Genomic DNA, 57,305 nt, shown 5'->3' with positions numbered 1-57,305 from the left:
AGATCTTTGGGTGCCTATATCGGCGGTGTTCACCTCTTCCCATTCCGAACAGAGAAGTTAAGCCCGCCCGAGCCGATGGTATTGCCGTAACAGGTGGGAGAGTAGGTCGGTGCCTTTTTTTATACAAAGCCTTATCACATAACGTGGTAAGGCTTTTTCGCGTTTAGAGATATTATTCTATTAGTGTAGTACATTTGATAATTGACTCATAAAGTAATTATAAACTTGTGTTCTACTCAAATGAGTTATTCTAACTCAATTATAAAAAATTGTAATTTCTACTTCTTGTAAACTAACTTCCTAATTTGTTTATTTTTTGTATTTATAGAGTTTATAGTGAAGAATAAGTGAATCTGTAATCAAATTAGTTTAATGATATTATTTGATGCATATATATATAGTTTTTGACACTGTTTTAAAACATTGATTTTAGTCTCTTCTAACTATACGACCTCTTTATCAAGTAATGGAATATAATGAATTTTTAATATATCTATTCACTAGTATCCGGTAAAGAATAAAAAAAGGGTTGGCGCAAGCACCAACCCTTTAGCTAACTTTGAAGTTGCGAAACAAACAAAGTAAGTATGGGTAAAAGTACAAATTTTAGCGGACAGCCGATATTAAATCAACTGTTATTTTTTTTGGACAAAGGTCAGATCAAGAAAATTAGCAAAACCCATGAAGGAGATCGATATGTTAAAAAGTTCACTACCTACAACCACGTTGTGGTGATGCTGTTTGTTGCTTTGGAGGGCTATTCGTCCATCTGGGAAGTGATTATAGGGCTTCTAGCCAATGCACATAAGCTAAGCCATCTGGGTTTGAGCTATATCGTTCGGCGAAGTACTTTATCGGAAGCTAACCAGCGTCGCAGTAGTAATTTATTTGGTGAAATTTATATGGAGGTTTATCTCCGGAACCGGAAACATTTAGCGGACAGCCGCTTGAGTGATGCCGATATGAAAAGGCTTTATATCATGGATTCGACGACCATCACGTTGTTCAAGGATATTTTGAAAGGGGTTGGTCGCAATCCATTACAGGGAAAGAAAAAGGGCGGTATCAAGGCGCATACCATCGTCAAAGCCAGTGAAAATGTTCCCTGTTTGATCCGCTACAGCGCAGCAGTCCGTCATGACCACATGTTCCTTCACGAAGTCCATACTTTGTCCAAAGGATCAATTATCACATTTGACAAAGGTTATGTAGATTACGCCCAATATGAAGCATTTTCTCAAAGCGAGATCTTTTATGTTACCCGTTTGAAAGACAATGCAGTCTATGAAGCACGTAAAGAGTACGATTTACCAGAGAATGCGCCCTCAAGTGTATTAAAAGATGAAGAAGTTGTTTTGTATTACGGACAGGACAAAAAGAACGAGCATCGCACCAGGCGGATCGCCTATTGGGATGATGAAAACAAACGGTTATTTGAGTTTATATCCAATAATTTTGAGTTTTCGGCAGAAAAAATAGCTTTAATCTATAAACAGCGATGGAAAATAGAATTACTGTTCAAGCAGCTAAAACAGAACTTTCCGCTTAAATATTTTCTGGGAGACAATGAAAATGCCATTGAAATACAAATATGGGCAGCTATGTTGGCTAATCTATTGATTACATTGGTAAAAAGTAAGGTAAAACGCCCATGGGCATTTTCAAATATGGTGTCCCATCACGGAAAGGTTAAAAATATTAAGTCGCTTACGCCCTATCTATAATAGTCCGAGGTTATTCTCGGACTTTCTGCTTATTATTCTTCTGTATAAAAATCGATTAAGCTACCTACGTATTCATATTCCCATCCGTCAACAATATCATCGTAAGCTTCGTCAGGAATATTCATGTGATTCACTTCGAATGAAGTTCCTTTTCTATGTTCGTGCAATTTAATCGTTACTATTGATTGCTCCTCATCCCCAAAATACCACTCTTGTACAATTTTTTTGTCCGGAATCAATTCTATAAATCGCCCATTAATACTGCCATCCCAAAGAGAAAATTCACCACCTTCTTTTGGATCTATTTCTACGCTATCACCCGTCCAAAGGCGAATTGTAATTTCAGTAGTAAGCGCTTTGTATATTTCCTCAGGTGTTGCAGGAATAATATAATATTTTTTAAAACTCTTCATTAGTGACAAAGATAAAGCAATTGAATAGTATTTTATTTTTTAGTTCTGAATTTTTACTTTTGGAAATGAGTAATATACTTCCCAATGACTTACTGTCGCTACTAAAGGGCGATCCTTCGTTTGATTATGAGGCTTTTATAGCTATACACAATAAAGAAGAGAAAACATCATCAATCCGTATTAACCCAGTAAAAAATTTTCAGATTGCAGATTATGTAATTGAAAGTGCAATTCCATGGTGTGAGCACGCCTATTATTTAAAGACTCGGCCTGTATTTACTTTGGATCCACTATTTCACAGTGGGTGTTATTATTCTCAAGAGTCAAGTTCTATGTTTTTGGATTATTTAACCCGAAAATTAAATCTACATTTAGAACCGATAAAAGCTCTAGACCTTTGTGCCGCTCCAGGAGGGAAATCTACTTTACTTAACTCGGCGCTACATGATGACAGTCTATTGGTGGCTAATGAAATCATAAAATCCCGTGTCAATATACTTACGACTAATTTAGTTCGGTGGGGAAATTCAAACACAGTAGTTTCTAATAATGATCCATCAGCTTTTGGTCGACTGCCTGGTTATTTTGATTTGATGGTAGTCGATGCGCCATGCTCAGGTTCTGGGATGTTTCACAAAGATCATTCAGCTATTGATGAATGGTCGTTAGCTAATGTGAAATTGTGCAGCGAACGTCAACAGCGTATTTTGGGACAAAGTCTTTCAGCTTTGAAGACAGGTGGTTATTTGTTTTATTCAACTTGTTCTTATTCGAACGAAGAGAATGAAGATATAGTTGATTGGCTTATCAACGAGTTTAAAATGGAATCTGTTGCCGTGGAAGTAGATGCGAGTTGGGGAATTTCGGTAACGACATCAAAGTTACATCAAGCAACTGGCTATCGATTTTATCCGCATTTATTAAAAGGTGAGGGTTTCTTTTGTGCTGTGTTGAGAAAGAAAGAGGAGCAGGACACATTTTCGATGAAAAAAATAAAAAAAGAAAAAAATGTTGCTCCACAACATATAGCGCAAGAATGGGTTAATGCTGAGAGACACTATTCTTTTCTTCAACACAATTTTTTACATGTCTTTCCGAAGCAAAATGAGCAAGATCTCCAAGCTTTGCAAAGTGTTTTGTATTTGAAAAATGCCGGAACGGAGATTGGTGAGCTAAAAGGAAAAACTCTAGTTCCAAGCCATGATTTAGCTTTAAGTAATCTTGTACGTGCAGATTTACCACATATAGATTTAGAGCTCGATCAAGCCCAAAACTATTTACGGAAAGAACAACTTCCATCTAGTGTAAATCCTGAAAATTTATCAGGCTGGATTTTAGCGCGATACAAGGAGACTAATTTGGGCTGGATAAAAGCAATGCCAAATCGCATTAACAATTATTATCCGAAAGAAATTAGAATTTGGAATTTATAGGCTTTGTTGATGATCAACTATAAGTTGACAGATATCTTTAGCGACCTCTTGTTTAGACTTGAGGTCGTAATTTTTTGGGGCATTTTCACGTGATAGAATAGTCACTTTGTTGGTGTCCGTACCAAAACCCGCGCCAGCATCTTGCATTGAATTTAAGACAATAAAATCAGCATTTTTGCGTATAAGTTTATCTTGGGCGTGAGCCATTTCGTTATTTGTCTCCAATGCAAAACCTATCAAGGTTTGGTTTTTATTCTTCCGTTGTCCTAATGTACCTAAGATGTCTGTTGTTTTCTTAAGCTCAATAGTGAAGTCTTCGGCTTTCTTTTTTATTTTCTCTATAGCAGGTTCTTTTGGTGTATAATCCGCTACAGCCGCACTCATTACGATGATATCTGCGTTGTTAAATTCTTCATTGCAAGCATCATACATTTCTTGCGCAGAATGCACAGGAATAGTTTTAATCTGCGAAGAAGCTTTCAAGTGAGTAGGCCCACTTACCAAAATTACCTTAGCGCCTTTCGATTTTAACTCTTCGGCAATGGCATAGCCCATTTTTCCAGAGGAATGATTCCCAATGAATCTAACGGGATCAATAGCCTCATATGTCGGCCCTGCTGTGATTAATGCTGTTTTACCTGTCAAAGGTTTATTTTGACCCAAATCCTCTTCTAAGAATGCTATAATCTCTTCTGGCTCAGCCAATCGACCTTCACCCACCAATCCACTAGCTAGCTCTCCGTTTCCTGGCGGAATTATAATATTGCCATAACTCTTCAGTAAGTGCAAATTATGTTGCGTAGCAGGATGCTTCCACATGTCCAAATCCATCGCTGGAGCTAGATATATAGGACATTTGGCAGATAGGTATGTTGCTGCTAGCAAATTATCACAAAAACCATTAGCCAATTTGGCAATAGTGTTTGCAGATGCTGGTGCTATTAACATCAGATCCGCATGCAAGCCTAAATGTACGTGATTATTCCATTCGCCAGTTTTTGGATCATAATAATCCACCAATACGGGCTTCTTAGATAATGTAGATAAGGTAAGAGGGGTGATGAATTGGGTAGACTCTGGCGTCATAATGACTTGCACAGAAGCTTCCTCTTTAATGAGCAGTCGTATTAAAGAAGCTATTTTGTATGCGGCAATACTGCCGCATACACCTAGCACAATATTTTTGTCTTTTAGCGAAGACATAGCTTCTCTAGTGATTAGTCTTGATCTTTAGAAGGATTTCTAAAGTAAACTTTGTCTTTCAAAAATTCGTCAATAGCTACTAATGAAGGCTTTGGCATACGTTCGTAGTGTTTAGAAATTTCGATTTGCTCGCGGTTTTCGAAGACTTCTTCTAAGTTATCGTTGTTGCTTGCAAACTCAGCCAATTTCGCATTTAGCTCCTCTTTCACTTCTACACCAATTTGGTTTGCTCTTTTGCTGATGATCACGATTGACTCGTAAAGATTGTCAGTAGCTTTGTCCAATTCTCTCAAATCTCTTGTTACTGTAGAATTTGGGATGGTGTTGTTTTTTGCTTGACTCATATTAACTAAATATTATTTTTAATTTCTTGTTATTTTGTTGAACTGTCTGCACTTGCTTCTTCTTTTTTGGATTCAGTGATGCCCAGTTCTTTGTTTCTTTCTTCCAGTTCCTTATTGTATTGATTCATAAGGCGAATCGCAGAAACGATTTTTTTATCAGCACTTTTTTTCAAATCATCTGCTTCAGATTTGAATTTGCTCGATGGAAAATGTTCCGAAAAGCTATTGTAATAATCTATAGCTTCATTAAAACGCTCCTCCTGACGATGTACACGACTGTTGTCAGCGAATAAATACTGAGATTTTAACATTAAAAACTCAATTTCTTCGGCAAACTTTGTATCAGGGTACTGTCTCAATACATTTTCTAAAGCGATTACTGCCGCACGATAATCATCTGCCAGCCCCATATTGTAATAAAGCTTCGCGTTATCAAATGCTTTTTTCTCAAGTTTCTCTCTTAAATCTTGAATTAATTCACCAGCTTTTTCTGCTCTTTCTGACTCTGGATAATAGTTTACAAATAATTGTAATTCATCAATCGCCTTACGCGTGTTATCTTGATCTAATGTTGATCTTGGAGATTCGATGTAATAGCAATATGCAGCCATATATCTGCATTCCTCAGCTCTAGGGCTATTCGGGTAGGTATTGGCGAAGTTTTTAAAGTGAAAACGTGCTGAGGTATAATCTCTTAATTTGTAATTTGCGTTAGCAATAAGATAAAATAAATCCTCGGCTTCCGCTCTTCCACGATATTTTCCAGCTAAATCATCAAACAAAATGAGTGCTTTAGAATATTTGCCTTTCTCATATAGCTTGACTGCTTCTTGGTATTTCATTGTAATATTGTTACTGTTGCGAAGTTTTTCAAACTTGCTTTTACAGCCTACAAAAAACAATGTAGCTAAGCACAAAGCTAAAATTACAGGTATACGTCTATTCAAAAACATTTTACAAAGATACGTCAATTAACAATAATATTCAATTAAATTTTAAACCGCAATTTACTTGATTTTTAGTAACTAATATATTTTTACAAAAGCCTTTAACAAACTTTAACCATTGCCGTATTATGTCATTATTTTGCTAATAATAAGGGCTTAATTTCAGATAGGAATAAAATTCATTATATTTACGGATTATTAAGTAATACAAAAAATGAGCTTACACGAGAGAGTAGAACAAGCATTAGATACAATCCGTCCGTATTTGGAGACTGATGGGGGCAATGTTAGTATTGAAGAGATTACGGAGGATAAGGTCGTGAAGTTAAAATTGTTGGGTGCTTGTGCGAGTTGCTCGATGAGTATTATGACATTTAAAGCTGGTCTTGAGCAAGCGATTAAAAAAGCTGTGCCGGAGATTGTTGCTGTAGAAGCGATCAACATCACGGATATGAATGATCCGAACGCTACATTACCCGGACAAACTTTGTAACGAAAATGTTGTTAATTGATTAACACATTTTAACAGGATCGAATAGTCTTAAATTATATTTTTGTTTAAATGTCTATAAAATCCATTAAATATCTTTTTGTAGGTTTAGGTGTTATGCTTCTTACCTTAGGTTCTGTATTTGCACAGAGCAAAAAGATTCTTCAATTTAGTGGTCTAATTACGTCAATGGGTTCGGACCTTCCTGTCGGATTCGTAACAATAAAAAACACCTCCTTTAATAATCAAACATATATGTCCAACAATGAGGGGTACTTTTCATTCGTGGCACATGTTGGGGATATTATTGAATTTTCCAGTGTTGGATTTGATCCTGTTACATATACAATTCCCGAGGTAGAAGGTGACAAATACACTGCGTCAGTTAAAATGCGTGCACTAGTTATTGAACTTCCTGCTGTTACGCCGTTTCCGTGGGCAAGTTACGAAGATTATTTAGCGGATTTTATGGCTATGGGTGGTGATGACCCAATTGCTACAGCGCGACGTAATTTGAGTCCTGAGGCTATTGCAGCTCTTGCACGTGTTGTGCCGCGTAGTGCAGAGGAAATCCAAACGTTCAACTCTTTGCAACGCCACCAGTACATGCAAAACAAGAATATTAACCAACGCATGAACAATCCTTTCTTGAATCCATTTAATTGGTATCAATTTATAAATTCCATCAAAAAAGGGGATTATAGTCGCGAAAAACTTAAATACTAAATTTATTCCTCGCTCTTAAGATTTGCTATTTTACCAATTTCTCTTACGCTGAGTTTGGATGAGAAATAGGATACAATAATGGATAGTGTCGATATTGTAACAAATACTAAGATGAAATCCTGTGTACGCATATCTACTGGATATACATCGATGAAACTTCCATTCACATTGTTAGTGCGAATTAAGCCGTATGTTTCTTGCAAGAAACAGAAAACATAACCAACTGCTATACCAATGGTACTTCCGACCAAGGCAATCATGATACCTTCGTAGAAGAAAATCTTTTCGATTGTAGACTTATTTGCACCGATATGCTGAAGAATTTTCATGTCTTCTTTCTTGTCGATGACGAGCATCGTAAGCGATCCAATGATGTTGAAAATGGCTATTATCCCTATAAATGTAAGGATAAAGAACACAATCCATTTTTCAGATTTTATAGTTTTGTAGAGTGTTGGATTTTGCTGTTCCCTGTTTTTAACTTGAAAATCTTGTCCTAGTTTTTTCTGAATTTCTTTTTGCAAAGCATACGATTCGCTCGGATCTTTCAAAAACAATTCAACTGCCGAAATAGCTTTGTCTTCTCCTAGAATATCTCGTGCAAAATCCAAAGGTAGTATAACGAGATTTTGAAATTCAGGCTCAAACGTCAAAATTCCATTAACAGCTATTTGACGAATATTAAAATCTTCTAATGGATTTATATTATTGACCGAAGATTCTTTTCGTGGGAAATATAAGTCGATTGTATTATTAAATTCTGAGATTGGAACTTGTAAATTTGTTTGAATTTGAGGTCCAATTAATGCATAATTCGTCGAATCTGCTTTAATCTGAAAATTGCCAATATGCAAAATATGTTCTTTAGACTGCTTCTCTAGACTTTCTTGCATGATACCTTTTAATTGACCTACAATTTGCTTCCCTTCATGTTGAATTAAAACTTTATCCTCTAGGGTTTCAGAGTAATTTTTAACAGCGGGAATTTTTTCTAGTTCTGAAAAAGTTGCGTTTTTGCTTGGATCAAATGTTTTACCTTTGACTGCTTCAATACGCAAATCTGGGGAAAAGGTGCTATTCATCGACAAGATGAATTTTTCCATACCATTATAAAAAGACAATACAATAACTAAAGCGGCTGTGCTCACAAAAATTCCTACAATACTTATTATTGAAATAATGTTAATAGCATTGACAGATTTCTTCGAAAAAAGATACCGTAAAGCAAAGAATAAGGGTACACTTATTTTTTTCATCCTCTCACAAAAGGGTTTGTTTTTTTCTCAAATCCAATAGTCGTGGTGGGACCGTGGCCAGGATATACTTCGACATTTTCAGGTAACCTGTAGATACGTTTTTGTATACTATTTAAAAGTGTCTGATGATCACCTCCAGGCAAATCTGTGCGACCTATACTATTCTGAAATAACACATCACCACCTATTAAAATTTTTTGGTCAGCGATATAATAACATAAATGACCAGGAGAATGGCCTGGCGCAAAAATAGCCTCTATTTTATGACCTCCGAATTCTATTATCTCTTTATCTTGAATGAATGTCTCTGGAATTGGTGATGTTTCGTATCGAAAACCCATTTGCGGGGCGTAGTTTTCTACAGAAACAAGTACAGGAACTTCAAATTCATGAAAATTTGGTTTTAATCCCCAATTTTCGTGAATGAAATGGTTTCCAAGTACATGATCAATATGACAATGCGTATTTAACAGTAAAGTAGGTTTAAGATTATTATTCACAATAAAATCTTTAAAATAACTTTGTTCTTGTAATGAGTGCATTCCGGGATCTATAATTACACAATTACCTTCTTGATCGATAATTAGATACGTGTTTTCTTGGTATGGATTAAATGTAAATGTTTCAATAGTTAACATGAATCAAATTTAACTATTTATTTCCATCTAATCGTAGAAATCATGTGCTGAATGTCTGATTTTAGAAAATCAAGAACGGGTTGAATAGAATCTAGGTTTGGTTTTTCATTAAAATATAAAGCACCTCTCAAATAATGATTTTTCTGGTCGGATACAAAAAATTGAAAATTAGAGGCGGTATTTCCTTGTATATTGTAGACAAGTCCATGAACATTATTTTCTGGGTTAGCAATTTTTTGCTGATCAATAGCAGTTGCTTTTGTAGTATGCTTAAATACGAATGCCCTTGCGTCTTCTGTTAATGCATCCAGCGTTGCGAATTTATCAATTGCAAAGTAGCTCAAATGTAAACGTGCATTGAATTGTGGGAAATCAATGTTTTTCCAACAAGGTTTCGCATTTTTATTCGTATCATCAATTAATAAGCTGTAGGCAGGAATGTCAAATAGAAAGGGACACCCAACTACTGATTGATTTGTGTATTTTTTTTCTGGAAAATCAATGCGATGATAAGCTTTTGGTTTAGGACTGTAATCTGTATTTTGACAGCTAAAGAAACAAAAAACTATGAATAATAAAACTGCTGTACGTGACATCTAAAAGGTGTTACTCCAAATTTCCCAATTTTTTTCAGCTTGCAATAAAAGCATTTCGTAACCATTTTTGATTACAGCCCCTCTTTCTTTGCCTTTTTTTAGGAATAATGTCTCCTCCGGATTGTATATTAAATCATAAAGTAAATGATTCTTACCAATGCCATTATATGGAATGTCGGGACAACTATCCATATTAGGGTAAGTTCCGACTGGAGAACAGTTTATTATTAACGAATGCTCTGAAATTAACTTTTCGTCCAAGTTTTCATAAGTCAAATCACCCGTATCTTTATTACGACTCACAATTTTGTATGGAATACCTAATTGATCAAGAGAGTGGAATACGGCTTTGGCAGCTCCGCCATTTCCTAATACCAAAGCTTGTGAGTGATTTGGCAATAATAGAGGCTCCAAAGATTTTTGAAATCCATAAGCATCCGTATTGTATCCCTTTAAAAAAGATTTCCCATCTTTATATGAAATCGTGATGCAATTGACAGCCTTCATAACTGATGCTTCCTCAGACAATTCATCTAAATAGGGGATAACCGCCTGCTTGTGTGGAAGGGTAACATTGAATCCTCGAAATGTTTGATCTTGGTCAAAAATTTTCGGAAATTGATCAATATGCTCAATAGCATATGTGTCGTAATGCACATTGTCAATATTTTCTTTTTCGAATTTTGTTAAATAGTAATTTTTAGAAAAGGAATGTCCCAAAGGATATCCAATTAACCCTAACTTAATCATTCTTGTCGGTATACTTTTTTATGATTTCTACAATAATTTGATTTCCTTGCAATTGCGGAAGGTATTCAAATAGTATGTGGTGTTTTTCTGGACCAAATGCCAAAGCAAGTTCTAGGAAATTTAATGCTTCAGTATATTGCCCATTTGCAAATAAGTACGCAACTAATCTATAATACAATTCTGGAGCTTCTGTGTTAATTTTTATCGCTTCAGAAATTGTTTCAATAGCTTCGTTAATCTTATTTTGTTCAAAATATATGGATGAAAAGTCCAACCACGCTTCAATATCACTTGGATTCAATTCCACGACTTTAGTATAAGCTAATTCGGACTCTTCAATCTGTCCTAATTTGTAACGCGCATCTGCTATTGCAAACCAATAATCTGGATTCTCATCGTCCAACTCTAAAGCCTTTTTGTAAAAGTGCAAAGATTCAAAATAGCGTTCTTCGAAATCTAGTGTTACGCCAATACCAAACCAAGCGTCTGCCATTTCAGTATCTAGTTTGACCGCTTTTTTGTAATAATCACGTGCAGTATCCATTAACTCCAACTTCTCGTAGCATTCCCCAATAGCACAATACGTATCTGCGTTTGGTTGTTCATACTCAAAAGTTTGCTTATAAATTTCAATAGCCTCTGTGTAGCGATCCAAATTCACTAACGCATTTCCTTTGTTGAAATAAGCAGATGAAAAACTTTCATTAATCAATATGGCATAATCATAGGCATCAATTGCTTCTTCATATCGGCTGAGTTTATGATATGCGTTACCCAAATAGTACCAACAATTATAAGAATATGGATCTTGATCAATTAACTTAGTAAAAAATTCTAGACATTCTTCCTTTTCATCTAGCACATCGTAACAAAAGTTGAGTTCTAATAACGCATCAGGATTATCTACAGATATTTTAAGTGATTTCTTTAAGAAATCCTTGGCTTTAGAAAAATTGGCTTGCATTTGATATATAGTAGCCAATTGATGGTATATTTCAGCTTTATTTTCAGCATTTTCTAATGCCTGACTAAACAGTTCTTCTGAAGTATCAAAGTTCCCTTGTGAAGCATATATGGATGCTTTGATAAGCAGAATGTCAGAATCCGAAGGTTCTAAAGATTCAGCTTTCTCGATGGCTTCAAGTGCTAAAGAAAATTGACGCATAAGCGATAGAATTTGCGCTTTCTTAGCATAGAATCCAGCTTCATAGGGGTGTTGGCTGGTTGCAAATTCAATGACCTGCAAAGCCTTAATGGAATCGTTCTTGTCAGAATAAAAATCTATTATACTTTCAAAAGTATTTGCGTCAAAAAAATATTGATCCTCGTTTCGAATCATTTCTTCAAAACGGTTTACAAATTTTTTTTGCTCTTCTGCTGATCCAAAATCAAATTCCTCTTCCATATCCTATCCAATTTAGTGAAAAATACGCTTTTTATATATAACGCTCGTAAATTATTTTCCACATATCCACAAGTTTAGAGTATGCTGTGGTGTAAAGGTTTAAAAACTAAGAAGCCGTCACATAAAATGTGACGGCTTCTTTATGCTGAATAATTATAAATTATAATTATTTTTTGATCTCAACACGACGGTTTTGAACACGTCCTTCTTCAGTTGCATTTGAAGCAATTGGATTAGCTTCACCGTAACCATTTGCATTAATGCTTGAAGCAGCAACACCAGCGTTAACTAAGTATTGTTTTACAGCGTTAGCACGGTCTTTAGATAAGTTAATGTTGTATTCTTCAGTACCTTCTGCAGAAGCATATCCGTCTAAAGTAACTGTACCATTTGAATCACGTAATTCTTTAGCTAATTTATCCAAAGTAGCATATGATTCTGTTTTCAATACTGAACTATCAAACTCGAAAGCGATAGGAGCAAAATATGCATTTGAAGTTAATTCTTGCTTAGACTCAGGGAATTTGATTGGACATCCAGAACCATCAACTACTGTGCCAGCAGGAGTGTTAGGGCATTTATCAAATTTGTCAGAAACACCGTCGCCATCAGAATCTTTACCTAATTGATCAACTGTACCTTCTAAAGTAGAAACACGTTGTTTTAATGCTTCAACTTCGTTACGTAATGAAGGATCTTTCAGTTCATCGTATAATGTAGATACTGGGTTAGCAAAAGTTAAGTTTTCTTTATCGCGAGAACCTAATGTAAATTCTAAACCACCGTATAGGTTAGAGAATTTTTGTTTTCCAGTAGAACGATCAGATGGTCCATAGAAATAGTTATCATCAGTGAAGTTCATTGTGTAACCTAAGTTCAATGCTACAACTTCAGATAATTTAAATTTAACACCAACTCCTACAGGAACGTATGCTGCTAATTTATAATCTCTATCACCAGTAGGTTCACGATCTCCGAAAATTTCTTCACCCCAGTTACCTTTGTTGTCAAAAGAAGCACCAGTGAAGTCGTTGTTCGCGTATAATACTGGATTATTAGCTAAAACACCTAAACCAACTTTAGCGTAAAAATTAACAGCATTTTCTCTTCTTAAAAAGTCAATAGTTCCTAATTGGAAAACACCATTTAAACTAGCTGCCCAGTTTACTTCAGTGATTGCTGACTTTGAACCAGCAGTTAACCATGAATTTGTTTCAACAGCGCCGTTACCAGTAGATCCTGATAAATCATGGTTGTAAGTTTTAACTTTACCACGGTTACCTTCTAATTCTAATCCGAATAAGTGAGAGAATTGTTTACGGATTGTTAAACCATAGTATTCTCCAACTTTATTTTGGAAAAGACCAACTTTTTGACCATAAGCATTTGAACCACCGATAATAGCATTAGGAGTTGTGATACCACCTTGTAAGCCAATTGACCATGTTCTGTATTGAGAACGGCCACCGAATACAGTAGGAGTTTGTGCTTGAGCTACATCAGCGTAACCTAAAGCGGCTACTAAAGAAGCGGCAACAGCTGTTTTTTTAATTGTAGAATAGTTCATACTCTTTTTTGTTTAAGGTTATAAAAATTTTTAATTGTTTTCTAATTTAACATTACTTAACAATAATGATGCCAAAAAAATAAACGCCATCAAGTGTTAAATAAATGACTAATGTAGTCAAAATTTTACGTAAAACTAAATATTTGGTTATAATCTAGCAACTCATATCATTAAAAAGTTACACGATATTCAATAAAAAAGAATAGTGACGTAGTATTTTGCCCACATCACTATTCTTTTTTATATTATAATATATAATGAATAATTGCTAAAGTAATACCACCAAGTACTGCACTGACTGGTATTGTTAATACCCAGGCCCAAAGTAAGCTTATCGTCACCCCCCATCTTACAGCAGAGACTCTTTTCACTACACCTACACCGATGATTGCACCAGTGATCGTATGTGTCGTTGATGCTGGAATACCGAAGTGTTCAGTGATACCTAATGTAACCGCACCAGCACTTTCTGCACTTACACCTTCTAATGGAGTAACTTTAGTGATTTTAGTACCCATTGTTTTCACAATTTTCCAACCTCCACTCATTGTTCCCAATGCAATAGCCGCGTAACAAGAGATTGGAATCCATTCGGGCATTTGCTCTCCAGCTGTTGCTGCGCCTCCAGCAATCATCGCTACGAAAATAATACCCATTACTTTTTGGGCATCGTTACCACCATGTGCAAAGCTTAATCCTGCAGATGAAATTAATTGAAGAATTTTAAACCATTTCTCTGCCACACGAGGTTTCGCATTGCGGCATATATTTATAATTATAAGTGTAATAATTATGGATATGGTCATACCAATGACTGGCGCTAGTACTATAAAAGAAATGATTTTTAAAGTTGCACTAATATTAATTGCATCGATTGGATTTGCTCCTAAAAATAAAGCATAAGCCATACCCGAACCCGCAAAACCACCAATTAATGTATGCGAAGAACTTGAAGGAATACCGTAGTACCATGTAAATAAATTCCAAGAGATAGCTGCTACTAATCCTGCGAAGATAACTTCTAAGGTAATATATTCTTCTAATACAGTCTTCGCGATTGTATTGGCAACTTTGTGATCTGTGAAATAAAAGTATGCTGCAAAATTGAAAATCGCAGCCCAAAGTACAGCCATTAATGGTGTTAATACTTTGGTCGAGACTATTGTGGCGATTGAATTAGCTGCATCGTGAAATCCATTGATATAATCAAATGCAATGGCCAAGACAATAACTACCACTAATAATGTTGTAATCATGTTGAATGAATTAAAGTAGATTAATATAAATGATTAGGCATTTTTAACCAGAATACTTTCTAATACATTCGCTACATCTTCACATTTGTCCGTAGCATCTTCCATTGCTGACAATACTTCTTTATGTTTGATCAAAGAGATTGCATCTGTTTCGAATTCGAAAAGATCTGCTACCGCTCTGTCAAAGATGTAATCTGCTTTGTTTTCAACACTGTTAATTCGTACGCAAGAATCCGTAATGTTGCGGATATTTTTTAAATCCTTTAATTCGAATAATGCTTTAGCAACATGTTCTGTAGCTTCTAAGATCAATTCTGTTAATTCAATCATAGGCTGCGTAGTTTTTTCTACTTTGTATAATTGAATACGATTCGAAGCGCCATGAATAAAGTCTGCCACATCGTCCAAAGAACTTGCTAATGCGTGGATATCTTCTCTATCAAATGGTGTGATGAAATTACGTCCTAATTCAAGGTGGATTTGGTGGGTGATATTATCTCCAACATGCTCTAAATCTTCAAGTTTCTTAGATATAGATTTTCTGTCTTCAATATTAGGTGTGTTGACACATTCTTTCAAAAGCTTAGCCATTTCTATTAAATTGGCACCCGCTTGTTCAAATAAAGGAAAGAACTTTTTATCCTTTGGGACAAAGTACTGAAAAATACTATTTAGTGACATATACTTATATTTTCACCAAATGTATAATCTTAATGTTAATTTAATGTTAAGTCTTTTCAGAAATTTTTAGTGGTGGGCTTTTGATTTCGCTAATGTGAAACCAAATGTTGTGCCTATGCCCTCTGTGCTACGTGCATGTACGGTCTGCTCATGTGCCTCGATAATGTGTTTTACTATCGATAAACCTAATCCTGAGCCGCCAATGTCACGAGATCGACTTTTGTCGGTACGGAAAAACCGCTCGAAGACTCGAGGTATATTTTTTTCTTCAATACCAAATCCATTATCGGTCACTTCCACTAAAATCTGATCAAGAAGTGGGTAAATGTTTACTTTAGTTTTACCACCATCTCTTCCGTATTTAATAGAATTGTCAATCAAATTGATTAAAACTTGCTGAATACGCTGTCTGTCAGCTTTCACAAAAATTGGATTGTTATTTTTTAAATCGATAATAATTTCAATATTCTGCTTTTGTGCTTTATCGATTAAATGGTCAACGGTTTCTAAAATAAGTTCTACGATGTCGAATTTTTCAAGATTAATAGAAATTTGTCCTGATTCAAGTTTTGATATTTCGTCAAGATCATTCAAAAGATATGTAAGACGATCTATATTTCGGGAAGCTTTATTCAAAAAATTGTTTGCCATTTCTACATCCTCCTCGATCATACCATCCTTTAAGGTTTCGATATAACCTTGAATCGCAAAAAGCGGCGTTTTGAATTCATGTGAAATATTTGAAAGAAATTCCCTGCGAAATTTTTCTTGTGCTTTTAGTTGGTCTATCTCAGAAGACTTTTGAATAGCCCAATCGCGGACTTCTTTTTCTGTACTAAGAATAGGATCTTCACTTGCGTGCTCTGCTAAGACGACTTTCATGTCTTTGCCTAATTTGAGACTGCGAATAAGTTTATAAATATTGCTGATACGTGTATGGATATGGTAGTGCAATATATTGGTAAGAATAATAAAACTAATCACAAAAGAGACAATCATTATCAGCAATGAATGTTGCCAATCCTGCGCATAGAAATAACTCACACTTGCAAGTGAAAGTGAAAAACCAGCTGATATATAAAAAACTAGCAACCTAAAGTTCATAAAAAAAGCCTCATATGATGAGGCTAAATTACTTATTTAATGTTAAGATAATATTAAAAACGCGCAATAACTGTTTTGCCGCCTATTACCTTCTCTCCGATATTTACCGTTACTTTAGTGCCAATAGGCAAAAATACATCTACACGAGAACCAAATTTAATAAATCCGAATTCTTGGCCTTGTTGTACTTTATCTCCTTCTTTCACGTACCATACGATTCTACGTGCTAATGCTCCAGCAATCTGACGAAAAAGAACTTCCACGCCATTATTTTTTTTCACTACTACAGTAGTTCTCTCGTTTTCTGTAGATGATTTTGGATGCCATGCGACTAAAAACTTACCAGGGTGATATTTGAAATAAGATACTATACCCGAAATAGGATTTCTATTCACGTGAACATTTACAGGAGACATAAAAATAGAAACTTGTAATCTTCTATCATTAAAATACTCAGTTTCCTCTGTCTCTTCAATCACGACTACTTTACCATCTGCAGGGCAAAGTATTGCACTTTCGTCTAGCGTAATTACTTTTTTGGGGCTACGAAAGAATTGAACAATCGTAATAAAAAGAAATGCTGATATAAGGTATAAAAACCATTTAACATACTGATTAGCATCGAAATAATCAGCTGTTGCATTAATTATAAAAATAAATAAAACAACTAAAGCTAAACTTGTATATCCTTCTTTGTGAAATTTCATTAATGTCTGTTTTGTGCAAATATAAGGAACTACGCCCAATAAAATGTAAAATACTATTCTCCGATTTCTCTTTCAACCTTTAGGTGTTGTATTGTTGCTGCTTTATCAGTGAAAATAAAACTTCCTGTTAAAGTGATATTGTCTCGGATTTGCTTACCATCTTTTATTGATGGAATAAAATATTCAACAGTTTCAAAAAGCGACCTAATCTTATTTACATCAGACTTAACTAATTCCTCAGGCGTTTCTAAAACCTCCATCGAATTTACTAAACCCTTATTACTAACGTCATATATTACTTTGAATTCAAACTGACCAGCATATTCGAATTTATCGTCCGTCAGAAAATGATTAAATTTTTTAATATTATGCGTGATGAAACCACTGTATGAATCAAAATTGCAATCATAAACTATGAAAGATTCTGCCCTACTGGAAAAATCGCTAGGTACAATATAGAAATCTTCATAAGCAATATATTGTTCTAAAAATTCTGGTGCTATCTCGTAGCTATTTTGTTTGCCTTCAATAAATAATTGACTATAAATTGGTATAAACTTCTTTTTTCTAGCATCAATTATAAAGGAAGTTAGCCATGCGCCATCGGGCTTGCCTTTTGAAATCTTGCCTTTTTTTAAATAGGAAGTAAAGCCATGATCCGTAAATCCTTTTATCGGAAAAGTCATTTCGTATTTTCCTTCACCGTTAGCAATCTTTTGAACACCATATGTATCCCAAAAGTCTACAAATTGAAAATCATCGTTCTCAAATGACAGCGTAAGCATGGGTTTACCATCGGGATAATAGTATTTCCAAAGCCCTTTTTCTTTGTTATCTGCATACTCTGATTCCCATCTTATCTGCCCATTGGGATGAAAAGCCGTAAATTTTCCATTCCTAACACCGTCTTTATAAAAACCATGTAAAAGCAACTTTCCTTGCAAATTAAAATCTTTGAATTCTCCATTAAACTTCCAGTTAACCGTGTCATACTGCGCGACACGCATTATACTCTTGAATTCACAATCCTTATCGACTAAGTAATAATTATCGTCATAAAAAAACCTTGTATAATTTTCGTTAGCCTTTTCTTTGTATTGAATTTCTTGTGCAAAAATGATACTGCCGAAAAAAAGATACGCTAATACTATATAAAGTTTTTTGATTTTCATAGCTTATAGACCTTAATGTGCTTCTAACCAATTGCTACCTTCCCCAACTTCAACTTCTATTGGAACGCGCATTGGTATTGCGGTTTTCATTCTTTCTAAGATAATATTTTTAAATGATTGAACTTCATTTTTAGGCACATCGAATACCAACTCATCATGCACTTGCATAATCATCTTTCCTTGTAGTGCTTGTTCTTTAATGTCGTTTTGAATATTAATCATCGCTACTTTGATCATATCCGCGGCCGATCCTTGAATAGGGGCATTAATGGCATTTCGCTCCGCGAATCCTCTGACCGTCATATTTGAGGAGTTAATATCTCTCAAATAACGACGACGTTTTAATATTGTTTCTACATAACCTTTTTCTTTCGCAGATTCTACTGTTTTGGACATGTATTGTTTGATACCGTGATATTGATTAAAATATTGGTCGATAATTTCCGCTGCTTCGCGACGCGGAATACCCAAACTTTGAGAAAGTCCAAAAGCTGATTGCCCGTAAATAATACCAAAGTTTACAGCTTTTGCATTGCGACGTTGATCCGAAGTAACTTCATTGATGTCAACACCATATACACGTGCGGCAGTAGCTTTGTGAATATCGTGTCCCAATGTGAAAGCTTCCAACATGTTTTCATCTTGGCTCAATTCCGCCATGATACGTAACTCGATCTGCGAGTAATCGGCAGAAAGCAATACATGATTATCTGATCTTGGAATAAATGCTTTGCGCACTTCGCGTCCTTTTTCGGTACGAATTGGAATATTCTGTAAATTTGGATTTGTAGAACTTAAACGTCCTGTTGCTGCAACAGCTTGATTGTATGAAGTATGAATTAAACCTGTGTTTGGATTGATCAGCGTCGGCAAGGCATCCACGTAAGTAGATTTTAACTTTTGAAACTGACGGAAATCCAAAATATCTTTAACAATATCCGATTTGTGTGCTAATGCCAAAAGTACATCTTCCCCCGTTTTATATTGACCTGTTTTAGTCTTCTTCGCTTTCGGATCTAATTGTAATTTGTCAAATAAAACTTCGCCTAATTGTTTTGGAGAAGCAATATTGAATTGCACACCAGCCTTTTCGTAAATACTATTCTCAAGAGTTGCGATATCTTTTTGTAGTGATTCAGAAAAGGTCTTCAATGTGTCAACATCGATTTTAACACCATTTTTCTCAATCTCCGCCAACGTATACACTAAAGGAAATTCTACTTTTTGGGCCAGCTCATCTGTTTTTGTTTCCAACAAAAGGGGAGAGAGTCTTTCGTATAATTGCCAAGTAATATCAGCATCTTCAGCAGCGTATTCTTTGATTTTCTCGATTTCTACATCACGCATATTTCCCTGATTTTTACCTTTTCCGCCGATTAATTCGGTGATAGAAACTGGTGTGTAGCCCAAATAAGTTTCGGCTAAAATATCCATGCCATGACGTGTGTCAGGATCAATCAAGTAATGCGCCAGCATTGTGTCAAATAGTTCACCTTGTACATTTACGTCATATTTTGCAAGCAACAAGATGTCGTATTTAATATTTTGACCTACTTTTTTGATGGCTGTATTTTCTAGAACTGGTTTGAAAATATCCACAATTTGTTGTGCAACTTCCTTATCCGCTGGAATAGGCACATAATAAGCTTTACCTTTTTCGTACGAAAAGGATAAACCAACGATTTCAGCTGTCAACGCATCAAGTCCAGTAGACTCTGTGTCAAAACAAAATAACATTTGATTTGCCAAGTCATTAGCTAGTGCTTGAATTTTGCTGATTTCATCTACTAAAATGTACTCGTGTGTTGTATTATGAATATTGTTTGCAGCAGTTGCAGGAGCTTCAGTCTCTTGATCTGAAATACTTAGAGAATCGGCAATTGGCGCAGCAAATAAATCCATTTGCGCAGTCGCTGGTTTACTATTCTCAACTACAGAAAATTCCTCGCCAAATACGCGTTTACCTAATGTTCTGAATTCCAATTCTGAGAATAAAGGTTCTAGAACTTCTTTATTTGGATCAATTACTTTTAGATTTTCCTCTTCTAATTCAACAGGGACGTCCAATAAAATTGTTGCCAACTTTTTGGATACCAAACCTTGCTCTGCGAAATTTATGACGTTTTCTTGTTGTTTACCTTTCAGCTTATCTGCATTCGCTATTATCCCTTCTACTGAACCAAACTCTTGAATTAATTTCTTAGCTGTTTTCTCGCCAATTCCTGGTATTCCCGGGATATTATCCACGGCATCTCCCCAAAGCCCTAAAATATCAATGACTTGAGATACATCCGTAATTTCCCATTTTTCTAAAATTTCAGGAACGCCTAAAACTTCGGCGCCATTGCCCATTCGAGCTGGTTTGTAAATGAAAATATTTTCCGATACGAGTTGTCCAAAATCCTTATCTGGCGTCATACAATATACCGTGAAACCCTCTTGTTCGGCTTTCTTGGCTAACGTACCAATAATGTCGTCAGCTTCGTAGCCATCTTTGGTTATGACAGGAATGTTGAATCCTTCGATTAATTTGAATACATAAGGTATAGATTTGGCTAAATCTTCAGGCATTTCTTGGCGATTCGCCTTGTATGCTTCGAATTCAATATGACGATTTGTAGGTGCTGCTGTGTCAAATACAACAGCCAAATGCGTAGGCTTTTGATTTTTCAAAACATCCAATAAGGTATTTGTAAAACCCAAGATAGCACCTGTATTCAAGCCATATGAAGTCAAACGTGGCACTTTGCTCAGGGCAAAGTAAGCTCTATAAATTAGAGCCATTCCGTCTAAAAGAAATAGTTTTTTCACCTAATATTTATTTATGTGTACTTACAAAGGTAATAAAATCAGTAAGCCTGATATTAACAAATTTTTGCGACTTTTGTAAGATGTTGATACAAATCAAAGGAATAACTTTATTTGCCGTATGAGAGGATTAGTGATTAAATCTACCGGTAGTTGGTATCAAGTACAGGATGAGCACGGTAACTCTTACGATTGCCGAATTCAAGGGAAATTTAGAATTAAGGGTATTAAAACGACCAATCCAATTGCGGTGGGAGACTGGGTAAATTTTGCGCTGGAAGCCGATCAAAATACAGGTGTTATTACAGTCTTGGAGCCACGTAGAAATTACATTATCCGTAAATCTGTCAATCTTTCGAAGCAAACGCAGATTATAGGGGCTAATTTGGACCAAGCTATTTTGGTCGTAACATTAGCTTCACCTCCGACTTCGATGGGGTTTATTGATCGTTTTTTGGTTACAGCTGAAGCGTATGGTATTCCGGCGATTCTAGTTTTTAATAAGTTAGATTTATTTAGTGAAGAAGGGTTAGAGATTTTAGAAGAATATAAAGCGGTTTACGAAAATATTGGTTATCCATGCTACCAAGTTTCAGCGATGGAAGGTACGAATATCGACCATATCATTGCATTGTTAAAAGATAAAGTTACGTTAGTTTCAGGTCATTCGGGTGTTGGGAAATCCACATTGATAAATAGCATTGTTCCAGATGCGGCTTTGCGAACAGGACTTATTTCAGACTGGTCGGATAAAGGAAAGCATACAACAACTTTTGCGGAAATGATTGATTTGCCTTTTGGTGGAAAATTAATTGACACGCCGGGTATTCGCGAACTGGGTATAGTAGATATAGAGAAAAAAGAACTATCACATTTCTTCCCAGAAATGCGAGCGTTCATGAATAAATGTCGATTTAATAATTGTGTACATATCAATGAGCCAGGTTGTGTGGTGTTAGATGCCGTTGAAAACGGTGAAATTGAACCTTCACGCTACGAAAGCTACATCAGTATGTATAATAATGACGATAATAGAAGTTAATTTGCTTCAATAATTCGTTGAAAACAAAATGCTTCGTCTATTGTTTTGTTATAAATCAATAAGCAAAGCATTTTTTTATGAGGCCAGTTTGGAAATGGGTACTTGGTATCATAGGCGGAATCCTGATCATTCTTATTTCAGTCATATGGTATTATAGCCGAAACTGGAAACCAATTGTAGAGACAAAACTTAAAGAAGTCGTTCACAATTCCACTAATGGGCTGTATTCCTTGCAATATGATGATTTAGATCTAAATATTGGATTAGGTAATGTCACCCTTACCAATGCGGAATTAATTCCTGATTCTGCGGTTTATCAGAAAATGATTTTGACGAAGGATGCTCCGAATAATCGTTTTCATATTAAGTTAAAAAAATTAAAAGTACGCCGCTTCAATCTTATGGACGTACTCACCAATAAAAAATTACACATCAAGTCTATTTCTTTCGAAGAACCTAATATTCATTTGATGAGTGAATATCACGCATTCAATGATACTGTACGCACAGAACCAAAGAAAAGTTTGTATGAAAGTATTAAAGATATTTTTACTTCAATAAATGTGCGTGATGTAGATATTGACAATGTGCAGTTTAAATATTCGAAGTTTGAAGAGGGAAAGCAGAGTAGCATTAACTTGGATAAAGTAACCATAAAAGTGCACGATGTACTGGTGGATGAAACTTCGCTAGAAGATACAACGCGGTTTTTTTATACTAAAATGGTGGATGTAAGCGTACCTGGGTTTGAATATGATCTGCCAGATGGATTTTATAAAGTAAAATTCAAAGGGTTAAAGATTAATACACGTGAGCAAAATATATTGCTGACAGATGTGGGTTTTCGACCAAAGATGAGTAAGGCGGCATTTTATAAGCAAAAAAAACAAAATGTGACAATGGCTGAGCTCAAATTTGATACGTTGCGCGTGGAACGTTTGAATTTTCAGGCATTAGTAGACTACCAACAAACAATAGCGTGGAAAGTTCAACTCAAAAACGGTACTGTCGATTTGCATGCCGATAAGCGATACCCAAAATTTCCGATTATCAAAATAGGGCAATCACCTCATCAAAAACTGTTGAAATTTAAAAAGCTATTGAGTTTAGACACCGTTATAGTTGATAACGTCACAGTTACATATCACGAAATGAGTGGTAAATACTTCCGAGAAGGCTCTATAAGTTTTAACAATGCTTCGGGAATGCTTACAAATGTCACAAACGATTCTTCTGCTCTAAAAGAGGATAAGTATATGCGTGCCGATTTGCGCGCAAAAATTATGAATGCTGGTAATATTCACGCCAAATTTGGTTTTGATATGCTGAGCAAGACTGGACAACATACCTATAGCGGCACGCTCGGAGCAATGAATGCTACTGCGTTCAATCGCATTCTAAGGCCTCTATTAAATGTGGAAATTGCTTCAGGAAATATCAAAAAAGTAGCTTTCAACATGCAAGGTACTGATCGCAAAAATTGGGGTGAGTTTCGTTTTGACTATGACGACTTAAAGATCAGTCTCCTAAATAAGAAGAATGAAAATGGGGAACAATCATCCAAAAAAGTAGTCTCATATCTCATTAATCAATTATTGATTAATGATAGTAACCCTGATAATAAGGGTGTATATACAATTGGTAAAGTGAACTATACACGCGTGCCTGAGCACACTTTTTTCAAAACAATGTGGCAAAGTATGCTTGACGGTATAAAACAATGTGCTGGAATCAGCAAAGAACGTGAGGCGAAATTGATGGGAGCAGCTGAAACGGGTAAAGGCGTCGTTGAAAAAGGAAAAGACATTGTTGAAGGGGCAAAAGATGTCGGTAAGAAAACAGGTAATTTTATCGAAGGAATTTTTAAGAAAAAAGATAAATCCGAAGAGGATTCTAAACAGTAATTGCTTGTAAAGTAAAGTATATTACTATGTTTGTATCATGGAATCCATAGCAAGTTTTCTAAAATATGTATTTCGTTATCGCGCTAATGTAGTCGATAAAGTCATGTTTTATGTGAGTGTGATTTGTATACTCACTGTCATTACACATGTAGGATATATTACAAGTCCAGAAATTGCTTTATACACTGAAAAGTCCATTGTAATAATGTTTTATGGACTTTTTTTGTTGGACCTAATTCGTACAGGCTCTTCTATCTATGCGAGTCGGAGGATTAATGTTTCTCAATATTCAGGAATTGCTGTCGTCGCTGGACTTTTTTTTATCGTCTTAGCTCGAGTTACAGATGCAGGGTTTTTAGATTATTTTGCGCGCGAGGAATGGATGTATTTCGGTATAGGTGCAGTATTTATATCTGAACTGTCCAAAAGCAGTTTATTTTTTGATAATTTCTATTTTAATCCGACTATATTATTTGTCATCAGTTTTATCGGGCTGATTTTGATTGGGACGTTATTGTTAATGTTGCCTAGAACGACCTTACACGCGCCTTTAAGTTTTGTTGATGCTTTATTTATGGCTACTAGTGCAGTTTGTATTACAGGTTTGACGGTCGCTGATATTTCTACTAATTTTTCGCTTTTTGGACAAAGTGTAATTCTTTCGTTGATACAGGTTGGTGGTTTAGGGATAATGACTTTTACAGGGTTTTTTGGTTATTTTTTTTCTGGTGGCTTCTCTTACAAAAATCAACTGATGTTTGGAGAGATTCTGGGGGAGAATAAGCTGAATTCAGTGATTTCGACTTTGCTTACGATTATATCAATTACACTTTTATTCGAGTTTATAGGTGCAGCATTTATTTTCTTTTCACTAGATAAAGAACAGTTTACTACAATTGGCGAGCAGTTTTTCTTTTCCGTATTTCATTCCATAAGCTCATTCTGTAATTCTGGGTTCTCCATTCTTCCAGAAGGAATTGGAAATGATAATTACCGTTTTAATTATGGTTTTCAAATCATACTCGCTTTAATATTTGTCTTAGGCGGAATGGGCTTTGGCACGGTGTACAATTTTTATGCCTACGTAAAATCCCAAATCCAAGCTTTATTTCAAGCCATTGTAAAAAAACAACGTTATAAGCACAAGGCACAGCAATTTTCATTTAACACAAAATTTATTGTGCTCTGTAATATGATTGTGCTGTTCTTGGCGACGGTTTCCTATTATGTGATGGAGCAAAATTATACGCTCACAGAAGATAAAACCGCTGCTGGTGAGTGGGTGACTTCGTTTTTCATGGCGAACGCCTCGCGATCAGCTGGGTTCAATAGTGTAAATATTAGCTTTCTCAATATTCCGACCTTGATTATGATTACGACCCTAATGTGGATTGGTGTTGCGCCAGGTTCTACAGGAGGAGGAATAAAAGTGACGACATTGGCTTTAGCTTTTATGAATATTATAGCATTAGCGCGAGGAAAGGATTCAATTGAAATTTTTAAGAGAAGAATAGCGGCAGAATCGATTAATAAAGCTTTTGCGATTATAATTTTGTCAGTGTTAACTATTACATTATCATTTATTTTGTTGAATGTCACAGATCCTGAAAAGCAAATGATTCCATTACTCTTCGAGGCTGTATCAGCATACACAACCTGTGGATTGAGTATGGGCGTTACGCAATCATTAAGTTCCGCTGGTAAAATAATAGTTATCGTGACGATGTTTGTTGGACGGGTTGGGATGCTTACACTTTTGGTGGCATTTATAAAGAATACAAAAAACAAAAGTTATATTTATCCTACAGAGAAGTTACTTTTCTAGTTTTTAACGTGAAAAAAATCAAGAATGAAATATATTATTTTGGGATTGGGGCATTTTGGACGTTCGTTGGGTATTCACCTGACGGAATTGGGACATGAGGTAATCGGTGCTGATCTCAATATTCAAATTGTCGAACAGTTAAAAGATAAAATCACACATACCGTGTGCTTGGATACTACAGATCGGGAGGCTGTGAGTTCGCTGCCGCTTAAAGATTGTGATGCGGTGATTGTGGCGATTGGAGAGGACGAAGGTGCGACGCTGATGACAACAGCGCTTGTAAAACAATTGGGTGTGAAGCGCATTATTGGACGTGTAGTTTCTGATCTGCAGCGCACAGTGATGGAAGCGATGCAAATCGATGAATATATCATGCCCGAAGAGGAGGCTGCAGAGCGACTAGCCATGCGATTGGACAATATTGATATTGTCGATTCGTTTAAAGTTTCCGAACGCTATTCCATCATTGAAACCAAAGTGCCGCGGAAATATGTGGGCATGACATTGCAAGAAGCAAACCTGACAAATAAATATAAAGTCATCGTGCTAACAACGGTAAAGGTTACCGAAAACTCACATAAAGAAGCATCGGGAATTGCCAAATCGGACACGTTATTGAAAGAAAACGATTTGTTGGTACTTTTTGGTGAATTATCCGATATTAAAAAGTTAATTGAAAAAGGAAACTAATCAACAAAGTCTAAGTAAATATTAAAATCAATTCTATATTTTTGGTCTTTGACAAAAAATAACCGCTAAATTATTCATGAAAAATTGGTTTAAGGATAACTCCTCACATTTAATCGTAATCGCAATATTTTTTGCCTTAGTGTTTTTCTATTTTTCGCCAGTATGGCAAGGTAAAACATTATCGCAACATGACGTTGTACAAGCAATGGGTAGCCAAAAAGAGCTTTTTGATTTTAAAGCTAAAGATGGTAAAGCACCACAGTGGACAAACTCTATGTTTGGCGGCATGCCAACATTCCAAATTTGGTACCACCATTCTACAAACGTAGCAACGTATATCAGTAACGCTGTAAAATCAGTGTTTCCATTGCCCGCCGATGTAATATTGATTTATTTATTAGGGGGATATTTTTTGTTAAGTGTATTACGTGTTAAGCCTTGGTTGGCGGCTGTCGGTGCAATTGCTATAACTTTTTCTTCTTACAACTTCATTTATATTGAAGCGGGACATGTTAACAAAGCTTATGCGATTGCTTACTTAGCTCCAATTATTGGAGCAGTAATAATGTGTTATCGAGGTAATAAATTATGGGGTGGTATTTTATTAGCCTTATTTTTAGCGTTAGAAATTAGAACGAACCATGTTCAAATGACGTACTATCTGTTTATAGCGTTGTTAGTGTTTGTCGGGTTTGAGTTATATTATGCAATTCGTGACAAGAAGTTACCCGAATTTGCAAAAAACTCTGCTGTTCAATTAGGTGCTGTTTTGGTTGCAGTGGCGGTAAATGCAACGGTATTATTTCCGACATATGAATACAGTAAGTTAACGACACGTGGTAAAGCAAATCTTGCAAAGACGGAGGATGGAAAATCATCTGCCGGACTTGATAAAGATTACGCTTATGCATGGAGTCAAGGTATAAGCGAGAATTTAACATTAATAATTCCTAATGCCCTTGGGGGGAAATCGGGAGGCCTTTTAGATGAAGAATCTCATGTGGCTAAATTTTTCACAAACATGGGGGCACCTCAACAACAGGCTGTTCAATATGCTCAAAGTATTCCTACTTATTGGGGAGATAAATCTTTTACTTCAGGACCGTGGTATTTTGGAGCGGGTGTCATAGCTTTATTTATATTGGGTTTATTTATTGTTAAGGATCGATTGAAATGGTGGATACTTTCTGCATTTATTTTAACGATGCTATTGGCTCTTGGGGAAAACTTCCCATTGGTTATCGATATTTTCTTTGATTATTTCCCTCTCTTTAACAAGTTTAGAGCTCCTGAATCTATTTTAATTATTCCTTCAATATTAGTACCTCTTTTAGCAGTATTAGCAGTCCACGAATTAATAAATCGCAAAGATGAAATTGTAGAATTAGATAAAAAGGTGCTATATAGTTTTGGATCAGTAGCAGCAATTTGTTTGCTGATTGCAATTGTACCAAGTATTTTAAGCTTCAGAGTTTCAGATCACCAAGGTTTTGTAGCTATGCTTAGCCAACAACTGGGTGATGCTGGAATGGCTAACCAATTGGCGGATGCATTGGTAAAAGATAGATCAGATTTGGCATCAGCTGATGCATGGCGTTCGTTCTTTATTGTTGCTGTTGTTTTCGCTTTAATATTTGCCTTTATCAAAAAGAAATTATCTGCTACTGTCCTTATAATTTCCATAGGTACTGTGACGTTGGTAGACCTTTGGACTGTAGATAAGCGCTACCTAAATAATGATACATTTGTGGATAAAAGTGTCTATAGAAATCCTATTGAAGAGCGTGAAGTAGATCAATTGATTAAAATAGATAAAGATCCAAGTTATCGCGTGTTGGATTTGACTACCAATCCTTTCTCGGATGCTAAAGCTTCTTTCTTCCACAAGAACTTTGGGGGTTACCACGCTGCAAAATTAATGCGCTATCAAGAAATCTTAGAACATCAATTCAATGGCGCAATCAATGAGGACGTGTTGGATATGTTCAACGTGCGTTATTTGATTACAAAAGATCCTCAAAATAATGTAGATAGAATTCAACGCCGGTCGACAGCTGCTGGAAATGCTTGGTTTGTGGATAGAGTGACTTTTGTCAAAGATAATAACCAAGAAATGCAAGCTATTAGTAGCTTTGATCCATCAAAAGAAGCTTTCGTGCATGAAGAATTTAAGTCTAAGATTGACGAAAAAAGATTGGGCTTAGCGAATAATGCTTCTATCAAGTTGACTTCTTATCATCCAGATAAAATGGAATATGAGTATTCTGCTCCAAATGATGTGTTCGCGGTATTCTCGGAAGTATATTATGAAAAAGGATGGAAGGCGTATGTAGATGGCGAAGAAGTTCCGATTCTACGTGCGGATTATATTTTACGTGCATTGCAATTGCCTGGAGGAAATCACAAAGTAGAATTTGTATTCGATCCAGAGACTGTAAAAATTAGCAGTATTATATCTTTGATAGGATCTATAATATTGGTGCTAGGAATATTGGCAGGAATTTTCCTTACCTACAGAAGAAAACAAAAAGTAGCATAATAACAAAAAATGGCTTTTCAATTGAAAAGCCATTTTTATTTAAAACAAAGTCAGTTGCGGTCTACTCACTGTAAATGTCTTGCGGTGATGTGGTGTAAACCCTAATTCCAATACGGTTGTACGGTGCTTCACTGTAGGATATCCTTTATTTGTAGCCCAATCGTACTGTGGGAAATCTTTTCCTAGTTCTACCATATAATCATCACGATAGGTTTTAGCTAATATTGAAGCGGCTGCTATAGACAAATATTTGCCATCACCCTTTATAATGCATTGGTATTGCACATTTTTGTACGGAATAAAACGATTACCGTCTATTAGGAGCAACTCGGGTTGTACCGTAAGCGCATCCAACGCGAGGTGCATAGCTTTATAAGAAGCGTTGTGAATATTTATTTTATCAATTTCTTGGGGACTAACGGTCATCACTGCAAAAGCCAAAGCATCACGTTCGATGATTGGTCTTAATTCCATTCTTTTCTTTTCTGAAAGCTTTTTCGAATCATTTAGAATCGGATTGAAATATCCTTTTGGAAATACAACAGCCGCCGCAAAAACTGGGCCTGCGAGGCATCCTCTTCCTGCTTCGTCACAACCTGCTTCGACTAAATCTTCTTGATAATGTGATAATAACATACTTTCTAATCTGTAACTTCTCTGTGATAACACAAAAAATTGTAGCCGATACAATAACTAATTGTTTTTTTTGTATCTCGATTAAACTTTTCAATAATTGAGCTGTCTAATTCATTCGTAAAAATAAGTAGAAAAACTAATGTATAAGCTTTCTTTTCTTTTATTATGTGTTATTCTGCCTAATCTTACATTTGCTCAGAAAAACAAAAAAGTGAATTATACCTTCTCCAAAGCGGAGAATATTTCAATTGATGCAAGTTTAAACGATTGGGATGGACATTTGACAACTGTTCCTGGCGATCTATGGTCTTTTGCGGTAGCTGAACAAAATAATGAATTGTTTGTCGCTATTGTTGTCAAAGATTTGCCGTTGCAGCGTGAGGCTTTTCGTGGAGGCTTATTTGTAGATATTAGCTATACAGACAAAAAGAAAGAAGGAGCTCGACTACAATTCCCTTATTGGGACAGGGAGCGCAGGAGAGCCTTGGCTAATGATGAAGAATTAGCGAATAAAAATTTTGAAGAAGAGCTTCTAAATAATGTGAATGGGTATTTTCTGTCGGGGTTTGGACGTGTGCGTGATGGTGTGTTAGCAATTAACAACGATTATAATATACAGGCAAAAGTTAAAATAGATAGTAATAAATGTTTGGTTTACGAAGCTAGGATACCTCTTAGCTTAGTTGGGCTAAAAACTAATGATTTAGCAATTAACTTAGGCATAAATACAAATTATAACCAAATGAAAAAAATTGCTTCCAATTCAAACAGAAATAGAAATATGTCTCCTATGATGATGGGAAGACCAACGATGAGTAACACACTAAAAAATCCATTTTCGAGCGATACAGATATTTGGGTTTTTGATAAAATAAAAAAATAGTTATATACATATACATTATGAAGTTTTATAGTGCTTTAATAGCCGTATTATTTTTGAGTCTAGGTTTTAATCTACAAGCTCAATCCAATAAAGTAGTTCAAGGTTTACTACGTGATTCCCTATCTCGAATAGTTTCTGGAGCTACAGTGCAATTTATATCTGAGACTGATACTTTGCGTACCAGCTCATCAGTAGGAGGTATCTTTACCTTCAACAATGTCAAAGCAGATAAATTCAAAATCAAAATTGCGAGTTTGGGTTTTGAACCATATGAAAATGAGTTTACTTTCCCTGTTGGAGAAACAAGAATGTTGGTTCCTACTATACAGTTGGCTCCGATTTCAAATATGATTGAAGAAGTTGTTGTAGCAGGCGTTGTTACCATTCAAGTAAAAGGTGATACTGTTGAATATGCTATGGACAACTTAAAGTTGCGTCAAGGTGCTGTTGCAGAGGATGCTTTGAAAAAATTACAAGGCGTAGATGTGGATAAAGACGGTAATGTAACTTCCCAAGGTGAACAAGTAACGCGTGTACGTATCAATGGTAAAGATTTCTTCGGTGGCGATGTGAAAACGGCTACACAAAATTTACCTGCAGATATTATCCAAAAAATCCAAGTTGTAGATGATTTTGGGGATATGGCAAACCTTACTGGAAACAAATCTGGTGAGTCAACCAAAGTGTTGAATATTCAAATTGATCCAAAGTATAATAATGGTTATGCTACGACGATACGTGTTGGTGGAGGTACAGAAGAACGCTATCAAACAACAGGTATGTTTATGGGATTCAAAGCAAATTCTCAAATTTCAGTTTTGGGAAATTTAAATAATATGAACGCTCCTTTATTTGATTTCAATGCAATGGGTGGTGGCGCTCGTGGTCGTCAAGGTGGCGGCGGTGGCCGTGGCGGCGGTGGTATGTTTGGAGGTGCTGAAGGTATTACAAATACAGGGTCAATTGGTATTAATGTTCGCCATGATTTCTCTGAAAAATTGAAGACTTACGGTTCGTATTCGTACGGACGCGATGATAATAATACATTATCTAATTCCTTTACAGAGTATATTGGTCAGAACTTAACAGAAGGTGATACGACTAATAACAATAGTATACGTGGTAATCATCGTTTTGAAGGAAATTTAGAGTGGAATATTACTGATAAGGATTATATCAAAATTACACCACAAATTGGATTCAACGATAACTCTACAAAAAATTTAGCGAATTCAATTTTATACAATAATTCGGCATTAGATTATACGCAGTTGCAGTTAGCAGAAAACGAATCTACTAGTCCTCGCTATAATTTCTCTGGACTATACAATAGAAGATTGAATGATAAAGGGCGCAACCTATTTTTCAATTTTAATTATGATAATGCATCGACGACTAACGAATACAATCAGGTTTTAGATCGTTTAACATATGATCCATCGAATCAAAATACACCAATCGGTGAGATCTACGAGCAAACTATCCGTGAAGCATTAAACAAAAGTTGGAATGCTGGTGCTTCAGTTTCGTATTTAGAGCCTTTATCCGAAAAAAGTAAATTAGAATTGGCTTACGATTATAATACAAATGATTATGATAATGAGGATAAGCAATCTGCTTTTAATGAGAATGGTAGTGCTTTGCCAGATCAAAAATTGAATTTCAATTACGATTATGACTACGGGTTCACCACACACAGATTTGGTGCAAGCTACATGTTTGAGAATGACAAAGTAAAATATTCATTAGGAGCGGCAGTTCAACCATCTCTATTAAAAGGTACAGCCAAATCATTATCCAATAATGTGAATATCGATCGTTCTAATTTGAATATTATTCCAATTGCGCGCTTTGAATATAAGTTCTCTCGTCAATCAAATATTACTTTCAATTATTCAGGACGCTCAGCAGAGCCAGGTATTTCTCAGGTATTACCTTTTGAAGTGAGTACAAATAGAACAACCACGACGCTAGGTAACCCGAATTTGGATCCTGAATTCAGACACTCTATGAATGTGAGATTAAGAACGGGTGATTTTCAAAAGGGCAAGTCTTTCTTCGCGATGTTGCGTTCGGAGATTACACAAGATAAAATTGTTACGTTAAACAAACGTTATAGAGATCAGCCTACAGATCCGAATGTAATTTCATCAGGAATTGTACAAGAAATAGGTTACATCAATGAAACAGATCCAGTTTACAATATAAATTCATTTTATCATTGGTCTAGATCATTGAAAGAGAAGACCTATAATATCATGTATGGTGGTGGCGTGAGCTATGCACGTACAATTTCTTACTTGACAGATAATGAGAATGCAAGTTTAGTAAATAATGTAGCGGCTACTGGATTCGATAAGGGAGTCAATAATAATACAACCTTAACGCAAATGTTATTTTTTAGATATAATCCATCAGAGAATTTAGAAATCAATCCAGGTGTACGTTATAATTATACATGGACGAGCTCTACTTTACCTGATTTTGCAGCTGCTAATACACAGAAGATAGTTCCAAATATTGTTGGTTCAGTAAATTTAACAGCGAACACTATTTTTGGTGCTGATGTTTCTAAAGAATTTAACTCTGGATACCGTACTAATGCGAATCCATTTATCATCAATTCGTTCATTGAACAAAGATTCTTGAAAGACCAACGTGCCACTATTCGTTTCCAAGGATTTGATATATTGAATCAACAAACGAATATAAATCGTACTGTAGGTGAGATATTAAGAGATAGCCAAACAAATCGTTTAGCAAGATATTTTATGTTGACATTTACATTCAAATTGCAGAAATTCTCTGGAATTAATCCTATGCAAAGTGAGGGTCAATTCCCAGGACATAGACGCCCACGAATGTAATTTCAACGTCTTATAAATCAAACGGCTGTATGTTCATACAGCCGTTTTGTTTTTATTGTGTAGCTTTGCAATCACTTTTACATTAGTACATTAAATGAAGGAATACAATCTTATCCAGCTGGATAATGGTATCAGAATATTATTACATTACCAAAATTCTCCAATCACGCACACGTGTATGATTGTCAATGCAGGTGCGAAAGATGAGCAAGAAGGAAAATATGGTGTTGCGCATTTTATAGAACATTTATTATTCAAACGCACCGAGCGACGTTCTACAAATCAAATCTTGAATCGATTAGAACAAGTTGGTGGAGATTTGAACGCATATACAACCAAAGAATATACTTGCCTCCACGCTTCATTTCTAAATCCACATTTAGAGCGTGCTTTGGATTTATTTGAAGATGTACTATTTCATTCTACATTTCCTGCTAATGAAGTCGAAAAGGAAAAAGGGGTGATTTTGGATGAAATGGCTTCGTATTTGGATAGTCCCGAAGAATCCATTATGGATGATTTTGAGGATTTATTATTCAAAGGAACAGGTTTAGGACATAATATTTTAGGGCTTGAAGATGACTTAAAATCTTTGCAGAAAGACGATGTTTTGGATTTCATGCAAAAGAACTACGATACCAATGAAATTGTCATTGCTATTGGTGGGAATTATTCGCTAGCGCAAGTTGAGCGCCTTGGGAATAAGATTTTTGGGAAGTTAAAATCCAACACAAGAGCTAAACAAGATAAAGTAAGTTTCGAGAACGTAAGTCAACAAATCGTGATTGAAAAACCTATCAATCAAGCACATTATATGCTTGGGGTGAAGACTTTCGGTATTTACGATGAACGCAAAACAGCCATGTTGTTATTGAATAATATGTTGGGTGGTTTTGGAATGAGTTCGATTTTGAATCTGGGTATTCGTGAGAAATATGGTATTGCCTACACGATCGAATCCAATTTCACAATGTACACGGATACAGGACATTTTAATATTTATTTGGGTACGGACGAAGAGAAATTGAAGAAAGCAGTTTCTTTGGTATTCAAAGAATTGAATAAACTCAAGCAAGCGCCTATTTCGGCTTATCAACTCAAACAAGCGAAACAAAAGTTCAAAGGTCAAATTGCTTTAGCAGAAGAAAGTCGCATGAGTATGATCATTGCAGAAGCAAAAAATCTCATCGATTACGGCAAAGTAATTCCGTTGCAAGATGTTTTTGATAAGATTGATGCGGTTACGACTGAAGATATTCTGGATCTATCGCAGACATTTTTTGATGAATCAAAGTTGACTTCGTTGAGCTTTGTGCCCGAAGAAGAATAGCATTTCAGCAATATTGTTATATTTGCCGATATTTTCCATTAGATAATAACCTTTAACATAGAAAATAAGTCGTCATGAAAACAGCTTACATTTTCCCAGGTCAGGGTGCTCAATTCGTAGGAATGGGTCAGGACTTGTACAATCTTAATGAAGAGACGAAAGCTTTATTTGAGAAAGCAAACGATATTTTAGGTTTTCGTATCACAGATATCATGTTCAATGGTACAGACGAAGATCTTAAACAAACTAATGTTACACAGCCTGCTATTTTCTTGCATTCTGTAATTTTAGCAAAAGCTTTGGGTGATAAATTCCAACCTTCAATGGTTGCAGGTCACTCTTTGGGTGAGTTTTCTGCATTGGTTTCTGCAGGAGCGTTATCTTTTGAAGATGGCTTAAAATTAGTTTCGCAACGCGCGAATGCAATGCAAAAAGCATGTAAATTGCAACCTTCTACTATGGCAGCAATCTTAGGTTTAGACGATGAGACAGTAGAAAAAATATGTGCACAAGTAGAAGAAGTTGTTGTAGCCGCGAATTACAATTGTCCTGGACAATTGGTTATTTCGGGTTCTATCGAGGGTGTAGATAAAGCATGTGCTTTATTGACTGAGGCTGGCGCCAAACGTGCATTAAAATTGAATGTAGGTGGTGCATTCCACTCGCCACTGATGGAGCCTGCGAAAGTTGAATTGCAAGCAGCTATTGAGGCTACAGACATTCAATCTCCTTTATGTCCGATTTACCAAAATGTAGATGCTAAAGCATACACAGATCCACAAGAAATAAAAGCAAATTTAATTGCACAATTAACTGGTGCAGTTCGTTGGACGCAAACCGTACAAAATATGCTAGCAGATGGAGCTGAAGCTTTTGTGGAAGTTGGTCCAGGTAATGTTTTGCAAGGATTGGTGAAAAAAGTAGATCGTCAAGCACAAACGTCTTCTGCTTCTATCGCAGAATAAGAAGTTTAAATACATAGAAAAAGCGACTCTCAGAGTCGCTTTTTTATTTTAGTTATCTTTGAACGAATAATAGTGGTCTTGAATAACCTGAGCTACGAAAGCTTCTGGTCTATCAGTAGATTTCTTTCCAATCATTGTTTCCACCTTTTCCGCTAAAGCAATTATGATTTCGTAATTTTTTCGGCGATAGCCTGTATTATAAATGTCTTTTATTTCGTTGATCTCCTGATCAGAAATTTTATACACTTCGGGATAAACGATTTTGTGTTCTACAGTGAGTTCTTCGAATACCGTTTCTTTAAGATTTAAAGTTTCTTTCAAACTTATCACTGTCGTATCTGCGGCAATATCACCCAACCGTTGGCCTTTCTGAGAAAGAATAATACTCGTTAATCCAACTCCACCCATGCTTAAAAATATATCCACAGCATTGGAAACCCAACGAATAAAATATTGGTAGAATGTGGCGCGTGTACCATCTATCTTCACCACCTTGAGTTTCATAATTTTCTTACCCAACGTTTGGCCATTTAGTGTTGTTTCGCATGCCAAAGGGTAAAAAAATAGCGGTAGAAAAACCAATGAATATATTCCCCACAAAGACCAATTGTCTAATCCTTCGAGGAAATCGAATGTGCTGAAAAACACATAAACCATAAACGCGTAAAGCATCATAATACCGTAATCAATAGCAAAGGCTAGAATACGAGAACCAACAGGCGCTAATTTGTATTCAAAGTTTACGTTTTGTGGCGTATTTATTAACAGCTTATTCATATATTTGAGATAAAGTCAATTTAACTTAAATAATGCGAGAGGCGTCCTTTATAGAACGAAATAAAGAAAAATGGTTGTCAATTGAAAATAATTTACTCAATATTGTGCATGTAGATCCCGATATTTTGGCATCTAACTATATTGAACTGACCAACGACCTAGCGTACGCACAGACTTTTTATCCGCAAAGCAAAACCAAAGATTACCTCAATGAGCTTTCGATTCGTGCACATCAGCTTATTTATAAAGATCAGAAATCTTCCAGCAATAAGCTAGCACATTTTTTCACGTATGAAATTTTTGAATCTATTTGGAAGATCAGAAAGCCACTTATCTATTCTTTATTGATATTTCTGTTGGCAAATGTAATTGGGTTTATTTCGGCAGTGTATGAAGAGAGCTTTTTGAAGTTTATTATGGGTTCGCATTATGTCGATATGACGTTGGCGAATATTAAAGATGGAAATCCAGCGGGCGTATATCAGCAGGGGTCAAATTGGGGTGGGGCATTAGCAATAACTATAAATAATGTGAAGGTTGCATTTTTTGCATTTATATACGGAATTTTCTTCAGCTTGGGTACAGGCTATATTCTAATGCTCAACGGTATTATGGTCGGTACTTTCCATTATTTGTTTTACAAATATGATGTTTTGGGCGAAGCGATGACAGCAATTTGGATTCACGGCACCATTGAGCTATCCGTAATCGTCATTGCTGGAGGCTGTGGATTGGCAATGGGAAATAGCATACTTTTCCCTAAATCTTACACCCGATTAGAATCATTCAAACGTGCAGTAAAACATGCTTCCAAAGTATTGATTAGCACGATTCCATTCTTTATCGTAGCAGGAACTTTAGAAGGTTATGTTACGCGCTATTATCAAGTTTCGATTTGGTTGTGCTTGCTTGTTATAGTATTATCCGCAATTGCAATAGCATATGTCTATATTATAAAACCTAAACAAATGGCTGTAAAATACGCATGGGACAAATAGACTTCGAATTTAAGCGGGAGCGTAAGTTGGGGGAATTTGTACAGGATTTTATCAACTTATTGAAAGTAATCAATAGACACCTTTTTGCTGTTTTATTTCGATTATTAATTATACCTATTTGTTTGGTCATTTTAATAGGATATTATTTAACTACACAGATGCGTATTAGCGCAAGTTTTACAAATGTGGATTATTTTAACGTTGGTGTTAGTGTGTTGAGCCTTGTATTGCTCATTATGCTAATTTCCTTGTTTGCATTTGGTTTTACGATTGAGTACTTTATATTATTACGCAATAAAAGGACGTTAGATTTTGATTCGAAGGAACTGTGGACTCAATTTCGCAACAATATTGCTTCTTACTTGAGGTTTTTCCTTGCCATGTTGGTCGTGGGGGTATTGATTGCAGTTCCCGTGATTTTAGGTGTGTTATTGTCTGCATTTATTCCAATTGTTGGATCATTTGCGTCGGGAATTATTTTTTCAATGGTTGGGCTTTGGTTTTTTACAGCATTTATGTTGTATCGCGAAGGTTATTATGATTTAATGGACTGTTTTGGTTCTGCTTTTTCCTTATTGAAAAAGAAAATTTTCGAATACGGTCTAGCTTCATATATAGTTTCGTTTATATTTCAAGCTCTGTTGAGCATTGTCACGATTATTCCTATGGTTATCATTTTTGCGATAAGCTACAATGCAATAGGATTTTCTACGGAGTTCTTTGATTCGGAATGGGGGCGTACTATTGCCACATTTGGTGGTTTGGTAGTCGTATTATTGTTTATCGTGTATTATATGCTCTCGGTAATTAGTTATGGAATTATTTATGAGACTGCAAAGGAATTAAGATTTGGTGAGGATATTTTTGACCGCATTGAAAAATTGGGAGGAGATAAAAATGGGTAAATCTTGGTTTATACTTTTTATTCTCTTAGGTAATGCTATTTCTGCATTCGCAGTCCAAGATTCCACAGAAGTTTTGGAATCAATTGCTGAAGAAGTCGAAAAACCCGATCCCAAATACGAATACTGGCGAAAAGATTATTACAAAGACATCACAGTCGCAGATTCATTAATTTCTCCTGCCAATCAGGACTTTGAGAAAATGTTTGCTAAATACCAGAGCAGCGAATTTGAATATATTGAAAGCATTTCGGATAAGTTGAGTACGTGGGAAACGATAAAGAATTGGATCAACAAATTTTTCAGCGATCTATTTCCAGATATTAATGCGAGCCCAGGCGATTGGTTTTATAATATGTTGGGCATTGCTGGAGCAGCTTTTGTTATCTTTCTTTTGTACAAATTTTTCTTCTCGGGTAGACAGTTTATTTTGAATTCAAATGAAAATGAAGATTCCGAAAAGGCGAAAATTAATTTTGTAGAGCGAAATTTGTTGGAGGTGGATCTCAAATCATATATTAAGGAAGCTGTAGCTTCGAACAATTATGCTTTAGCAATTCGATACCAACAATTATTAAATATTCAATTATTAGCTAAGAAAAATATAGTCTATTGGAATCAATCGAAGACCAATATGGAGTTGATGGATGAAATCACACGGTTGGACTTGCGATCAGACTTCAAAAAATGTACGGCATTGTTCGATTATGTATGGTTTGGTGATTTTACGATTTCAGCGTCCAAGTTTGAAGAGATAAGTCAACAGTTTCAAGAATTTCAAAGGAGGTGGGCATGAGCAAAAACACGTGGTTAGGCTTACTTTTATTGCTTGTTGTCTTCGTTGGAATTGCGTTGATTGATGCTGGCTCAAAGAAGCCAATTGATTGGCGAGAAAGTTATTTATTTAAGGACAAAATCCCCTTCGGAACTTATGTGTTTCGTGAAGAAATTCCACACATTTTATCTGAAGAAAGAACATTTACAAACTTCGGTGAATCGATTTATGAATTGATGATAAATCGAGATTCCACTGAAGAAGTGCATTCAGCGATAGTGGATATTAGCGAATTTCATAGTACGTATGACTACGATACCGAAGTGATTTTAGATTACGTCGAAAATGGGGGCGAGGTCTTTATGTCAGGTAAGTCCTTTTCGGATGAGTTCTTGGATACTTTGGGTTTGTACTTTGAGTTGTTGGATTATGCAAAATTTAGACCCACACCTAAATCAGTTTTTTATACATTAGGTGCCGATACCACTAAAGTTTTTCTCGATAAAGTAACCAATTTTCCTGCATTTACGAAGCTTAATCCGGATAATACCACTATCCTGGGGTATATAAATGCACGAGGTAGAGCCTTGCCGAATTTTATAAAAGTATCTCGAGGAAAAGGTGCGTTGTACTTACATCTGGTTCCAGCGTTTTTTGGTAATTACTACATGTTACAGGAAGAGAGTTACAATTATGTGTCTAAGGCAATCAATGTGGTAAAAAGCAAAGATATTTGGTTGTCGGATTATGGTTACAATTGGGAGCAACCGCGCACACCTCTTCGCGTAATATTAAAAAATCCTGGTTTTGCGCAGGCATGGTATTTATTACTAACAGGGTTAATATTGCTACTACTTTTCAAATCAAAACGGGAGCAGAGAGCTGTCCCTGTGCTTTTGCCCGAGCCCAATAAATCCAAAGAATTTGCACAAACTATCGGTAATTTGTATTACGAAAATGGAGCCCCTGGAAATATAATCCAAAAGAAGATCGAATACTTTTTATTTGATATACGGAACAATTATCAATTGGATACGTTGAACCTGCATGATGAGCGATTCATCAAGCAACTATCTTCCAAAGCCGGGATAGATATTCAAGAAACCAAGCAACTGTTGGAGTTGATTGATATGTATAGACACAAAAGCAATGCATCCATTCAAGATGTCAAGATTATAAACCAGAAAATTGAAGATTTTAAACAAAAAGCTAATTTCATATGATAGAGCAAGAAAATTTGGATCGATATAAACCTGATTTTGAAAACCGAATTGACTTAAGCACCTTGCAAGAAAAGCTTGAAGCTGTACGCGCTGAAGTTAAAAAGGTCATTATTGGACAAGATAAAGTAATCAACATGTTGTTGTTGTCTATTTTGTCCGGCGGTCACTCATTGATTGAGGGTTTGCCCGGAGTAGCAAAAACTTTGACCGCAAAACTGATTGCTAAATCTATTCGAAGTAACTTCAAGCGTATTCAATTTACACCTGATTTAATGCCTTCGGATGTCACGGGTTCGACTATATTAGATCTTAAATCCAATGAGTTTGAATTTCGTAAAGGCCCTATTTTCGGAAATGTTATTCTGATCGATGAGATAAATCGCGCGCCAGCAAAGACACAATCTTCACTTTTTGAGTGTATGAGTGAACGTCAAGTGACGGTCGATGGACAAACGTATCCGATGGCAAATCCTTTTATCGTGTTGGCTACGCAAAATCCCATTGAGCACGAAGGAACTTACCGTTTGCCGGAAGCACAATTGGATCGTTTCCTTTTCAAAATTGATGTCAATTACCCAGATACTGACCAAGAATTGGAAATCTTAAGAGAGCATCACGAGCAAAAGGCGAAAGATAAGGAAGATTTGGTGCAAGAAGTAGTATCAATTGATGAGATTATACATTTTCAGCATTTGGTTAAGTTGGTGTTCGTGCATGAGGATATTTTACGCTACATTGCTCAAATTATTGCGCAGACACGTAGCAATCCATATTTGTCATTAGGTGCATCGCCGAGAGCGTCAATAGCGATTTTAGAAGCATCCAAGGCTTGTGCAACATTGCAAGGACGCGATTTTGTAACGCCAGAAGATGTGAAATATGTAGCTGATGCTATTTTATCGCACCGCATTCAGTTGACACCAGAAAAGGAAATGGAAGGCTTTACGCCAGCTTACATCGTCCAACAGATTGTTGAAAGTGTTGAAATACCGAGGTAATGAAATTTATACGTAGGTTATATATTACGAATACTTTTTTCTATGTGCTGCTTGTACTTGCTGCTTGCTATGCCGTGTCTTTCTACATAGAACCACTTCGTATTGTATCTACAGTCATGCTTTGGATTTGGATTGCATTGTGTGTTTGGGATATAATCATTTTGTTTTTAGGGAAACACAATGTGAAAATCACACGTAAGTATCCGGATAAGCTTTCCAATGGAGATGATAACCCGTTTAAAATTGCATTAACAAGTTCGTTTCCGATAAAAGTCAAAGCGCGTGTTCTGGAAGAATTGCCTGTTCAATTGCAAATGCGTGATAATGAAACAGAAGTGGAGTTACTTCCACGCAAGGAACATCAATTTGAATATACGCTCCATCCCAAGAAACGTGGAGTCTATGTTTTCGCGAAATGTAATGTTTTAGTACGTCATTTGGGTTTGTTCGAGCGGAAATTTGTGTTGGACGAGTCTCTCGAAATTCCATGCTATCCTTCTTTTATCCAAATGCGTAAATATCAGCTTCTAGCGACTACTGATCGTTTGGTCGAGATGGGGGTAAAGCGTATCCGTCGCATAGGCAGTACAATGGAGTTTGACCACATTCGTGAATACGTGAAGGGTGATGAATACAAACATATGAACTGGAAGGCATCAGCCAAGCACAAACGACTGATGGTGAATCAATATCAAGAGGAGAAATCACAACCAATTTATTCGGTTATTGACACTGGTCGCGTGATGCGAATGCCTTTTAATGACATGACGCTATTGGATTATGCGATAAATTCTACATTGGTACTTTCCAATGCGGCTATTTTGAAGCAAGATAGAGCGGGGATGTTGACTTTTGGAAAAAAATGTGAAAATCACATTCCGCCCGAAAAGAACAATAAGCAAATGAAGCTTATTTCGGACAAACTATATGGCATTACTACAAATTTTGAAGAGTCCGAATTTGGAAATTTGTATGCATTTATGCGTCGACACGTCAACAAGCGCTCGTTGATATTTCTATATAGCAATTTTGAAACGTTAGATGCCCTGAATCGACAACTATCCTACCTCCGGATGATGGCAAAAAGCCATATTATAGTAGCAGTTGTATTCAAAAATACGGAGTTGATTCAAATGGCGAAAGAGAACGCTAAATCATCCGTAGAAATATACAATAAAATTATTGCAGAGAAATTTGTCTACGAAAAAAGTCTAATCATTCAAGAGCTTAATCGAAATGGTATTCAAACAATTTATACTGCACCCGAGGATCTGAGTATAAAATCGATCAACAAATACCTTGAAATAAAGGCTCGCGGATTGATATAAAAATAACAAAGGCAGAATTTTTAAATTCCGCCTTTAGTTTTAAATATTGAATGCTTCTTTTATTTTATCGACGTAGTCTAATTTTTCCCAAGTGAATAATTCCACTTCAAGCGTTTTAGTTTCGCCATTTGTATTATCAAAAGTTTTTGTTACAGTTTTATTCGTTCTACCCATGTGACCATAAGCTGCGGTCTCTGAATAGATAGGATTACGTAGGCCCAAACGAGTTTCGATTCCGTAAGGTGTCATATCGAATAATTCGGTAATTTTTTGCGCTATCTCTCCATCTGTAGCATTTACTTTGCTTGAGCCATATGTATTTACATAAATACCCATTGGATCTTTTACACCAATAGCATAAGAGATTTGAACTAAAATTTCGTCAGCTACACCAGCCGCTACTAAATTTTTAGCAATATGACGTGTCGCATAAGCTGCTGAACGGTCTACTTTCGAAGGATCTTTTCCAGAGAATGCACCACCGCCGTGTGCGCCTTTGCCACCATAAGTATCAACTATGATTTTACGACCTGTCAAACCCGTATCTCCGTGAGGACCACCAATTACAAATTTACCTGTAGGATTGATATGGAATTTGATATTGTCGGTGAATAAAGCTTGCAATTCTGGTTTCAACTGCGCTTTTACACGAGGAATCAAAATATTTTTGATGTCTTCAGTGATTTTAACCAACATATTCGGTTCGGTATCAAAATCGTCGTGTTGTGTAGAGATGACGATTGTATCGATACGTTGCGGTTTGTGATCATCGCTATATTCAAGCGTTACTTGAGATTTTGCGTCAGGACGCAAATATGTGATTTCATTATTTTCACGTCTCAAATCAGCTAATTCATACAATAAACGGTGTGATAAGTCCAATGCCAATGGCATGTAATTTTCAGTTTCGTTGCTCGCATAACCAAACATGATACCTTGATCACCAGCACCTTGCTCTTGCTTGCTTTTACGGTCTACGCCTTGATTAATATCAGCAGATTGTTCATGGATGGCAGATAAAACACCACACGAATTTGCCTCAAACATATATTCAGACTTTGTATAGCCTATTTTTTCAATAACAGAACGCGTAATTTTTTGTACGTCAAGATAAATTTTGGATTTTACTTCACCAGCTAATACAACTTGTCCTGTTGTAACTAAAGTTTCTATTGCTACACGCGAATCTTCGTCCCAAGCTAAGAAATTGTCGATTAATGCATCAGAAATTTGGTCGGCAATTTTGTCAGGATGACCTTCAGATACAGATTCGGATGTAAATAAGTATGCCATAGTTTAATTTTTTTAAAACATTAAAAAGTGGAGGTGCTATCGAAAAGATAGAAGTGGGAAAAACGTAATATTAGAATGGTTTTTAGCACTTTTTTTTCGTGGTTGCAATCTCCGTTTTTACTTAAGATTTGTAAAATGCAAATCAGTCCACATTTATATTGGTTGCAAAGTTACAACTCTTTTATTACTATCACAATAAATGGGCCTGATTATATTAATTTTTATAGCTAGTGAATTTGGTTTATATTTACTCCGGTTGATATTAGTTTATGCAAGAACAGAAGAAGATACTTTTCGTTATTAATCCTATTTCGGGAGGCAAGAAAAAGACTGCTTTTAATAAAAAAGTCTTAGAGGCGTTGGATATGCAAAAGTTTAAGCCAACTTTCCAACAAACCACCAAACCAAATCATGCATTTGAATTGGGCAAAATGGCAATTGAGGAAGGATATGACGCAGTAGTAGCAGTTGGAGGTGATGGCACTATTAATGAATTAGGTTCCGCACTCGCGGGATCAGATATTCCTATGGGGATTATTCCTGAAGGATCAGGTAATGGATTAGCCCTGTATTTGGGTATCCCGATGAACGAGACAGCCGCAATCAAAAGATTAAATCGTTTCGAAACAGTAGAAGTTGATTGTGGTGTTATCAATGATAAGCCTTTCTTTAATATTGCCGGTCTAGGATTTGATGCATCGGTTTCTGATCGCTTTGCGAATGATTCTATACGTGGTCCTATAGGTTATTTGAAATCAGCTATTAATGTGATTAGCAATTATAAACCTTGCAAATATGAGCTGGCTATAGATGGTCAGATATATGAACGTGAGGCATTTATGATTTCTGTGGCTAACTCGCCACAATATGGTAATAATGCATACATTGCGCCAAACGCCTCTGTTAATGATGGTTTATTGGATGTTTGTATTGTGCACAAATTTCCCCTTTATATTTTGCCTATGATGGTTTTTCACCTATTTAATAGGTCAGCGGATCAGTCTGAATACGTAGAAATCATTCCAGGTAAAGACATCGTCATCAAACGGAAGGAAGATGGGCCAATTCATGTCGACGGAGAACCAATTACTTTGGTAGGTGACCTGGAAATCAAAGTAAGGCAAAACGCATTAAAAATTATTTGTTAAGGAAGATACAGATGGCAAAGCAGAAAAAGCAAAGATTTGAAGGGGTAGTTTACTCCACGGACTCGAATTTTGATTATGAATCTGAGGAAGAAGAAATCATAGAAACGCTTCCACCAAGGCAACAAAAGCTAAAAGTATTGTTGGATAAAAAAGCTAGAAAAGGTAAAGTAGTTACAATTATCGATGGTTTTATCGGACAAGATGAAGATTTGCAAAATTTAGCTAAAACCTTAAAACAGAAGTGTGGCGTAGGTGGAAGTGCCAAAGATGGAGAAATATTGATACAAGGAGATTTCAAGCAGAAGATATTTGAGCTTTTGAAAAGTCTTGACTATCAAGTAAAACTTGTAGGCGGTTAGATAATAATATCTTCTTTAAATCGTTTATATAAAGATTGTTAAGATGTGCTATCGATTGATAAACGCATTTTTTGCATTTTCCTTAGTGAGTGTTTGGTTACTTATTTTTTGTTGTTAACCATTTATTAATTTGGATATGCAAAAAAAAATGGTTTTTATTGCATAATATTCTGTAGATGGGTTGACGATTATTTTCTGCGTAAGAATAGGATTACCGCGCTGACCGTTCTTATCATAACTCATAAAAAGGATAACAAAAAACAATTTGAAAAAATTTGAATTTTATATCAAAATAGTATATTTGTTTTGACTAGCGTCAAAATGATGTCAATAATTTTGCATTATTTCAATAGAATTAAACATAATAATTAAACAACAGTAAAAATCTAAAAATTAGTAAAAATGGCAAACGCACCAAAAACTACTAGCCCAGCAAAACAAGAAAGTGGCAATTCAGGTAATTTATTTGCGAGTTTAGCAATCGTTATTTGTTTCATTATTGGATACCTTGTATGGCAATTTGTGATGGGTAATCCTTCAAACTTTATTGATGGCGATCCTGCAAATCAACCTTTACCAGGCAACTACGCGGGTATGGTTTACCATGCTGGTGTTGTCGTACCTATCCTACTTGGATTATTCTTAATGGTGTTTGTTTTCTCAATCGAGCGTTTCATCGTTATCGGTAAAGCATCTGGCACAGGCAACGTAGGTAACTTCGTAAGAAAAGTACAATCGTTATTAAAAACTGGAAACATTGATTCAGCTATCGCTGAGTGTGACAAACAAAAAGGTTCTGTAGCGAACGTAATCAAAGCTGGTTTATTAAAATACAAAGATGTTGAAGCTAATCCAGGCTTAGATGCTGAAAAATCAGCGTTAGCAATTCAAAAAGAAATCGAAGAAACTACAGCATTAGAAATGCCAATGTTAGAGAAAAACTTAAACGTATTAGCTACATTAGTTTCTATCGGTACATTAACAGGTCTATTAGGTACAGTAACAGGTATGATCAAGGCCTTCTCAGCATTAGCAACAGGTGGTGCGCCAGATTCAGCTAAATTAGCGAATGGTATCTCTGAGGCCCTAATTAATACAGCTACAGGTATTGCATGTTCTACTTTTGCAATTGTATTCTACAATATCTTGACTGCTAAAATTGACAAATTAACTTATTCTATCGACGAGGCTGGTTTCTCAATCGTACAAACATACGCTGCAAACCACAAATAAGATGTGCTAAAAATATTTCAACTTTTTTTATGGAAAGTGAAATAGTAAAGCATCATTAGATAAAGAATAGAGTTGTTAATATATTAATAGGTAAAGAAATGGGTAAAGCAAAAGTAAAAAGAGCCAGTACATCCATCGACATGACGGCGATGTGTGACGTGTCTTTCTTGCTTCTTACATTCTTCGTTCTTACAGCAACTGCTAGAACTCCTGAAACCTTGACGGTTGATACGGCACCCTCATATTCACAAGCAAAATTGCCAGATGGTAATTTAGCAGTTATTACAGTAGGAGATGAAGGTAAAGTGTTCTTCAGTATGAGTGATCCTAATGTACGTGTTCAGACATTGCAACAAATGGCTAGTATCTACGGGATGGAGTTCTCACCAGAAGAGTACGGTAAGTTCAAAAATCTTGAGGATTTTGGTGTAAACATGAAAACAATGAAAACATTGTTGGCAGCAGATCAATCAGCAAGAACGGCAGATAGACAAAGCGGAATCCCTGTAGACTCAACACAAAACCTTTCGAATGAATTGTTTTCATGGGTTAAGCAGGCTCGTATAGCTTCAGCTAAGATTCTAAAGGACAAAGCAATTGAAGATGGTAAAGATCCTGATGATATTGAATTGTTAACAGTAGCAATTAAGTCTGATGCAAATGAGAAATTTCCAAGTTTGAATTTGATAATTGAGACATTACGTAATCAGAAACAAAATAAGTTCAGTTTCGTTACTGGCCTTAAAGCTGATTAATAATAATATTTAAATGGCAGAATTAAATCAAGACTCCGGTAAAAAGGGTAAAGGTGGAAAAGTAAGAGCCAAGAAAAATGGTGGTAAGGTCGATCTTACAGCTATGGTAGATTTGGCGTTCTTATTGATTACATTCTTTATGTTAACGACATCCTTGAATAAGCCACAAGCTATGGACGTAGCGATGCCAGATAAAAACCCAGAAACAGATGTGAATACGGATGTTGATGTGGATGAGCATCGTAGTGTAACCCTAGTATTAGGGTCTGACGACAAGCTAGTATGGTATCAAGGTGATGTTAAAAAACCTCTTCAGGGTCCTACAGTAATTGATTATAATGCAGAAGATGGTCTTCGTAGCGTATTAATGAGAATGCAAAAGCTTGTTCCGCAACAAGCTGGAGGTAAGGACATTATCGTTGTTATCCGTCCGAGTGAAAAATCAGTTACACGCAACATTATTGATGCGTTGGATGAAATGAAGATTGTAGATATAAAACGTTACATGATATCTAACCGTATCATGAGCGAAGAAATTGAGCTATTGAAAAAAGAAAACTTATATAACGATTAATTTGTTATATAGATTCTCATAAACTAATAACAATATGTTTGAAAAATTAAATATATTTAAAAGTGAGTGGCTTGATGTTGTCTTCGAGAACAGGAACAAAGCTTACGGTGCTTATGAGCTACGTAAGTTAGGTCCAAAAGCAACAAACACTGCATTAGCAATTGTTGTTGCTGTGGTAACAGTATTCAGTTTGCCTAAAGCTTTAAATTTAGATCTATTTTCAGGTGATGATGGACCTAAAGAAGAAGTGGCATTTACAGAAGAAGTTACACTAGAGGACTTGGCTGAACAACTTCCACCGGAAGAAGAAAAGCCAGTTGTTCAAGAAGAAGCACCAAAGATTGCAGAATCTAAGCCCGCTCTAGACGTTGTAGCTCTTCCTGAGATTAAGCCTGTTCCTAAGGAAAAGGCTGTGACAGAAGAGGTAGCAACTGTAGAAGAAGCTACAGATAAGAAAAAACTTATCGGTCCAGTAGCGATGAAAGGTATGAAGGGTGGTAGTATCACGACTGAAGGTAAATGGGGTACAAAAGATGTAGCTGGTGCTGCAACTGGTAGTACTAAAGGTGTCGAAGGTGGTACAGGTACTGGAGAAGAAATTTTCCAATCTGTTGAGATTCAGCCAGAACCGCCGGGTGGATTGAATGCTTTCCGTAAATGGATCGGAGACAACTACCAATATCCACAATCAGCTATCGATGCAGGTGTGAAAGGAACTGTACAGGTTACTTTCGTTGTAGAAAAAGATGGATCTTTGACAGATATTAAAGTCCCTCGTGATTTATCATACGGTACAGGTCAAGCTGCGATCAATGTATTGAAGAAAGCTAAAAAATGGAGCCCAGGTATTCAGAATGGTCGTCCAGTACGTGTAGCTTATTCGTTACCAATCCGTTTGGACTTAACAAATATGTAATGAGTGAAAATTCAGAAATGAATACGAACAAATTTAGACAGAAATCGCCAACAAAGCGATTTCTGTCTATTTTAGGCCTATGCATGTTTTTGTTTTATTTCATAATAGGCTTATTGATAATCTTTTGGAAAGATTTTCCGATTGAAATCGATAAAACATACAAGAATATGTTTGGAATATTACTTATTGTATATTCTTTCATGCGCTTTGCGCGCCTATGGCAAAATAATTTTATACGTTAAATAATGTTAAGGATTAATCTTTTTAATCTGTATTAAATCATATTGGTAATGAATTTGTTCTATAAAATTATATATGTATTTTCAGCTTTTCTTTTCCTTATCTCTTGTGTAGAGAATAAAGAAAAGAAGAACAAAACGGATGATATATTATCTGGTGAAATTGCAGTTTTGGTAGATGAGTCATTGATGCCAATAGCTGTAGAACAAAAAGAGGTCTTTGAAAGTTCTTATTATAACGCGAAAATCAACTTGATAGGTAAACCTGAGGTTCAAGCTGTAAATGATTTAATAAAAGGTGAAAGTGGGATATTGATCTTATCTAGAGAATTGACGGAGGAAGAAAAGAAATCATTTGATCAACGCTCAATTACCCCGAGGATTTATCCATTTGCATACGACGCTGTAGTGCTGGTCGGTAGTTCAGATATTGATTCAACTATTGCAACGCAAGATATTATTGATTTAATGGCTGGCCGAAACGCAACAGGTAAAAAGTTGGTAATAGATAATCCAAATTCAAGTTTGGTTCGTTATTTTAGAGAATTGGGCAAGTTGGATAAAATCGCAAATACCTATTTAGAAGTAAAAGGTAATGCAACAGAAATTTTAAACACTGTCGCTGGTAATGAAAAGCAAATCGGATTATTGAGTTTTAATCAGTATTTATCTTTGCAAAGATCTTTTACAGAAAAAGATAAAATTCGTATCTTGAGCGTGTTAAATGACACTTTGGAGACTCCCAAATATGTGAAACCTTCACAGGCTTCATTATCAACTGGAGAATATCCATTACGTAGAGAAGTGAAGGTGTTGAATTATCAACCAAATATGGGTTTGGGAATGGGTTTTTCGGCATTTGTAACTGGAGATAGAGGACAGCGAATTGTTTTGAAATCAGGATTGCTTCCTGCGAAGATGCCAGGACGTGAAATTATTATAAGAGATAATATTAATTAGTAAATAACTAAGAAACATAAATAGAATGATGACAAAAAGTAAATTGTTTTTGAGTTTATTAGCAGCAGGCGCTTTAGCAAGCACTGCTAGTGCTCAAAGTTTAAAAGATGCGAAAGCAGCGATTGATGCAGAGCAATACGATAAAGCTAAAGGTATCTTACAAAATTTAGTTGCGAAAAAACCTAAAGATGGTCTTAATCACTTCTACTTAGGTCAGGTATACTTGGTTAATGAAAAGTTAGATTCAGCAGCATTAGCATTTAATAATGGATTAACAAATGCTCCAAAAGAAGCGTTAAATAATGTTGGTTTAGGTATTGTTGATTTACAAAAAAATAACGTATCTGCTGCAGAACAAAAGTTTACACAAGCAACTTCTGCATTGGGTAAAAAAGATTATTTACCACTATATTACATTGGTAAAGCTTACGTAGAAGCACCTAAACCTGATTATGCTAAGGCAGTAGATTATTTATCTCAAGCTAAAGCTAAAAATGCTAAGGATGCATTAATCCCAGTGTCGTTAGGAGATGCATATTTAGGATTAGGCGAAAATAGTCAATCATATATCAGCTACCGTGATGCATTGAATATCGATCCAAATTTAGTAAAAGCTAAAGTACAACAAGCGTTAATTACTCGTCGTGCATTTGCATTCGATGCAGCTTTAGAATCATATAATTCGATTGCAGCAGAATACCCAACGTATGGTCCTGTTTATCGTGAGATTGCGGAGACCGAATTGCAAATTGCCAAACGTTTACCAGATAATACGGATGAAGAAAAGGCAGCATACGAGGCGCAAGTTGCTAAAGCTGTAGATAGCTATAAAAAATATTTGGAAGTTACAGGTGATAAATCATCAGATGCTTTAGTTCGTTATGCAGATTTCTTGGTATTTGGTCAAAAATATGATGAGTTAAAAACCGTAGCTCTTCAGTTGGAAAATGTACCAGGTGTTGATGCTAAAGTATACCGTTATTTGGGATTGATCTCTATCAACCAAGATAAAGATGCAGCTAAAGCAGTAGGATATTTTGATAAATTATTTGCTAACGCTGAAGAAAGCCGCTTAATTGCTATTGATTATTTGTTCGGTGGTTTTGCAAATATTGAAGCTGGTGATAAAGCTAAAGGTCTTCAGTATTTAGGAAAAGCTTTAGAATTGGACAAAGAATTAATCAATGAGGTTGATGGCTACGGTAGAAATGCGTTTAATGCATCAAACTTTGAAGCTGCTGCAGCCATCTTCAATGTGCCAGCATCTCAAAAGGGAGAGCCTTGGTATTACGAAGCTAATTACTTAGTAGGTGATGCTAACTTCCGTGCAGGTAATAAGAAAAAAGAAGCTGGAGAAGATGCAACTAAAGAATTTAATGATGCAATCAAGGCTTTAGATGTGGTAATTAATTCTACAGATTCAGCAGCTGCTGAATATAAAATTCCTGCATTATACATTAAAGGATATAGTAACTATAATTTAGATGTAATCGATCCAGAACAACCAGAATTGCACAAAGGTTTATACTTAGAATCTTTTAATCAGTTAGCTAAAATTCTTACAGATAAACAAGCTGCTGGTGAGCAATTAACTGAAGATGATGTTGTTAAGTTAACTGATGTTTACAACGTAATCGGATATTACTATATCTTAAAAGAAGATTATAAACAAGCAGGTGATTTATTTAAGAAAGCGATTGCGCTATCTCCAAATGATGAAGTTGCGACACAATATTTAGAAGCGTTGAAAGACGTATTGTAAGATTTTTAATATTTTCTTTTAAAAGGGCAAACTGAATTCAGTTTGCCCTTTTATTTTTTAATAAAAGTTCTATATTTGTTTCATACAACTAAGAACTAAACTTTTATTATGGAAAATTTGCAAGGTCAGAATCTGCCTGTTGATTATTTGCCGATACTAATTCAATTAATTGTTGCTGCAGGTTTTGGAATAACAACAATTATTGGTACTCACCTAATAGGTCCAAAAGTGCGTACAGAAAGCAAACTAACTGCTTTTGAATCTGGAGTAGAAGTTGTAGGTAACGCAAGACAACCCTTTTCAATTAAATATTTCCTTGTTGCTATATTGTTTGTAATTTTCGACGTGGAGGTAATCTTCATGTATCCTTGGGCTGTGAATTTTAGGGAATTTGGATTTCAAGGTTTAATCGAGATGTTTATTTTCATGGGTATGCTATTATTAGGCTTCATCTATGTAATTAAGAAAAAAGCACTTAATTGGGATTAAGAAAGATTCTAAATAACATTCCTTTATTCAATTTAAGGAATATAAATATTAAATTGAGAACTGTATAAACCGAGGAAAGAATAACTGTATTATGAGCAAGATCACCTTAGCGGAGGCGCCTCCAGGAGTGGAAGGAGCCGGATTTTTTGCCACTACTTTAGATAAAGCGATTGGATTAGCTCGAGCAAATTCCTTATGGCCATTACCCTTTGCCACTTCTTGTTGTGGGATTGAGTTTATGGCGACAATGGGTTCGACTTATGATTTAGCGAGATTTGGTGCCGAGCGACCAAGTTTTTCGCCTCGTCAAGCGGATATGCTTTTGGTAATGGGGACTATAGCGAAAAAAATGGCTCCAGTATTGAAGCAGGTGTATTTGCAAATGGCAGAGCCTCGTTGGGTTATTGCAGTAGGAGCCTGTGCTTCTAGTGGTGGAATTTTTGATACATATTCGGTATTGCAGGGAATAGATGAAATAATTCCTGTAGATGTATATGTGCCGGGATGCCCACCGAGACCAGAAGCGATCCTAGATGGTGTGTTAAAATTGCAAGACATCGTTAAAAACGAGTCGTTGAACAGAAGAAATACCCCTGAATACAAGGCATTGTTGGAAAAATATGGAATAGTAACAGACAATGGATAGATTAACCAACCAATATATAGTAGAAAATTTAAGTGAGAAGTTTGGTGAAACATTGGAAATCATTGGCGAGCCGCATGGACTTTTGACTATTTCTACATCTGCAGAATCTATTATTGAAGTGCTTTCTTATTTAAAAAATGAGGAATCATTTAGATTCAATTATCTGACAGATATTACAGCTGTGCATTATCCTAATCAGGCGCAGCCTTTTGCTGTGGTTTATCATCTTCATAATCTTTTTCAAAATTTTCGAATTCGTATAAAGGTGTTTTTGGAAGGAAAAAATCCTACTATTCCAACTGCAACGACATTATGGAATGGTGCTAATTGGATGGAAAGGGAGACATATGATTTCTATGGAATAATATTCGAAGGTCATCCAGATTTACGTCGAATACTTAACATGGATGAATTGGAAGTATTTCCGATGCGCAAAGAATACCCATTGGAAGATCCGAATAAAGTGGATAAGAAAGATTTTTATTTTGGCCGATAACTTGAATTTACGTAGATGAGCAATCCGATTACCAAAATATCACCGAATAAACCTGTTTTTGAGGATAACGATCCACAAGACGAATTAATCACCCTAAATATAGGTCCTACGCACCCTGCTACTCATGGTGTATTCCAGAATGTGGTGCAAATTGATGGGGAGCGTATTGTCAGTGGAGTTTCAACAATAGGTTATATCCATCGTGCTTTTGAAAAGATAGCCGAGCGCCGTCCTTTTTATCAAATTACGCCATTAACTGACCGTCTTAATTATTGCTCTTCTCCAATTAATAATATGGGTTGGCATATGACGGTAGAAAAGCTTTTGGACATAGAAATTCCTAAGCGAGTACAGTATATGCGTGTGATTGTGATGGAATTGGCGCGTATAGCTGATCACATTATTTGCAATGGTATTTTGGGGGTGGATACAGGTGCATTTTCAGGATTCTTGTATGTCATGCAGGAGCGTGAATTTATCTACGAGATTTATGAAGAAATCTGTGGCGCACGTCTGACGACAAATATTGGTCGAATTGGTGGTTTCGAAAGAGATTTTAATAATGTTGCCTTTAAGAAAATAGAGGAGTTCTTGGAAAGATTTCCTCCAGTATTGAGTGAGTTTGAGGAATTATTTGTTCGAAATAGAATATTTATAGAACGAACTGCTGGTGTAGCCGCTGTTACTCCCGAAGAGGCTTTAGATTACAGTTGGTCTGGTCCGATTCTAAGAGCTACGGGTGTTGATTATGATGTGCGTATCGTGTCCCCATATTGCTCCTATGATGAATTTGACTTTGAAGTTCCGGTAGGAACTAACGGAGACGTGTATGATCGTTTTATGGTTCGTAACGCGGAGATGCGCGAGTCTTTAAAGATAATCAGACAAGCATTAGACAAGATAGCGAAAGAACCAGTTGGTGTATTCCATGCGGATGTTCCAGAGTTTTATCTTCCACCTAAAGAACAAGTCTACAATAATATGGAGGCACTTATTTACCATTTCAAGATTGTAATGGGTGAATGGGAGACTCCAAAATCCGAAGTGTATCATTCGGTAGAAGGTGCTAACGGTGAGTTGGGATTTTATTTAATCCATGATGGCGGTCGTACGCCATATAGACTTCACTTTAGAAGACCTTCATTTATCAATTATCAAATGTTTGCACCGATGAGTGCAGGTATGTTGATTTCGGATGCAATTTTAAACATGAGTAGTTTAAACATAATAGCTGGAGAATTAGATGCTTAGTGTACAAGAAAACCTTCCTGTAGAATTTTCTACCTCACTTTTAGCCAAGTTTGAGGAGGTGGTGAGTCGTTATCCTGCAGGTAAGCAGAAGTCTGCATTGCTGCCAATACTACATTTAGTGCAAGCTGAATATGGCTGGCTAAGTACTGATGCAATGGACAAAGTCGCTGCTTTTTTGCAGATTCAGCCTATTGAAGTATATGAAGTAGCGACTTTTTATACCATGTATTTTTTAAAGCCCCAAGGAAAGTTTGCGTTAGAAGTATGTCGAACAGGACCTTGTTGCTTGGTTGGAGCAGAAAAAATCATGGATCACATCGAGCAACGTTTGGGTGTAAAAGAAGGGGAAGTAACAGCAGATGGATTGTTTTCATGGCGTGGTGTTGAATGTTTGGCTGCTTGTGGTTACGGACCGGTATTACAAATTGGTCCAGAATATACTTTTTATGAGAATTTAACGGAAGATAGTGTCGATAAATTAATCGAGACGTTACGTAATAAAGCTAAAGAGGCATAATCAAGATGGGGCGTAAATTATTATTAGAGCATATAAATGAGCCGGGAATCAACACTTTTGCCGTATATCGTCAAAAGGGGGGATACCGAGCTGTAGAAAAAGCTTTGAAAACAATGTCGTCGGATGATGTTGTCGAAGAGGTTAAGAAGTCTGGATTGCGTGGTCGTGGTGGGGCAGGCTTCCCAACAGGAATGAAATGGAGCTTTTTGGCTAAGCCAGAAGGTGTTCCACGTTATTTGGTGTGTAATGCGGATGAATCAGAGCCAGGAACATTCAAAGACCGTTACTTGATGACGCATATTCCACACGCTTTGGTGGAAGGCATGATTGTGTCGAGTTATGCCTTAGGTGCGCATACTTCGTATATCTATGTGCGTGGTGAGATGATGCCTCAAATTCGCATTCTCGAGAAAGCTATTGAAGAAGCTAAAGCAGCCGGATTTTTAGGTAATAATATTTTAGGTACTGGATACAATTTAGAAATATACGTGCAGCCAGGTGGTGGAGCATACATCTGTGGAGAAGAAACCGCTTTATTGGAATCATTAGAAGGCAAACGTGGCAATCCGCGTATTAAACCACCATTTCCTGCGATAGCAGGTTTATATGGTTGTCCTACCGTGGTGAATAATGTTGAATCCATAGCTGCAGTGGTGCCGATTGTGAATGATGGTGGTGAAGAGTATGCTAAAATTGGTATTGAGCGTAGTACAGGAACGAAATTGATTTCGGCTTCGGGTAATATCAATAAACCGGGTGTGTATGAAATCGAATTAGGTGTACCTGTAGAAGAGTTTATTTATTCGGATGAATATTGTGGTGGTATTGCCAATGGTAAAAGGCTGAAAGCTTTAGTAGCTGGAGGTTCTTCAGTTCCGATTCTACCAGCAAATTTAATTACGAAAACAGCAGCAGGCAATCCGCGTTTGATGACTTATGAGTCATTAGCCGATGGCGGATTCCAAACAGGATCAATGATGGGGTCTGGTGGTTTTATTGTTTTCGACGAAGATCAATGTATAGTACGCAATACTTGGAATTTCGCCAGATTCTATCATCATGAGAGTTGTGGACAATGTTCTCCATGTCGTGAAGGAACGGGCTGGATGGAAAAAGTTTTGCATAAAATAGAATATGGTCACGGGACCATGGAAGATATAGACTTGTTGTGGGATATTCAACGTAAGATCGAAGGAAATACAATTTGTCCATTGGGTGACGCTGCGGCATGGCCTGTTGCGGCAGCAATTAGACATTTTCGTGATGAATTTGAATGGCATGTGTTGAATCCACAAGAATCGCAGACACGTAATTATGGTTTGGCGCATTACGCTGATCCTTTGGAAACCATAGTTCAATAGATATTAGAAGCAGATACGATGGCAGACGAAGTTGTAAATTTTAAAGTCACAATAGATGGTATTCCGGTAGAAGTCGCTCCGGGAACAACGATATTGAATGCTGCACGTCAGATTGGAGGTGATATTGTACCTCCTGCGATGTGTTATTATTCTAAGCTAGAAGGTTCTGGAGGAAAATGCCGTACATGTTTAGTTAAAGTTTCTAAAGGTTCGGAGAAAGATCCTCGTCCGATGCCAAAGCTTGTCGCTTCGTGCCGTACAACTGTAATGGATGGTATGGAAGTGCAAAATATCACATCACCAGAAGTAGAAGAAGCGCGTAAAGGTGTGGTTGAAATTCTTTTAATAAATCATCCTTTGGATTGTCCTATTTGTGATCAAGCTGGTGAGTGTAAGTTGCAGGA

The 57,305-nt window shown here is 36.1% G+C and carries 53 protein-coding genes and 1 rRNA gene (1 of these 54 only partly in view); 35 read left to right on the top strand and 19 right to left on the bottom strand.

What is annotated here, in order from left to right:
* The first annotated feature begins 6 nt into the window (after positions 1-6).
* Positions 7-118, top strand: a 5S ribosomal RNA gene (gene rrf, locus FLS47_RS13220).
* Positions 119-587: 469 nt separating this feature from the next.
* Complete coding sequence (locus FLS47_RS13215) at positions 588-1,724, top strand: IS4 family transposase (RefSeq protein WP_223225275.1); 1,137 nt, start codon at positions 588-590, stop codon at positions 1,722-1,724.
* Positions 1,725-1,756: 32 nt separating this feature from the next.
* Here the strand turns inward: FLS47_RS13215 and FLS47_RS13210 are convergent, their stop codons facing one another.
* On the bottom strand, positions 1,757-2,137 hold the full coding sequence (locus tag FLS47_RS13210; protein ID WP_149914838.1) for an SRPBCC domain-containing protein: 381 nt from the start codon (positions 2,135-2,137) through the stop codon (positions 1,757-1,759).
* 65 nt (positions 2,138-2,202) lie between these two features.
* Here FLS47_RS13210 and FLS47_RS13205 point away from each other — a divergent pair, with 65 nt between their 5' ends.
* Positions 2,203-3,570, top strand: coding sequence for a methyltransferase RsmF C-terminal domain-like protein (locus FLS47_RS13205; protein ID WP_149914837.1), 1,368 nt, complete (start codon positions 2,203-2,205; stop codon positions 3,568-3,570).
* Here the strand turns inward: FLS47_RS13205 and coaBC are convergent.
* Genes coaBC through FLS47_RS13190 form a run of 3 tightly spaced genes read right to left on the bottom strand, consistent with a single transcriptional unit; the run spans position 3,565 to position 6,070 of the window.
* Positions 3,565-4,773: a bifunctional phosphopantothenoylcysteine decarboxylase/phosphopantothenate--cysteine ligase CoaBC gene (gene coaBC / locus FLS47_RS13200; RefSeq protein ID WP_149914836.1), complete on the bottom strand. Its 1,209-nt coding sequence runs from the start codon at positions 4,771-4,773 to the stop codon at positions 3,565-3,567. The two genes, FLS47_RS13205 and coaBC, sit on opposite strands and share 6 nt — an antisense overlap.
* A 14-nt stretch (positions 4,774-4,787) precedes the next feature.
* Positions 4,788-5,117 carry a DNA-directed RNA polymerase subunit omega gene (locus tag FLS47_RS13195; protein WP_149914835.1) on the bottom strand — a complete coding sequence of 110 codons (330 nt, stop codon included), beginning with the start codon at positions 5,115-5,117 and terminating at the stop codon, positions 4,788-4,790.
* A 29-nt stretch (positions 5,118-5,146) separates the two neighbouring features.
* Positions 5,147-6,070 (bottom strand): outer membrane protein assembly factor BamD, encoded by a 924-nt coding sequence (locus FLS47_RS13190; protein ID WP_149914834.1) that lies wholly within the window; start codon positions 6,068-6,070, stop codon positions 5,147-5,149.
* A 208-nt stretch (positions 6,071-6,278) separates the two neighbouring features.
* On the opposite strand from FLS47_RS13190, the gene FLS47_RS13185 reads away from it, so the two are divergent.
* Positions 6,279-6,557 carry a NifU family protein gene (locus tag FLS47_RS13185; protein ID WP_149914833.1) on the top strand — a complete coding sequence of 93 codons (279 nt, stop codon included), beginning with the start codon at positions 6,279-6,281 and terminating at the stop codon, positions 6,555-6,557.
* Positions 6,558-6,626: 69 nt separating this feature from the next.
* Positions 6,627-7,280: a hypothetical protein gene (locus FLS47_RS13180; protein ID WP_149914832.1), complete on the top strand. Its 654-nt coding sequence runs from the start codon at positions 6,627-6,629 to the stop codon at positions 7,278-7,280.
* A gap of 2 nt (positions 7,281-7,282) precedes the next feature.
* Here the strand turns inward: FLS47_RS13180 and FLS47_RS13175 are convergent, their stop codons facing one another.
* The 12 genes from FLS47_RS13175 to polA form a co-directional block, all read right to left on the bottom strand.
* The gene (locus FLS47_RS13175) at positions 7,283-8,536 is read right to left on the bottom strand and encodes an ABC transporter permease (RefSeq protein WP_223225274.1); all 1,254 of its coding nucleotides are present in this window, start codon (positions 8,534-8,536) and stop codon (positions 7,283-7,285) included.
* Positions 8,533-9,174 (bottom strand): MBL fold metallo-hydrolase, encoded by a 642-nt coding sequence (locus tag FLS47_RS13170; RefSeq protein WP_149914831.1) that lies wholly within the window; start codon positions 9,172-9,174, stop codon positions 8,533-8,535. The genes FLS47_RS13175 and FLS47_RS13170 overlap by 4 nt, the downstream gene beginning before the upstream one ends.
* A 17-nt stretch (positions 9,175-9,191) precedes the next feature.
* Positions 9,192-9,770: a gliding motility lipoprotein GldD gene (gldD, locus tag FLS47_RS13165; RefSeq protein WP_149914830.1), complete on the bottom strand. Its 579-nt coding sequence runs from the start codon at positions 9,768-9,770 to the stop codon at positions 9,192-9,194.
* The gene (locus FLS47_RS13160; protein WP_149914829.1) at positions 9,771-10,520 is read right to left on the bottom strand and encodes a shikimate dehydrogenase family protein; all 750 of its coding nucleotides are present in this window, start codon (positions 10,518-10,520) and stop codon (positions 9,771-9,773) included.
* Positions 10,513-11,925 carry a tetratricopeptide repeat protein gene (locus FLS47_RS13155; protein ID WP_149914828.1) on the bottom strand — a complete coding sequence of 471 codons (1,413 nt, stop codon included), beginning with the start codon at positions 11,923-11,925 and terminating at the stop codon, positions 10,513-10,515. The genes FLS47_RS13160 and FLS47_RS13155 overlap by 8 nt, the downstream gene beginning before the upstream one ends.
* Positions 11,926-12,091: 166 nt before the next feature.
* Complete coding sequence (locus tag FLS47_RS13150) at positions 12,092-13,492, bottom strand: OmpA family protein (protein WP_149914827.1); 1,401 nt, start codon at positions 13,490-13,492, stop codon at positions 12,092-12,094.
* A gap of 245 nt (positions 13,493-13,737) precedes the next feature.
* The gene (locus tag FLS47_RS13145; protein WP_149914826.1) at positions 13,738-14,748 is read right to left on the bottom strand and encodes an inorganic phosphate transporter; all 1,011 of its coding nucleotides are present in this window, start codon (positions 14,746-14,748) and stop codon (positions 13,738-13,740) included.
* A 33-nt stretch (positions 14,749-14,781) separates the two neighbouring features.
* The gene (locus FLS47_RS13140; RefSeq protein WP_149914825.1) at positions 14,782-15,429 is read right to left on the bottom strand and encodes a DUF47 domain-containing protein; all 648 of its coding nucleotides are present in this window, start codon (positions 15,427-15,429) and stop codon (positions 14,782-14,784) included.
* Positions 15,430-15,495: 66 nt separating this feature from the next.
* Positions 15,496-16,533, bottom strand: a complete 1,038-nt coding sequence (locus tag FLS47_RS13135) for a sensor histidine kinase (protein WP_149914824.1) — start codon at positions 16,531-16,533, stop codon at positions 15,496-15,498.
* Between the two features lie 53 nt (positions 16,534-16,586).
* Complete coding sequence (locus FLS47_RS13130) at positions 16,587-17,240, bottom strand: phosphatidylserine decarboxylase family protein (protein WP_149914823.1); 654 nt, start codon at positions 17,238-17,240, stop codon at positions 16,587-16,589.
* A gap of 53 nt (positions 17,241-17,293) precedes the next feature.
* On the bottom strand, positions 17,294-18,412 hold the full coding sequence (locus tag FLS47_RS13125; protein WP_149914822.1) for a toxin-antitoxin system YwqK family antitoxin: 1,119 nt from the start codon (positions 18,410-18,412) through the stop codon (positions 17,294-17,296).
* A 12-nt stretch (positions 18,413-18,424) separates the two neighbouring features.
* The gene (gene polA, locus FLS47_RS13120) at positions 18,425-21,223 is read right to left on the bottom strand and encodes a DNA polymerase I (RefSeq protein WP_149914821.1); all 2,799 of its coding nucleotides are present in this window, start codon (positions 21,221-21,223) and stop codon (positions 18,425-18,427) included.
* 118 nt (positions 21,224-21,341) lie between these two features.
* On the opposite strand from polA, the gene rsgA reads away from it, so the two are divergent.
* From rsgA to FLS47_RS13095, 5 genes are all read left to right on the top strand, one after another.
* Positions 21,342-22,262, top strand: coding sequence for a ribosome small subunit-dependent GTPase A (gene rsgA / locus FLS47_RS13115; RefSeq protein WP_149914820.1), 921 nt, complete (start codon positions 21,342-21,344; stop codon positions 22,260-22,262).
* Between the two features lie 77 nt (positions 22,263-22,339).
* On the top strand, positions 22,340-24,166 hold the full coding sequence (locus tag FLS47_RS13110) for a hypothetical protein (protein ID WP_149914819.1): 1,827 nt from the start codon (positions 22,340-22,342) through the stop codon (positions 24,164-24,166).
* 37 nt (positions 24,167-24,203) lie between these two features.
* Entirely contained in the window at positions 24,204-25,991 is a 1,788-nt protein-coding gene (locus tag FLS47_RS13105; protein WP_223225273.1) for a TrkH family potassium uptake protein, read from the top strand.
* Positions 25,992-26,015: 24 nt separating this feature from the next.
* A complete protein-coding gene (locus FLS47_RS13100; RefSeq protein WP_149914818.1) occupies positions 26,016-26,681 on the top strand; it encodes a potassium channel family protein in 666 nt (221 codons plus the stop codon).
* Between the two features lie 76 nt (positions 26,682-26,757).
* Positions 26,758-29,220: a YfhO family protein gene (locus FLS47_RS13095; protein ID WP_149914817.1), complete on the top strand. Its 2,463-nt coding sequence runs from the start codon at positions 26,758-26,760 to the stop codon at positions 29,218-29,220.
* 39 nt (positions 29,221-29,259) lie between these two features.
* Here the strand turns inward: FLS47_RS13095 and FLS47_RS13090 are convergent, their stop codons facing one another.
* Entirely contained in the window at positions 29,260-29,856 is a 597-nt protein-coding gene (locus FLS47_RS13090; RefSeq protein ID WP_149914816.1) for a ribonuclease HII, read from the bottom strand.
* A gap of 139 nt (positions 29,857-29,995) precedes the next feature.
* Between FLS47_RS13090 and FLS47_RS13085 the strand changes: the two genes are divergently transcribed.
* The 4 genes from FLS47_RS13085 (at position 29,996) to fabD (ending at position 35,901) form a co-directional block, all read left to right on the top strand.
* Positions 29,996-30,739 carry a hypothetical protein gene (locus tag FLS47_RS13085; RefSeq protein ID WP_188347432.1) on the top strand — a complete coding sequence of 248 codons (744 nt, stop codon included), beginning with the start codon at positions 29,996-29,998 and terminating at the stop codon, positions 30,737-30,739.
* A 17-nt stretch (positions 30,740-30,756) separates the two neighbouring features.
* The gene (locus FLS47_RS13080) at positions 30,757-33,606 is read left to right on the top strand and encodes an outer membrane beta-barrel protein (RefSeq protein ID WP_149914814.1); all 2,850 of its coding nucleotides are present in this window, start codon (positions 30,757-30,759) and stop codon (positions 33,604-33,606) included.
* Between the two features lie 94 nt (positions 33,607-33,700).
* Positions 33,701-34,936, top strand: coding sequence for a M16 family metallopeptidase (locus FLS47_RS13075; RefSeq protein WP_149914813.1), 1,236 nt, complete (start codon positions 33,701-33,703; stop codon positions 34,934-34,936).
* Between the two features lie 74 nt (positions 34,937-35,010).
* Positions 35,011-35,901 (top strand): ACP S-malonyltransferase, encoded by an 891-nt coding sequence (fabD, locus tag FLS47_RS13070; RefSeq protein WP_149914812.1) that lies wholly within the window; start codon positions 35,011-35,013, stop codon positions 35,899-35,901.
* A gap of 48 nt (positions 35,902-35,949) precedes the next feature.
* Here fabD and FLS47_RS13065 read toward each other — a convergent pair whose 3' ends face one another.
* Positions 35,950-36,678: an RDD family protein gene (locus FLS47_RS13065; RefSeq protein WP_149914811.1), complete on the bottom strand. Its 729-nt coding sequence runs from the start codon at positions 36,676-36,678 to the stop codon at positions 35,950-35,952.
* Between the two features lie 32 nt (positions 36,679-36,710).
* Between FLS47_RS13065 and FLS47_RS13060 the strand changes: the two genes are divergently transcribed.
* The 6 genes from FLS47_RS13060 to FLS47_RS13035 are packed head-to-tail and all read left to right on the top strand — an operon-like array spanning position 36,711 to position 42,902.
* Positions 36,711-37,676 (top strand): stage II sporulation protein M, encoded by a 966-nt coding sequence (locus tag FLS47_RS13060; protein WP_149914810.1) that lies wholly within the window; start codon positions 36,711-36,713, stop codon positions 37,674-37,676.
* A complete protein-coding gene (locus FLS47_RS13055; protein ID WP_149914809.1) occupies positions 37,664-38,581 on the top strand; it encodes an ABC transporter permease in 918 nt (305 codons plus the stop codon). Before FLS47_RS13060 ends, FLS47_RS13055 begins: the two co-directional genes overlap by 13 nt.
* Positions 38,574-39,374, top strand: coding sequence for a hypothetical protein (locus tag FLS47_RS13050; protein WP_149914808.1), 801 nt, complete (start codon positions 38,574-38,576; stop codon positions 39,372-39,374). Before FLS47_RS13055 ends, FLS47_RS13050 begins: the two co-directional genes overlap by 8 nt.
* Positions 39,371-40,576: a DUF4350 domain-containing protein gene (locus tag FLS47_RS13045; RefSeq protein WP_149914807.1), complete on the top strand. Its 1,206-nt coding sequence runs from the start codon at positions 39,371-39,373 to the stop codon at positions 40,574-40,576. Before FLS47_RS13050 ends, FLS47_RS13045 begins: the two co-directional genes overlap by 4 nt.
* Positions 40,573-41,574 carry an AAA family ATPase gene (locus FLS47_RS13040; protein WP_149914806.1) on the top strand — a complete coding sequence of 334 codons (1,002 nt, stop codon included), beginning with the start codon at positions 40,573-40,575 and terminating at the stop codon, positions 41,572-41,574. The genes FLS47_RS13045 and FLS47_RS13040 overlap by 4 nt, the downstream gene beginning before the upstream one ends.
* Positions 41,574-42,902: a DUF58 domain-containing protein gene (locus tag FLS47_RS13035; RefSeq protein ID WP_149914805.1), complete on the top strand. Its 1,329-nt coding sequence runs from the start codon at positions 41,574-41,576 to the stop codon at positions 42,900-42,902. Before FLS47_RS13040 ends, FLS47_RS13035 begins: the two co-directional genes overlap by 1 nt.
* A gap of 39 nt (positions 42,903-42,941) precedes the next feature.
* Here the strand turns inward: FLS47_RS13035 and metK are convergent, their stop codons facing one another.
* Complete coding sequence (gene metK / locus FLS47_RS13030; protein WP_149914804.1) at positions 42,942-44,195, bottom strand: methionine adenosyltransferase; 1,254 nt, start codon at positions 44,193-44,195, stop codon at positions 42,942-42,944.
* Between the two features lie 269 nt (positions 44,196-44,464).
* Between metK and FLS47_RS13025 the strand changes: the two genes are divergently transcribed.
* The 15 genes from FLS47_RS13025 to FLS47_RS12950 form a co-directional block, all read left to right on the top strand.
* Positions 44,465-45,343, top strand: coding sequence for a diacylglycerol/lipid kinase family protein (locus tag FLS47_RS13025; protein ID WP_149914803.1), 879 nt, complete (start codon positions 44,465-44,467; stop codon positions 45,341-45,343).
* A gap of 11 nt (positions 45,344-45,354) precedes the next feature.
* Positions 45,355-45,702 (top strand): translation initiation factor, encoded by a 348-nt coding sequence (locus tag FLS47_RS13020; RefSeq protein WP_149914802.1) that lies wholly within the window; start codon positions 45,355-45,357, stop codon positions 45,700-45,702.
* Positions 45,703-46,104: 402 nt separating this feature from the next.
* Positions 46,105-46,935: a MotA/TolQ/ExbB proton channel family protein gene (locus tag FLS47_RS13015; RefSeq protein WP_149914801.1), complete on the top strand. Its 831-nt coding sequence runs from the start codon at positions 46,105-46,107 to the stop codon at positions 46,933-46,935.
* A gap of 98 nt (positions 46,936-47,033) precedes the next feature.
* On the top strand, positions 47,034-47,690 hold the full coding sequence (locus tag FLS47_RS13010; protein WP_149914800.1) for an ExbD/TolR family protein: 657 nt from the start codon (positions 47,034-47,036) through the stop codon (positions 47,688-47,690).
* A gap of 13 nt (positions 47,691-47,703) precedes the next feature.
* Complete coding sequence (locus FLS47_RS13005; RefSeq protein ID WP_149914799.1) at positions 47,704-48,264, top strand: ExbD/TolR family protein; 561 nt, start codon at positions 47,704-47,706, stop codon at positions 48,262-48,264.
* A gap of 34 nt (positions 48,265-48,298) precedes the next feature.
* On the top strand, positions 48,299-49,180 hold the full coding sequence (locus tag FLS47_RS13000) for an energy transducer TonB (RefSeq protein ID WP_149914798.1): 882 nt from the start codon (positions 48,299-48,301) through the stop codon (positions 49,178-49,180).
* A gap of 290 nt (positions 49,181-49,470) precedes the next feature.
* Positions 49,471-50,379 carry a PstS family phosphate ABC transporter substrate-binding protein gene (locus FLS47_RS12990; protein ID WP_149914797.1) on the top strand — a complete coding sequence of 303 codons (909 nt, stop codon included), beginning with the start codon at positions 49,471-49,473 and terminating at the stop codon, positions 50,377-50,379.
* Between the two features lie 25 nt (positions 50,380-50,404).
* A complete protein-coding gene (locus FLS47_RS12985) occupies positions 50,405-52,141 on the top strand; it encodes a tetratricopeptide repeat protein (protein WP_223225272.1) in 1,737 nt (578 codons plus the stop codon).
* A 108-nt stretch (positions 52,142-52,249) separates the two neighbouring features.
* Positions 52,250-52,630: an NADH-quinone oxidoreductase subunit A gene (locus tag FLS47_RS12980; RefSeq protein WP_149914796.1), complete on the top strand. Its 381-nt coding sequence runs from the start codon at positions 52,250-52,252 to the stop codon at positions 52,628-52,630.
* A 91-nt stretch (positions 52,631-52,721) separates the two neighbouring features.
* Positions 52,722-53,276 (top strand): NADH-quinone oxidoreductase subunit B, encoded by a 555-nt coding sequence (locus tag FLS47_RS12975; RefSeq protein ID WP_149914795.1) that lies wholly within the window; start codon positions 52,722-52,724, stop codon positions 53,274-53,276.
* The gene (locus FLS47_RS12970; protein ID WP_149914794.1) at positions 53,269-53,772 is read left to right on the top strand and encodes an NADH-quinone oxidoreductase subunit C; all 504 of its coding nucleotides are present in this window, start codon (positions 53,269-53,271) and stop codon (positions 53,770-53,772) included. Before FLS47_RS12975 ends, FLS47_RS12970 begins: the two co-directional genes overlap by 8 nt.
* 15 nt (positions 53,773-53,787) lie before the next feature.
* Positions 53,788-55,023 (top strand): NADH-quinone oxidoreductase subunit D, encoded by a 1,236-nt coding sequence (locus FLS47_RS12965; RefSeq protein ID WP_188347431.1) that lies wholly within the window; start codon positions 53,788-53,790, stop codon positions 55,021-55,023.
* Complete coding sequence (locus FLS47_RS12960) at positions 55,016-55,540, top strand: NADH-quinone oxidoreductase subunit NuoE family protein (RefSeq protein ID WP_149914793.1); 525 nt, start codon at positions 55,016-55,018, stop codon at positions 55,538-55,540. Before FLS47_RS12965 ends, FLS47_RS12960 begins: the two co-directional genes overlap by 8 nt.
* Positions 55,541-55,545: 5 nt before the next feature.
* Entirely contained in the window at positions 55,546-56,901 is a 1,356-nt protein-coding gene (gene nuoF / locus FLS47_RS12955; protein WP_149914792.1) for an NADH-quinone oxidoreductase subunit NuoF, read from the top strand.
* Between the two features lie 18 nt (positions 56,902-56,919).
* On the top strand, positions 56,920-57,305 hold the start of the coding sequence (locus tag FLS47_RS12950; RefSeq protein WP_149914791.1) for a 2Fe-2S iron-sulfur cluster-binding protein. 631 nt of this gene lie beyond the right edge of the window; 386 of the gene's 1,017 nt are visible here — the first part of the coding sequence; it begins with the start codon at positions 56,920-56,922; the stop codon falls past the right edge of the window.

It is taken from the genome of Sphingobacterium cavernae (assembly GCF_008520265.1).
GTDB classification, from domain to species: Bacteria; Bacteroidota; Bacteroidia; order Sphingobacteriales; family Sphingobacteriaceae; genus Sphingobacterium; species Sphingobacterium cavernae.
This window is presented reverse-complemented; position numbering and strand designations above follow the sequence as displayed.

What these genes read in the sequence shown, in the direction of transcription:
- FLS47_RS12985 (WP_223225272.1), top strand. Translation starts at nt 50,405, where the DNA reads ATGATGACAAAAAGTAAATTGTTTTTGAGTTTATTAGCAGCAGGCGCT.
- coaBC (WP_149914836.1), bottom strand. Translation starts at nt 4,773, where the DNA reads ATGTCTTCGCTAAAAGACAAAAATATTGTGCTAGGTGTATGCGGCAGT.
- FLS47_RS13005 (WP_149914799.1), top strand. Translation starts at nt 47,704, where the DNA reads ATGGCAGAATTAAATCAAGACTCCGGTAAAAAGGGTAAAGGTGGAAAA.
- FLS47_RS13000 (WP_149914798.1), top strand. Translation starts at nt 48,299, where the DNA reads ATGTTTGAAAAATTAAATATATTTAAAAGTGAGTGGCTTGATGTTGTC.
- FLS47_RS13145 (WP_149914826.1), bottom strand. Translation starts at nt 14,748, where the DNA reads ATGATTACAACATTATTAGTGGTAGTTATTGTCTTGGCCATTGCATTT.
- FLS47_RS13035 (WP_149914805.1), top strand. Translation starts at nt 41,574, where the DNA reads ATGAAATTTATACGTAGGTTATATATTACGAATACTTTTTTCTATGTG.
- FLS47_RS13075 (WP_149914813.1), top strand. Translation starts at nt 33,701, where the DNA reads ATGAAGGAATACAATCTTATCCAGCTGGATAATGGTATCAGAATATTA.
- FLS47_RS13155 (WP_149914828.1), bottom strand. Translation starts at nt 11,925, where the DNA reads ATGGAAGAGGAATTTGATTTTGGATCAGCAGAAGAGCAAAAAAAATTT.
- FLS47_RS13085 (WP_188347432.1), top strand. Translation starts at nt 29,996, where the DNA reads ATGTATAAGCTTTCTTTTCTTTTATTATGTGTTATTCTGCCTAATCTT.
- FLS47_RS13160 (WP_149914829.1), bottom strand. Translation starts at nt 10,520, where the DNA reads ATGATTAAGTTAGGGTTAATTGGATATCCTTTGGGACATTCCTTTTCT.
- FLS47_RS12980 (WP_149914796.1), top strand. Translation starts at nt 52,250, where the DNA reads ATGGAAAATTTGCAAGGTCAGAATCTGCCTGTTGATTATTTGCCGATA.
- FLS47_RS13090 (WP_149914816.1), bottom strand. Translation starts at nt 29,856, where the DNA reads ATGTTATTATCACATTATCAAGAAGATTTAGTCGAAGCAGGTTGTGAC.
- FLS47_RS13190 (WP_149914834.1), bottom strand. Translation starts at nt 6,070, where the DNA reads ATGTTTTTGAATAGACGTATACCTGTAATTTTAGCTTTGTGCTTAGCT.
- FLS47_RS13150 (WP_149914827.1), bottom strand. Translation starts at nt 13,492, where the DNA reads ATGAACTATTCTACAATTAAAAAAACAGCTGTTGCCGCTTCTTTAGTA.
- FLS47_RS13215 (WP_223225275.1), top strand. Translation starts at nt 588, where the DNA reads ATGGGTAAAAGTACAAATTTTAGCGGACAGCCGATATTAAATCAACTG.
- FLS47_RS13185 (WP_149914833.1), top strand. Translation starts at nt 6,279, where the DNA reads ATGAGCTTACACGAGAGAGTAGAACAAGCATTAGATACAATCCGTCCG.
- nuoF (WP_149914792.1), top strand. Translation starts at nt 55,546, where the DNA reads ATGGGGCGTAAATTATTATTAGAGCATATAAATGAGCCGGGAATCAAC.
- FLS47_RS13100 (WP_149914818.1), top strand. Translation starts at nt 26,016, where the DNA reads ATGAAATATATTATTTTGGGATTGGGGCATTTTGGACGTTCGTTGGGT.
- FLS47_RS13205 (WP_149914837.1), top strand. Translation starts at nt 2,203, where the DNA reads ATGAGTAATATACTTCCCAATGACTTACTGTCGCTACTAAAGGGCGAT.
- FLS47_RS12970 (WP_149914794.1), top strand. Translation starts at nt 53,269, where the DNA reads ATGGATAGATTAACCAACCAATATATAGTAGAAAATTTAAGTGAGAAG.
- FLS47_RS13110 (WP_149914819.1), top strand. Translation starts at nt 22,340, where the DNA reads ATGAGGCCAGTTTGGAAATGGGTACTTGGTATCATAGGCGGAATCCTG.
- FLS47_RS13040 (WP_149914806.1), top strand. Translation starts at nt 40,573, where the DNA reads ATGATAGAGCAAGAAAATTTGGATCGATATAAACCTGATTTTGAAAAC.
- metK (WP_149914804.1), bottom strand. Translation starts at nt 44,195, where the DNA reads ATGGCATACTTATTTACATCCGAATCTGTATCTGAAGGTCATCCTGAC.
- FLS47_RS13195 (WP_149914835.1), bottom strand. Translation starts at nt 5,117, where the DNA reads ATGAGTCAAGCAAAAAACAACACCATCCCAAATTCTACAGTAACAAGA.
- FLS47_RS13045 (WP_149914807.1), top strand. Translation starts at nt 39,371, where the DNA reads ATGAGCAAAAACACGTGGTTAGGCTTACTTTTATTGCTTGTTGTCTTC.
- FLS47_RS13010 (WP_149914800.1), top strand. Translation starts at nt 47,034, where the DNA reads ATGGGTAAAGCAAAAGTAAAAAGAGCCAGTACATCCATCGACATGACG.
- FLS47_RS13105 (WP_223225273.1), top strand. Translation starts at nt 24,204, where the DNA reads ATGGAATCCATAGCAAGTTTTCTAAAATATGTATTTCGTTATCGCGCT.
- gldD (WP_149914830.1), bottom strand. Translation starts at nt 9,770, where the DNA reads ATGTCACGTACAGCAGTTTTATTATTCATAGTTTTTTGTTTCTTTAGC.
- FLS47_RS13180 (WP_149914832.1), top strand. Translation starts at nt 6,627, where the DNA reads ATGTCTATAAAATCCATTAAATATCTTTTTGTAGGTTTAGGTGTTATG.
- FLS47_RS13125 (WP_149914822.1), bottom strand. Translation starts at nt 18,412, where the DNA reads ATGAAAATCAAAAAACTTTATATAGTATTAGCGTATCTTTTTTTCGGC.
- FLS47_RS13130 (WP_149914823.1), bottom strand. Translation starts at nt 17,240, where the DNA reads ATGAAATTTCACAAAGAAGGATATACAAGTTTAGCTTTAGTTGTTTTA.
- FLS47_RS13055 (WP_149914809.1), top strand. Translation starts at nt 37,664, where the DNA reads ATGGGACAAATAGACTTCGAATTTAAGCGGGAGCGTAAGTTGGGGGAA.
- FLS47_RS13095 (WP_149914817.1), top strand. Translation starts at nt 26,758, where the DNA reads ATGAAAAATTGGTTTAAGGATAACTCCTCACATTTAATCGTAATCGCA.
- FLS47_RS12975 (WP_149914795.1), top strand. Translation starts at nt 52,722, where the DNA reads ATGAGCAAGATCACCTTAGCGGAGGCGCCTCCAGGAGTGGAAGGAGCC.
- FLS47_RS13050 (WP_149914808.1), top strand. Translation starts at nt 38,574, where the DNA reads ATGGGTAAATCTTGGTTTATACTTTTTATTCTCTTAGGTAATGCTATT.
- FLS47_RS13060 (WP_149914810.1), top strand. Translation starts at nt 36,711, where the DNA reads ATGCGAGAGGCGTCCTTTATAGAACGAAATAAAGAAAAATGGTTGTCA.
- rsgA (WP_149914820.1), top strand. Translation starts at nt 21,342, where the DNA reads ATGAGAGGATTAGTGATTAAATCTACCGGTAGTTGGTATCAAGTACAG.
- FLS47_RS13140 (WP_149914825.1), bottom strand. Translation starts at nt 15,429, where the DNA reads ATGTCACTAAATAGTATTTTTCAGTACTTTGTCCCAAAGGATAAAAAG.
- FLS47_RS12965 (WP_188347431.1), top strand. Translation starts at nt 53,788, where the DNA reads ATGAGCAATCCGATTACCAAAATATCACCGAATAAACCTGTTTTTGAG.
- FLS47_RS12990 (WP_149914797.1), top strand. Translation starts at nt 49,471, where the DNA reads ATGAATTTGTTCTATAAAATTATATATGTATTTTCAGCTTTTCTTTTC.
- fabD (WP_149914812.1), top strand. Translation starts at nt 35,011, where the DNA reads ATGAAAACAGCTTACATTTTCCCAGGTCAGGGTGCTCAATTCGTAGGA.
- FLS47_RS13080 (WP_149914814.1), top strand. Translation starts at nt 30,757, where the DNA reads ATGAAGTTTTATAGTGCTTTAATAGCCGTATTATTTTTGAGTCTAGGT.
- FLS47_RS13025 (WP_149914803.1), top strand. Translation starts at nt 44,465, where the DNA reads ATGCAAGAACAGAAGAAGATACTTTTCGTTATTAATCCTATTTCGGGA.
- FLS47_RS13210 (WP_149914838.1), bottom strand. Translation starts at nt 2,137, where the DNA reads ATGAAGAGTTTTAAAAAATATTATATTATTCCTGCAACACCTGAGGAA.
- FLS47_RS13065 (WP_149914811.1), bottom strand. Translation starts at nt 36,678, where the DNA reads ATGAATAAGCTGTTAATAAATACGCCACAAAACGTAAACTTTGAATAC.
- FLS47_RS13015 (WP_149914801.1), top strand. Translation starts at nt 46,105, where the DNA reads ATGGCAAACGCACCAAAAACTACTAGCCCAGCAAAACAAGAAAGTGGC.
- FLS47_RS12960 (WP_149914793.1), top strand. Translation starts at nt 55,016, where the DNA reads ATGCTTAGTGTACAAGAAAACCTTCCTGTAGAATTTTCTACCTCACTT.
- FLS47_RS13020 (WP_149914802.1), top strand. Translation starts at nt 45,355, where the DNA reads ATGGCAAAGCAGAAAAAGCAAAGATTTGAAGGGGTAGTTTACTCCACG.
- FLS47_RS13175 (WP_223225274.1), bottom strand. Translation starts at nt 8,536, where the DNA reads ATGAAAAAAATAAGTGTACCCTTATTCTTTGCTTTACGGTATCTTTTT.
- FLS47_RS13170 (WP_149914831.1), bottom strand. Translation starts at nt 9,174, where the DNA reads ATGTTAACTATTGAAACATTTACATTTAATCCATACCAAGAAAACACG.
- FLS47_RS13135 (WP_149914824.1), bottom strand. Translation starts at nt 16,533, where the DNA reads ATGAACTTTAGGTTGCTAGTTTTTTATATATCAGCTGGTTTTTCACTT.